This window comes from Streptococcus sp. NLN64 (assembly GCF_015831295.1).
Taxonomy (GTDB): Bacteria; Bacillota; Bacilli; order Lactobacillales; family Streptococcaceae; genus Streptococcus.
Genome location: NZ_JADXDQ010000012.1, coordinates 1 through 41,510, shown reverse-complemented (window position 1 = coordinate 41,510; position 41,510 = coordinate 1). Strand labels below are relative to the sequence as shown.

General features: G+C 43.2%; 44 protein-coding genes and 2 pseudogenes. 42 read left to right on the top strand and 4 right to left on the bottom strand.

Going from position 1 to position 41,510, the window contains the following annotated elements; all coding sequences use genetic code 11:
* Positions 1 to 245: transposase (locus tag I2503_RS03200; RefSeq protein WP_196966995.1), on the bottom strand; the 245-nt coding region annotated here is incomplete at its 3' end.
* Between the two features lie 169 nt (positions 246 to 414).
* Positions 415 to 867: pseudogene (locus tag I2503_RS03195) on the bottom strand (IS1634 family transposase); the annotation flags it as partial.
* A gap of 201 nt (positions 868 to 1,068) precedes the next feature.
* Here I2503_RS03195 and I2503_RS03190 point away from each other — a divergent pair.
* The 9 genes from I2503_RS03190 (at position 1,069) to I2503_RS03150 (ending at position 9,358) form a co-directional block, all read left to right on the top strand.
* Positions 1,069 to 1,449, top strand: coding sequence for a VOC family protein (locus tag I2503_RS03190; protein WP_196091903.1), 381 nt, complete (start codon positions 1,069 to 1,071; stop codon positions 1,447 to 1,449).
* On the top strand, positions 1,446 to 1,862 hold the full coding sequence (locus I2503_RS03185) for a VOC family protein (RefSeq protein WP_196966994.1): 417 nt from the start codon (positions 1,446 to 1,448) through the stop codon (positions 1,860 to 1,862). The genes I2503_RS03190 and I2503_RS03185 overlap by 4 nt, the downstream gene beginning before the upstream one ends.
* A gap of 1 nt (position 1,863) precedes the next feature.
* Entirely contained in the window at positions 1,864 to 2,394 is a 531-nt protein-coding gene (locus I2503_RS03180; RefSeq protein WP_196091897.1) for a hypothetical protein, read from the top strand.
* Positions 2,395 to 2,411: 17 nt separating this feature from the next.
* The gene (locus I2503_RS03175; protein ID WP_196966993.1) at positions 2,412 to 3,551 is read left to right on the top strand and encodes a hypothetical protein; all 1,140 of its coding nucleotides are present in this window, start codon (positions 2,412 to 2,414) and stop codon (positions 3,549 to 3,551) included.
* Between the two features lie 326 nt (positions 3,552 to 3,877).
* Positions 3,878 to 4,270 carry a DUF2335 domain-containing protein gene (locus I2503_RS03170; protein WP_247644672.1) on the top strand — a complete coding sequence of 131 codons (393 nt, stop codon included), beginning with the start codon at positions 3,878 to 3,880 and terminating at the stop codon, positions 4,268 to 4,270.
* Between the two features lie 366 nt (positions 4,271 to 4,636).
* Positions 4,637 to 5,986 (top strand): hemolysin family protein, encoded by a 1,350-nt coding sequence (locus I2503_RS03165; RefSeq protein ID WP_196966992.1) that lies wholly within the window; start codon positions 4,637 to 4,639, stop codon positions 5,984 to 5,986.
* A gap of 443 nt (positions 5,987 to 6,429) precedes the next feature.
* On the top strand, positions 6,430 to 7,224 hold the full coding sequence (gene pflA / locus I2503_RS03160) for a pyruvate formate-lyase-activating protein (protein ID WP_196966991.1): 795 nt from the start codon (positions 6,430 to 6,432) through the stop codon (positions 7,222 to 7,224).
* A gap of 76 nt (positions 7,225 to 7,300) precedes the next feature.
* Positions 7,301 to 8,236 (top strand): manganese-dependent inorganic pyrophosphatase, encoded by a 936-nt coding sequence (locus tag I2503_RS03155; RefSeq protein ID WP_196966990.1) that lies wholly within the window; start codon positions 7,301 to 7,303, stop codon positions 8,234 to 8,236.
* A 249-nt stretch (positions 8,237 to 8,485) separates the two neighbouring features.
* The gene (locus I2503_RS03150; protein WP_196966989.1) at positions 8,486 to 9,358 is read left to right on the top strand and encodes an Rgg/GadR/MutR family transcriptional regulator; all 873 of its coding nucleotides are present in this window, start codon (positions 8,486 to 8,488) and stop codon (positions 9,356 to 9,358) included.
* Between the two features lie 49 nt (positions 9,359 to 9,407).
* Here I2503_RS03150 and I2503_RS03145 read toward each other — a convergent pair whose 3' ends face one another.
* On the bottom strand, positions 9,408 to 10,853 hold the full coding sequence (locus I2503_RS03145; protein ID WP_196966988.1) for a UDP-N-acetylmuramoyl-L-alanyl-D-glutamate--L-lysine ligase: 1,446 nt from the start codon (positions 10,851 to 10,853) through the stop codon (positions 9,408 to 9,410).
* A gap of 134 nt (positions 10,854 to 10,987) precedes the next feature.
* Between I2503_RS03145 and I2503_RS03140 the strand changes: the two genes are divergently transcribed.
* The 23 genes and pseudogenes from I2503_RS03140 (at position 10,988) to I2503_RS03030 (ending at position 30,590) form a co-directional block, all read left to right on the top strand.
* Positions 10,988 to 12,613, top strand: a complete 1,626-nt coding sequence (locus tag I2503_RS03140) for a polysaccharide biosynthesis protein (RefSeq protein WP_196966987.1) — start codon at positions 10,988 to 10,990, stop codon at positions 12,611 to 12,613.
* Positions 12,614 to 13,200: 587 nt separating this feature from the next.
* Entirely contained in the window at positions 13,201 to 13,830 is a 630-nt protein-coding gene (gene upp / locus I2503_RS03135) for a uracil phosphoribosyltransferase (RefSeq protein WP_196091698.1), read from the top strand.
* A gap of 69 nt (positions 13,831 to 13,899) precedes the next feature.
* Positions 13,900 to 14,499: pseudogene (locus tag I2503_RS03130) on the top strand (ATP-dependent Clp protease proteolytic subunit); the annotation flags it as partial.
* Between the two features lie 121 nt (positions 14,500 to 14,620).
* Positions 14,621 to 14,887, top strand: a complete 267-nt coding sequence (locus I2503_RS03125) for a DUF2129 domain-containing protein (RefSeq protein WP_196966985.1) — start codon at positions 14,621 to 14,623, stop codon at positions 14,885 to 14,887.
* Positions 14,888 to 15,023: 136 nt separating this feature from the next.
* Positions 15,024 to 16,187 carry an ABC transporter substrate-binding protein gene (locus I2503_RS03120; RefSeq protein ID WP_196966984.1) on the top strand — a complete coding sequence of 388 codons (1,164 nt, stop codon included), beginning with the start codon at positions 15,024 to 15,026 and terminating at the stop codon, positions 16,185 to 16,187.
* A gap of 260 nt (positions 16,188 to 16,447) precedes the next feature.
* The gene (locus tag I2503_RS03115; protein ID WP_196091728.1) at positions 16,448 to 17,317 is read left to right on the top strand and encodes a branched-chain amino acid ABC transporter permease; all 870 of its coding nucleotides are present in this window, start codon (positions 16,448 to 16,450) and stop codon (positions 17,315 to 17,317) included.
* Between the two features lie 2 nt (positions 17,318 to 17,319).
* Positions 17,320 to 18,276, top strand: coding sequence for a branched-chain amino acid ABC transporter permease (locus I2503_RS03110; protein WP_196966983.1), 957 nt, complete (start codon positions 17,320 to 17,322; stop codon positions 18,274 to 18,276).
* Positions 18,276 to 19,040 carry an ABC transporter ATP-binding protein gene (locus I2503_RS03105; RefSeq protein WP_196966982.1) on the top strand — a complete coding sequence of 255 codons (765 nt, stop codon included), beginning with the start codon at positions 18,276 to 18,278 and terminating at the stop codon, positions 19,038 to 19,040. Before I2503_RS03110 ends, I2503_RS03105 begins: the two co-directional genes overlap by 1 nt.
* Entirely contained in the window at positions 19,040 to 19,750 is a 711-nt protein-coding gene (locus I2503_RS03100) for an ABC transporter ATP-binding protein (RefSeq protein ID WP_196091703.1), read from the top strand. The genes I2503_RS03105 and I2503_RS03100 overlap by 1 nt, the downstream gene beginning before the upstream one ends.
* A gap of 23 nt (positions 19,751 to 19,773) precedes the next feature.
* Entirely contained in the window at positions 19,774 to 20,430 is a 657-nt protein-coding gene (locus tag I2503_RS03095; protein WP_196091704.1) for a CBS domain-containing protein, read from the top strand.
* Between the two features lie 313 nt (positions 20,431 to 20,743).
* Positions 20,744 to 21,376: a dTMP kinase gene (tmk, locus tag I2503_RS03090; protein ID WP_196966981.1), complete on the top strand. Its 633-nt coding sequence runs from the start codon at positions 20,744 to 20,746 to the stop codon at positions 21,374 to 21,376.
* On the top strand, positions 21,373 to 22,269 hold the full coding sequence (locus I2503_RS03085) for a DNA polymerase III subunit delta' (protein ID WP_196966980.1): 897 nt from the start codon (positions 21,373 to 21,375) through the stop codon (positions 22,267 to 22,269). Before tmk ends, I2503_RS03085 begins: the two co-directional genes overlap by 4 nt.
* A gap of 116 nt (positions 22,270 to 22,385) precedes the next feature.
* Positions 22,386 to 22,697: a DNA replication initiation control protein YabA gene (locus tag I2503_RS03080; protein WP_196966979.1), complete on the top strand. Its 312-nt coding sequence runs from the start codon at positions 22,386 to 22,388 to the stop codon at positions 22,695 to 22,697.
* Positions 22,698 to 22,700: 3 nt separating this feature from the next.
* Positions 22,701 to 23,579 carry a 16S rRNA (cytidine(1402)-2'-O)-methyltransferase gene (gene rsmI, locus I2503_RS03075; protein ID WP_196966997.1) on the top strand — a complete coding sequence of 293 codons (879 nt, stop codon included), beginning with the start codon at positions 22,701 to 22,703 and terminating at the stop codon, positions 23,577 to 23,579.
* Between the two features lie 3 nt (positions 23,580 to 23,582).
* Complete coding sequence (locus tag I2503_RS03070) at positions 23,583 to 23,936, top strand: Spx/MgsR family RNA polymerase-binding regulatory protein (RefSeq protein WP_196966978.1); 354 nt, start codon at positions 23,583 to 23,585, stop codon at positions 23,934 to 23,936.
* 9 nt (positions 23,937 to 23,945) lie between these two features.
* Positions 23,946 to 25,286 (top strand): exodeoxyribonuclease VII large subunit, encoded by a 1,341-nt coding sequence (xseA, locus tag I2503_RS03065; RefSeq protein WP_196966977.1) that lies wholly within the window; start codon positions 23,946 to 23,948, stop codon positions 25,284 to 25,286.
* The gene (locus I2503_RS03060; RefSeq protein WP_196091710.1) at positions 25,264 to 25,479 is read left to right on the top strand and encodes an exodeoxyribonuclease VII small subunit; all 216 of its coding nucleotides are present in this window, start codon (positions 25,264 to 25,266) and stop codon (positions 25,477 to 25,479) included. Before xseA ends, I2503_RS03060 begins: the two co-directional genes overlap by 23 nt.
* The gene (locus I2503_RS03055; protein ID WP_196966976.1) at positions 25,476 to 26,342 is read left to right on the top strand and encodes a polyprenyl synthetase family protein; all 867 of its coding nucleotides are present in this window, start codon (positions 25,476 to 25,478) and stop codon (positions 26,340 to 26,342) included. The genes I2503_RS03060 and I2503_RS03055 overlap by 4 nt, the downstream gene beginning before the upstream one ends.
* Entirely contained in the window at positions 26,326 to 27,138 is an 813-nt protein-coding gene (locus tag I2503_RS03050) for a TlyA family RNA methyltransferase (RefSeq protein ID WP_247644673.1), read from the top strand. Before I2503_RS03055 ends, I2503_RS03050 begins: the two co-directional genes overlap by 17 nt.
* Positions 27,125 to 27,541 (top strand): hypothetical protein, encoded by a 417-nt coding sequence (locus I2503_RS03045; RefSeq protein WP_196091712.1) that lies wholly within the window; start codon positions 27,125 to 27,127, stop codon positions 27,539 to 27,541. The genes I2503_RS03050 and I2503_RS03045 overlap by 14 nt, the downstream gene beginning before the upstream one ends.
* Positions 27,542 to 27,545: 4 nt before the next feature.
* Positions 27,546 to 29,207, top strand: coding sequence for a DNA repair protein RecN (gene recN / locus I2503_RS03040; protein WP_196966975.1), 1,662 nt, complete (start codon positions 27,546 to 27,548; stop codon positions 29,205 to 29,207).
* Positions 29,208 to 29,370: 163 nt separating this feature from the next.
* The gene (locus I2503_RS03035) at positions 29,371 to 30,204 is read left to right on the top strand and encodes a DegV family protein (RefSeq protein WP_196091714.1); all 834 of its coding nucleotides are present in this window, start codon (positions 29,371 to 29,373) and stop codon (positions 30,202 to 30,204) included.
* A 110-nt stretch (positions 30,205 to 30,314) separates the two neighbouring features.
* Positions 30,315 to 30,590: an HU family DNA-binding protein gene (locus tag I2503_RS03030; RefSeq protein WP_196091715.1), complete on the top strand. Its 276-nt coding sequence runs from the start codon at positions 30,315 to 30,317 to the stop codon at positions 30,588 to 30,590.
* A gap of 473 nt (positions 30,591 to 31,063) precedes the next feature.
* On the opposite strand, the gene gdhA is transcribed toward I2503_RS03030, so the two are convergent.
* A complete protein-coding gene (gene gdhA, locus I2503_RS03025) occupies positions 31,064 to 32,410 on the bottom strand; it encodes an NADP-specific glutamate dehydrogenase (protein WP_196966974.1) in 1,347 nt (448 codons plus the stop codon).
* Positions 32,411 to 33,158: 748 nt separating this feature from the next.
* Here gdhA and rfbA point away from each other — a divergent pair.
* The 10 genes from rfbA to I2503_RS02975 all read left to right on the top strand — a co-directional run bounded on the left by rfbA (position 33,159) and on the right by I2503_RS02975 (position 41,306).
* A complete protein-coding gene (rfbA, locus tag I2503_RS03020) occupies positions 33,159 to 34,034 on the top strand; it encodes a glucose-1-phosphate thymidylyltransferase RfbA (RefSeq protein WP_196091717.1) in 876 nt (291 codons plus the stop codon).
* Positions 34,027 to 34,620, top strand: coding sequence for a dTDP-4-dehydrorhamnose 3,5-epimerase family protein (locus tag I2503_RS03015; RefSeq protein ID WP_196966973.1), 594 nt, complete (start codon positions 34,027 to 34,029; stop codon positions 34,618 to 34,620). Before rfbA ends, I2503_RS03015 begins: the two co-directional genes overlap by 8 nt.
* Positions 34,621 to 35,133 (top strand): phosphoribosylanthranilate isomerase, encoded by a 513-nt coding sequence (locus I2503_RS03010; RefSeq protein ID WP_196966972.1) that lies wholly within the window; start codon positions 34,621 to 34,623, stop codon positions 35,131 to 35,133.
* Positions 35,120 to 36,166 carry a dTDP-glucose 4,6-dehydratase gene (gene rfbB / locus I2503_RS03005; protein ID WP_196966971.1) on the top strand — a complete coding sequence of 349 codons (1,047 nt, stop codon included), beginning with the start codon at positions 35,120 to 35,122 and terminating at the stop codon, positions 36,164 to 36,166. Before I2503_RS03010 ends, rfbB begins: the two co-directional genes overlap by 14 nt.
* A 16-nt stretch (positions 36,167 to 36,182) precedes the next feature.
* Positions 36,183 to 37,403, top strand: a complete 1,221-nt coding sequence (locus I2503_RS03000) for a glycerophosphodiester phosphodiesterase family protein (protein ID WP_196091721.1) — start codon at positions 36,183 to 36,185, stop codon at positions 37,401 to 37,403.
* Positions 37,404 to 37,462: 59 nt separating this feature from the next.
* The gene (locus I2503_RS02995) at positions 37,463 to 38,389 is read left to right on the top strand and encodes a glycosyltransferase family 2 protein (protein ID WP_196091722.1); all 927 of its coding nucleotides are present in this window, start codon (positions 37,463 to 37,465) and stop codon (positions 38,387 to 38,389) included.
* Between the two features lie 12 nt (positions 38,390 to 38,401).
* Positions 38,402 to 39,253 carry a dTDP-4-dehydrorhamnose reductase gene (rfbD, locus tag I2503_RS02990; RefSeq protein WP_196091723.1) on the top strand — a complete coding sequence of 284 codons (852 nt, stop codon included), beginning with the start codon at positions 38,402 to 38,404 and terminating at the stop codon, positions 39,251 to 39,253.
* Positions 39,254 to 39,362: 109 nt separating this feature from the next.
* Positions 39,363 to 40,364, top strand: a complete 1,002-nt coding sequence (galE, locus tag I2503_RS02985; protein WP_196966970.1) for a UDP-glucose 4-epimerase GalE — start codon at positions 39,363 to 39,365, stop codon at positions 40,362 to 40,364.
* 195 nt (positions 40,365 to 40,559) lie between these two features.
* Positions 40,560 to 40,823: a hypothetical protein gene (locus I2503_RS02980; RefSeq protein ID WP_196091725.1), complete on the top strand. Its 264-nt coding sequence runs from the start codon at positions 40,560 to 40,562 to the stop codon at positions 40,821 to 40,823.
* Entirely contained in the window at positions 40,824 to 41,306 is a 483-nt protein-coding gene (locus I2503_RS02975) for a hypothetical protein (RefSeq protein ID WP_196091726.1), read from the top strand.
* Positions 41,307 to 41,510: the final 204 nt, after the last annotated feature.

Here is a 41,510-nt window from a genome sequence, read left to right as displayed (position 1 = left end):
TGACAGGCATAGTCTGTATCATGACCCGCTAGAATTTGAAAAATGAGTTGGATAACAATCATTGTGTCTGAGTAAAGAGGGGAATGGCGTTGATCATTAGTGACTAAATATTTGGAAATTAACTCAGCCAGCTTCAAGACCTCAAACAATTCTTTAAAGAGAATCAGTCCGCCATAATTCGTTAGATTTCCTCCCTCAAAAGAAAAATTCTTGTTTTTAGCATTATTATTTGTTAGACTGAACATGTGGATTTCCTTTCTTTTTGTGGTTTTGCTTTCACTTATATCATAAAGGGGAAATCCTTTTTTGTCTAGTCGAATGTTTCACCCAATGGGTGAAAAGCAGAACCTTCCAGAAACCCTGTGATCAATACGGTTTCTGGAAGGTTTTTAAGTTAGGTATGAATAATTTGGGATTTAGGTTAATGTCCCAATCTCCAAATAATTCCTCTTGAGATTCAAAAGTCGCTAACTTACTGTCTGGTTTTAAAATTCGCTGGAAGACAAGGAGTTTTAATGCTTTTGTCAAATCAAATTTGGCATTTGTTTTTAGTTGCTTCATAAAATTAGGAAGCCGTAACTCTTCAAAAATGTCAACGAAGACCATCCAGCCATAAGATTTGTCTGGTTCATTCATGGGAGCAAGTAGATCATAGGTAACTTGGATAGTTTTTTCTGGATTTAAAAGGCCAGCTTTAGCCTCCTTCTTCAGTCGATCCAAGATACCTGGTTCGCTTTCCTCCATTTCATCAAGCAGACCGTATTTGTGAAGTATTCTTTGTTTTACTTTCCCGTCCTTACGATATCCTTCAACAAGATAAACGTGAGTCCGACCTTCTTTGTTAGTAGTCGTTTTAATAAAAGCCATATTTCCATTATATCATGCACAACCATATACAACAAGAGTTTTGTGCAAAAAATATTGAAAAAATACAGTTCTATCAAGCGGTTGAGCTGGATTGCTTACAACACAAAGTGATAAACTCGGGATTATAGCGAATACAGGGTATAGTTTCAAGCTTTTTGAGGTCTATCTGTGGTATACTAAGGTGGAATGGAGGATTATATGATGATCGAATCTCTAGGCCAAGTCATGGTCTATGTGAATGATATTGCTGGCGCTGCCAAGTTTTGGAAGGAGCAAGTTGGCTTCGAATTAGTAGAGCGTCAAGAAAATATGGGCATGGTGTCTTATTTAGTAGCGCCAAAGAAAGATAGCCAGGTGAAGATTGTCCTTCAGGACAAGGCCAAGGTAGCTGAATTGAGCCCGGAGTTGGATTTGGCGACACCATCCTTTTTGATGGAAACTTCTGACCTGGATGGTACCTACCAATATATGCTAGATATGGGCGTATTGGTCATGCCAATAGTAGACTTAGGCTTTATGCGGGTCTTTAATTTTTCCGATTTAGAAGAAAATTATTTTGCAATTCGTGAGGTGAAGAAATGATTAAAGGGATTGAAGTTTATTTAGTGACAGATGGAAATGGCCAAGAGGCTGTTGAGTTTTACAAGGGAGTGTTAGGTGCTGAGCTTGCGAGCTTGACACTCTGGGGCGATGCCATTCCTGATGTAGCGGAAGAGCATAAGGATTTAGTCTTGAATGCGCAACTGGTGGTGGACGGGATTCGTCTGCAAATCTCTGACGAAAGCCCAGAATATACCTACAACCCTGGTCGCAACGTGGTTCCAACCCTTATCGTAGACTCTGCGGAAGCTGCTCAAAAGCTCTACGATGCCCTTAAAGAAGAGGCACAAGAGGTGACACTGGAATTGCAAGAAACCTTCTGGTCACCAGCTTATGCCAACTTAATTGATAAATACGGTATTAACTGGCAGATTTCTGCAGAAGTTGAGGCTTAATATGGTTAGTCTCGCTGAACGTTATGCCGATTATCCGGTCCAGCCCTTTATCTCGGAGCAACAAGCTCAAGACCATGCTAGCGGCCAGGTAGCGCCAGCGGTACCTCGTAAGAATATGGAACCCCTCGAGGGAGATATTTTGGCTGGTGATGTCATTTTACTCTGGCGGATTGCCTTGGGAACTTTCACGACAGAATCTGTTTTTCCAAAGTATTTTGAATACACTTATGGAATCGATGCACCTCGGAACTTGAAAGATTTGGAGGAACGGGACCTGGTTCGTAAGCAAAGTGCGCGTGAATCCTTGGCTCATATTAATGCTGGGCAGAAGAAATCGATTCTAAAAAACCAAGGTGTTAAAGGTTTTTCTAAAATGAAAGCGGCTGAACTGGATCAGGCACTTCTGAGCCAGGTAGACGAATCTGCCTTGGAAGCCAGTTTTGACATTCGTGGCTATGTTTTGACACCAGAGGGCCAGGCCCTGTTTGAACTACATCCTCAGGTATTAGATCGTCACCCTAAGAAGATGTAGGGAAGAGTGAGGTAGATATGAAAAAGAAATTTTATAAGGTCATGTTTGGAACTCTGCTCACAGGAGTTGGATTTTGGTTGGGCTATCAATTGGCGGCAATGGTAGCTCAGATTCCATCCCAGTCAATGTTTGAAAATGAATTTGTAAATTTCGGTTTCATCTACCTCCTTTTCTTTTTCCTTTTTCTTGTGGCTATCTTTATCCATGAATTGGGACACTATATTGGTGGTCGCTTGTCTAGGTATCGTTTGATTTCCTTTCGTGTGGGAAGTTGGGTCTTAGTCCGCTGGGATGAAGGCTTGTTTTGGAAACGATTTACTCTTCACGGCACTTTGGGACAATGTTTGATGGCACCGCCAAGTTCAGATTCTAATCAAGTTCCAGTTCTTCTCTACAATCTTGGCGGACCTTTGATCAATCTTCTGTTTGCTCCCTTGATTGTTCTAGGGCTAAAGATGGACCCATCATGGTGGAGTCTCTCCCTCTTCTTATTTGGAGGGCTTAATCTGCTACTCTCTCTAGGTAATGGAATCCCTTTTAAAGGAAAAATTATCTCTAATGATGGGATGAATGCTTGGGAATTGTATCATAGCCCCGCTGCACGAGAGGCCTTTGTCAAACAGATGCTAATAACAGAAGGACTAACGAGAGGTCGTCGGTTAAAAGATTTACCGGTAGAATTGTTTCATTTGAAGAGTCCAGTAGAGGAGGGGAACTCTTTTGTTTCGATGATGAACTATTATTGGGCTTCTTACCTTCTGGATAAAGGGGCTTATAGGGAAGGAAGAGGAATTTTAGATAAGTTAGTACTTCCTAGCGGAACCTTGCCAGGTCTTCTGAAAATCTTTAGCCGATTAGCCTTATTATTTCTAGAACTCCTCGAAAATCCTAGTCAGGTTGATCTATCTATTTTAGGAGAGAAAGAAACCAAGCAAGTGCTAAAAGCTATGAAGGATTATCCGTCTATACTTTCGATCCAGTATTCCATTGCCCGTCTTCGAAATCAGGATCAAGCAGAGGCAGATGCCATTCGTCATCAACTTGAGAAAGTGATCCAGACCTATCCGACCAAGGCTGATATTGAGATGGCGTTGGAGGATGTGGACATGGTTGATCGAATTGCGGCTGGGGAAGATGTTGCGAGCCTATTTTCATAAGAAAAATCAAGGTGGAAACGGAGGTTTTCATCTTGTTTTTTAGAATAGTGTGGTAGAATTATCTTGAGTAATGAAAATAACAGGTCTATAGATCCGATAGTGTTTCTTTCAATATTCAGTTTAGGAGGAGTGCTGATGAAAAAGGTGATGAAAATTCCAAGCTATTTAAAATTAGTTTGTGTTGGGATGTCTACTATAGTGCTACCAACTTTTTTTTCAGAATCAAGATATTCCGAGGATTAAAACAGATAAACTAACTGCAGGTCAGCGAGTTCAATTAGACTATTTACGCTCTTTAAATGAAATCAAGAAGGAGGCGGTCTCTTTTGACTACAAACAAGAATGATTTAGAAAAAGTAGACGACCTTGTTGATTTGGTAGAGAAGTTACCTGATGAAGAAAGACAGATTGTTTTACAAAAATTAGAAATATATCAGGGAGATTTACCTCATCCTGAAATCTTAGAAGGCTACAATAATTTATTTCCAGAAGCTGCAAAACTGATCATCGAGAATGGGGTAGCAGAATCGGAACATAGAAGAAAAATGGAAGAGAAATATCTTTCTGGAAATATTGCAGCTCATAAGTTCGGTCAAGTGTTAGGTTTCATTGTAGCATTGTTAATTATTGCTTGTGGAACCTTTTTGATATTTACGGGTCATTCTATTGCAGGTTCTATTATGACTGGAACGACTGCTCTAGGTGTTATACTCTTTTAGTTTATCTTTTATTACTGTGTTAGCTCGTCTTGCCGTACTTTAGTACTGCCTGCGACTCGCTGCCTTGTACTAAAAGCAAACTAAAAGACTATATAGGACTTTTTGCAAATAATTCTAAACATACTTAGCTGAATGAATGGACTTTCCCCTCCTTAAGGAGGGCTTTTTTGGGAATCGGTTTAGTTTCTTTCTCAAGTCAATTCCAGACTTTGCAAACAATGTTCCGTTTTGGTGGATTTTTATCAAAAATATTAATGAACTTTGAATTTATGAATGCTTATTTCATAAGCTTCTTAGCTTTTATGTTTTTATTTTTATCATTTCGTGGTAGAATAACTTATATTTATATTTTTAGGAGAAAAACTCATGGAAGATCCTAGCAGTCAGAATCTGATGTTTCAGATTGTATTGCTTTTTGTCTTGACTTTTTTAAATGCCTTTTTTTCAGCCTCTGAGATGGCCATGGTGTCCTTGAACCGGTCACGTGTGGAGCAGAAGGCGGAAGAAGGGGACCGGGCTTATCAACGCTTGTTGAAAGTATTAGAAGAGCCGAATAATTTCCTATCCACTATTCAGGTTGGGATTACCCTCATTAACATCTTGGCCGGTGCGAGCTTGGCGGATACCTTGGGGCGCATGTTTGCGACTTGGATGGGTGGTAGTGAGACGGCTTATGCGGCGGGAAGTTTTCTGGCCTTGGCGCTCTTGACCTATATCTCAATTGTGCTTGGGGAATTGTATCCTAAGCGAATTGCCCTTAACTTGAAAGAATCCTTGGCTGTCCGCACGGCTCCGATTATTCTTTTTTTGGGAAAAATTGTAAGTCCCTTCGTTTGGTTGCTTTCGGCTTCCACCAATCTGCTGAGTCGTTTGACGCCGATGGAGTTTGATGATGCAGATGAAAAAATGACGCGAGATGAGATTGAATACATGCTCTCGAAAAGTGAGGAGAGCTTGGATGCGGAAGAATTGGAGATGCTTCAGGGAGTCTTTACCCTTGATGAATTGATGGCGCGTGAATTGATGGTGCCGCGGACGGATGCCTTCATGGTGGATATTAAGAATCCAAGTGAGGAAAATATCCAAGCCATTTTAAAACAAAACTTCTCTCGGATTCCTGTTTACGAAGATGATAAGGACAATGTGATCGGAATCTTGCACACCAAGCGGATTTTGACCGAGGCCTTCACCTCTGGTTTTGAAAATTTGTCATTACGAAAGATTTTACAGGAACCACTATTTGTGCCCGAAACCATGTTCGTGGATGACCTCTTGACCTCCTTGCGGAATACGCAAAACCAGATGGCCATCTTGTTGGATGAATATGGGGGCGTAGCAGGTCTGGTTACCCTAGAGGATCTCTTGGAAGAGATTGTTGGGGAAATCGAGGATGAAACCGATAAGGCTGAATTAGAAGTTCGAGAATTGATGGATGGAAGTTTCATCGTCCTTGGTGCAATGACCTTGAACGATTTTAATGAGTACTTTAATGTTGAATTGGAGAGTGATGATGTCGATACCATTGCCGGTTACTACATTACGAGCCTAGGAAGCATCCCAGCAGAAGGGGAACGTCTTTCCGTTGACCTGGAGTCAAATGGTTATCGCTTGTCCATGCGCAATGACAAAGTTAAAAAAGGTCGGGTCACCAAACTTCGTCTACATCTGAAAAAAATAGAAGAAGATCAGGAATCAGAAGAAACGAATTCCAAATAACAAGGAAATCTCCAGGAAAAACACCTAGTCAGCTGCTGGAAAGGTAGCTTGATTCTAGGTGTTTTTTTGACTGATGAATCCACCATAGTGCCTTCGATCTTTGATAGTATACTCTTTTAGACTCATTGGATTTCAATAAGCTCAAAATCTCTCACAGAGATTTTGAGCTGTCTACGACTCGCTGCCTTTTACTAAAAGTAAAGTAAAAGACTATAAAAGACGCTACATTGTGAGTTTCCTATTTGATAAAAACAGAGGTTGAACTTTAGTGAGAAGTTGGAAGCTCCTCCATATTTCTTGTGTTAAAAGGGACTTGGGCTTTAGGTGAGTGAAGAATGTGTATTTGCATGGATTCTATTTTCATGTACTATCATGAAAAATGAGGACATTTTTCCAAAAAAGTGCTATACTATAGAAAGTAAAACGCTTACAGGAGGGCTGTTATGGGAGAAGGAATCGATTATGGGAGCGTGACTGGATATGTTCATTCAACAGAGAGTTTTGGTGCTGTAGATGGACCTGGAATTCGTTTTATTATTTTTTTACAAGGTTGCAAAATGCGGTGCCAGTATTGCCATAATCCTGATACCTGGGCGATGGAGAATAATCAGGCCCAGACACGTACGGTAGACGATATACTTCAAGAAGCCCTACGTTATAAAGGCTATTGGGGGAAAAATGGAGGGATTACCGTTAGTGGTGGAGAAGCTCTTCTCCAAATTGATTTTCTAATTGCACTATTTAATAAGGCTAAGGAATTTGGAATTCATACAACACTTGATACCTGTGGTCTGACCTTTCGCAATGATTCCAAGTATCTGGTCGTTTTTGATCAACTCTTGGAAGTAACAGATTTGGTTCTTTTAGATTTAAAAGAAATCAATGAAGAGAGACACAAATGGGTCACCAGCCAGAGTAATCGCAGTATTTTGGCTTGTGCACAGTATCTATCTGATAAGGGGATTCCTGTATGGATTCGGCATGTTTTAGTACCAGGTTTAACCGACCGAGATGATGATTTGGAGGAACTTGGTAAATTTGTAAAAACCCTAAAAAATGTCGATAAATTTGAAATTCTACCTTACCATACCATGGGAGAATTTAAGTGGGAGAAATTGGGAATTGATTACCCTCTTAAAGGCGTCAAACCACCTACGAAAGAACGAGTTGAGAATGCTAAAAAGCTGATGGATACAGAATCTTACACAGACTACCTAAAACGAATTCAAAGAGGATAATTCCTAGTTTCTTCTGTGGTAGAAGACCCGGCTTTGTGTTAAAATGGTAAATGAAAATTGGAAAAGAGGTAGAATCATGTCAAAAATCTTGGTTTTTGGTCATCAAAACCCTGATACAGATGCGATTGCATCATCATATGCTTATGCTTACTTGGCTCGCCAAGCTCATGGTTTGGAAACAGAAGCGGTTATTTTGGGACAACCAAATGAAGAAACACGCTTTGTCCTAGACTATTTTGGCGTTGAGACTCCACGTGAAATTCAGTCTCTTGCCAATGAAGGGATTGAGCAAGTCATCTTGACTGACCACAATGAATTCCAACAATCTGCGGAAGGAATCCGTGATGTTGAAGTGTTTGGTGTTGTAGACCATCACCGTGTGGCCAACTTTGAAACTGCGAACCCTCTATTTATGCGTTTGGAGCCAGTTGGATCTGCATCTTCAATTGTCTACCGCATGTTTAAAGAAAATCAGGTTGCAGTTCCAAAGGAAATTGCAGGACTGATGCTTTCAGGCTTGATTTCAGACACACTTTTGTTGAAATCTCCAACAACACATGTAACAGACATTCCATTGGCTACTGAATTGGCAGAACTCGCAGGTGTTGAGCTAGAGGTTTATGGACTTGAAATGTTGAAAGCTGGTACCAATCTCTCCAGCAAATCTGCAGCAGAACTAATTGATATTGATGCGAAGAGCTTTGAATTGGGGGGAAATACTGTTCGCGTAGCTCAGGTCAATACAGTTGATATCGCTGAAATTTTGGAACGACAGGGAGAAATTGAAGAAGCAATACAGGATGCAATGGCTGCAAAAGGCTACTCTGATTTTGTCTTGATGATCACAGATATTGTCAATTCCAATTCTGAAATTTTAACCTTTGGTGCTAACTCAGATAAGGTTGAAGCAGCTTTTGGTTTCAAGTTGGAAGACCACCATGCCTTCTTGCCTGGTGCAGTATCTCGTAAAAAACAAGTTGTTCCGCAACTGACAGCTGCTTTTGCGAATTAACACAAGAATAAAAGCAGAAATCATACTCGAGAAAATCAAAGGTTAAACTGAGAACAGTTATGAGATTTGTGAAGAGTGTAAATGTGAGGAAGGTAGGTCTAGGGGGGATCTACCTTCTTTCGCTCATTCATAATCATTCAAATTTTAATCCTGACATCGTCCGGTCTCATAGTCTTGTTTCGTCATTTTTGAAATTTCACGAGTATATTGTTTTGAGGTTTCCTAGGTCAAAAAATGTAAAGGGTTTGTATGAAATCATTCGGTGAAGTATTTAAACAATTCCGGCAGTCACGAGGCTTGTCCTTGCGTTCGATTTCCAATAAAGATTTATCGGTCTCCCAGTTGTCTCGTTTTGAAAATGGGCAGTCCGACTTAACCATTTCAAAATTTAAAATTGCCCTGGATGAGATCAATATGCCCATGTCTGAGTTCACCTATGCTGTTCAGGACTTTAAACGAGACGAGTTGCAGGACCTTATTCACAAGATGGATTTATATGTTCTACGCAACGATGTGGTAAGTATGCGACACCTTCTGGAAACTAGGCCCGTCAAACCCAAACTTCGAAGGCTTTTTCATGAACTAAACACCATCATTATAAAGATTAAATTGGAAGAGATGACAGGGGACGCAATTGTTTCGGAGCATGATCTTAGTGTCTTAACGGATTATTTGATTGGAGTGGAGTACTGGGGTTACTATGAACTCTTACTCTTCATGCATTCGATGCACCGTTTTCGTCACAGTCTTTTTATGACTCTCACCAAGGAGATGATGTCGCGCTCGGAATTCTATAAAGAGCTTCCTTTGAATCGTCGGATGATTAATTATTTGGTATTGGAAGCATTTGTCCTTGCTTGTGAGAGGCAGGAACTTATCGATGCCCATTACTACCGGAAGTTCATTCGAAATAATCAGTTTGAAGAACGCGATATCTTTGAGCGTTTGGTCTACCAGTATGCAGAGGGGATGTTTGAATTTTTCTTTCATGATGAACGAAAGGGATTGATGCTGATGGAAAAGGTTATTGAGATTTTTCGTGATACAGGAAGTATCCATTTAGCCCAGTCTTATCAAGCAAGAGTTGATGCTGCGATTAAGATAAAGGCTAATAATCACTAAAGTGTCAAGGACAGGCAGAAAAGGAACCGATTTCGGTTCCTTTTTGATGTTATAAGTAGTTTTGGACAACCTGGGGATCGCCAGGGTAAGGGATTTTTTCTCCTTGGACGATTTGGAAAGCATCGGCCCCTTTCCCAGCAATGATGATAGCATCATCAGGTTTGTAGGACTGCTTCAATATTGTTTGTATAGCCAGTTCTCTATCGGGGATGATGTGGACTGGACGGTGGATGTAGCTAGCGATTTCTTGGGAAATAGCCTCTGGATCTTCATAGTTGGGATCATCAGCGGTTAGGTAGACTTCTACACTTGGATAGTCATTTAGGAGCAAACCGAAGTCCTTTCGGCGACTCTCTCCTTTGTTACCGGTTGCTCCTAGGACGAGAGCGATTTTACCGGTTTGATAGTGGGCCACCGTATCGATTAATTTTTTCAGACTATCGCCATTGTGGGCATAGTCAATAAAAATTTTAGCTCCAGAAGGATGCGAAAGGACTTCCATACGTCCGTCAACCTTGGTGTGGGCAATTCCTGCTTTAATGGCAGCGGGTCTGGCTCCGAGTCGGTGGCAGGCTAGGGCTGCGGCTAGGGCATTTTCTTGGTTAAAGTCGCCAATTAGTTGAATGGCGTAGTCACCTGCTAAGGGGCCGGTGAGTTGAAAATGAAAGGCGCTGGACTGACTGATAGAATTGGGGCTACCGGCGCCATAGGCCGTGTGAGCTTTATCCGCAATTGAGTCGAGGAGGAAGTCAATGTGATTCATTTGCTGATTCAATATCACATAACGACTATTGGCTAATAATTGGCGCTTATGATAGAAATAATCTTCATAAGTAGGGTGTTCGATCGGGCCGATATGATCGGGGCTGATGTTGAGAAAAACACCGACATCAAAAGTAAGGCCGTAGACCCGTTTCACCAGGTAAGCCTGACTGGAGACTTCCATAATAAAGTGGGTTCGCCCGTTCTTGACCGCTTGAGCCATCATGGCAAAGAGGTCCAAACTTTCAGGTGTTGTCAATTGGGATTTAAAGAAGGTTGTGCCATCTAAAGTGGAGTTCATAGTGGACAACATAGCTGGTTTAGCTTCTTCTTTTAAAATGTTAAAAGCAAAATAAGCGGCTGTTGTTTTTCCCTTGGTTCCGGTAAAGGCTAAGAGTTTTAGCTTCCTTTCGGGATGGTCGTAAAAGGCCATAGCCACTAGGCTCATAGCTTGCTTAATGTCATTAACCAGGATTACGGGGATGGATACTTGGTAGTCTACTTCACTGACATAGTATTTTAGCCCTTGTTGGATTGCGGTTTCCAAGTATTCAGCTTTGAATTGATGGCCTTTGGCAAAGAACAGTGTTTGCTCAGATACCTCGCGACTATCATAGCTTAGTTCTCGGAAATCCCAAGTTTCTCCCTGATAGTAGTAATGATCGTCTTTAACAATGGCACGGAAGTTGTGATCCTCTTTAAGGATTTGTAATGCGGTTTCAAGTTTCATCATAGCTTTATTGTAACCCTTCCGCCAAGCTTTTACAAGTCAAACGCCATTGGGATTTTTTAGCTAAAATCTTGGAGGGATAAGGGCTTCGTGCTATAATAGTGGTAGGATTTTCGAAATATTTAAAGGGGAATAGAATGAATGACCAACAATCGCGTCAGCAAGAGTTGATGCTTAAGGGCGCTGCTTGGATGACGGCTAGCAACTTGATCAGTCGTCTCCTGGGCGCTCTCTATATTATTCCTTGGTATGGCTGGATGGGGCAGCATGCAGCAGAAGCCAACGGTCTTTTTACCATGGGCTACAATATCTACGCTTGGTTTCTCTTGATCTCTACAGCAGGCCTACCGGTTGCCATTTCCAAGCAGATTGCAAAATACAATACCATGGGAGAAGAGAGCAAGGCCTTTGCTTTGATCAATCGATTCCTGAAGTTGATGCTGGTACTGGGAATTGTATTTGCGGCAATCATGTATATTGCTGCTCCACTTTTTGCTTCTGGTTCGGGAGTAGGAGCTGAATTGATCCCTGTTATGCAAAGTCTAGCTTGGGCAGTGTTGATTTTTCCAGTCATGAGTATCATTCGCGGAGTATTTCAAGGCTACAATAATATGCGGCCATTCGCTATGAGTCAGATAGCTGAGCAGGTGGCGCGTGTCATTTGGATGCTACTAGCTACCTTTCTCATTATGCAGATGGGGAACCAAGACTATGTTGCCGCCGTTACTCAGTCCACCTTTGCCGCCTTTATCGGGATGATTGCCTCCATGGCACTTCTCATTTTTACCTTAAATCATGAGGGGCTCTTACGTCCTATTCTGGCAGCCTCTGGTCAAGAGCTGGAAGGTGGTACCGAATTGGTAATCGAAACGCTCAAGGAAGCAGTGCCCTTTATCATCACGGGATCAGCCATCCAACTTTTCCAGATTATCGATCAAATGACTTTTATCAATGTTTCTCGCTGGTTTACCGATACCTCTGAAAAGGATCTGTTGGTCTTGTTCTCGTACTTCTCAGCCAATCCCAATAAGGTCAGTATGATCCTGATTGCCGTAGCATCCTCCATCGGTGGGGTCGGGATTCCGCTCTTGACAGAGAATTTTGTGAAAAAAGACTTTGGAGCCTCCGCTAAATTGGTTATCGATAACCTCAGTCTCCTGATGACTTTTCTTATTCCGGCGACCTTCGGTTCCTTACTCTTGAGCCAAGCTCTCTATACATTTTTCTATGGGCAACCTCAGGGCTCTTCGCTCAACCTCTTTGTCTGGGCGATGTCTTTCACAATCATTCTAGGTCTCTATACCGTATTAGCTCCAATGATCCAAGCGCTTTATGAAAATCGTTTAGCGATGCTGTATTTCGTATATGGTTTAGGACTTAAATTGGTTTTACAGATTCCATTTATTTGGCTATTCGGTTCATATGGACCTTTGTTAGCAACAGGCTTAGCATTGGTGCTCCCCTGTGTCTTGATGTACCAAACCATTCACCGGATAACGCGCTTAAATCATCAACGGCTGATGAAACGGATGTTGCTGATTACCTTGATGACAGTAGTGATGTCTGTCTTTACAGGTCTAAGTCAATTCTTACTATCTTTCGTCATCGCACCGACTAGTCGCTGGGGTAGTCTCCTTCATTTACTAGTCGTCGGAGCCATTTCCGTTTACGTTTATGCCTGGATGGCCCTCAAGTCTCATCACTTGGATCGGGTAATGGGACCACAAGCTCAACGATTACGTCAACTTCTGCGGATTTCATGATTTAAAACCAAACGTTTTGAACTAAGAAACAGGATATCTGCTTGAAATACGGATGAAGAACTCTTTTTCCTATTCAGAAGTTGGAAAAAACTTAACGTTAAATAGGAGAGTGAGACAGAACGATTTTTACAAATAAAATCGTTCGTTACAAGTCTTTGTTTCAAGTTGTAAGCTGAAACGGTTTCTCCCCAAACCGACCTCGCTCTTTTATTGTTAGGCTCGGGATTCAAACAGTCTCTTCCCAGACTGTTTGAATCCCACCCCCCGGTCTAAAGGCATGTTGAATGCCTTTAGAGTTTCTAAATGAAATGAACGAAGTTCATGTCAATGTTGATTCGGTTACTTTCGGAGGTCAACGAGTCAGGAATTGACTCTTTGAGTATCTGGATAAGAGAACATGAACTGTTCTTTCAATAAAGGCGAAAGAAAGTACCAATCAACCACTGCGTCACAGTGAATTCACTAACGAAAATAGGAAGGTTGAGACTTTTGTCTCAACCTCTTTTTTTGTAAAAAGGCTATAAATGTAAAGCTTTTCATGGTGGACTGTGATATAATGGAAAAAATTAAGAAAAGAGGAACCAAGCATGTCTAAAGTTCAAGTCATCGCGCATCCGTTGATCCAACACAAATTGTCTATTCTTCGTCGGACGGATACTTCTACCAAGGCCTTCCGAGAGTTGGTTGATGAGATTGCCATGTTGATGGGGTATGAAGTACTCCGCGACCTTCCTTTAGAAGATGTGGAAATTGAAACCCCTATTACGACAACGGTTCAGAAACAATTGGCTGGTAAGAAGCTAGCTATTGTACCAATTTTACGGGCAGGTATTGGGATGGTTGATGGTCTCTTGAGTTTGGTTCCAGCTGCTAAGGTTGGGCATATTGGGATGTACCGTGATGAGGAAACCTTGCAACCCGTAGAATACTTGGTGAAACTTCCAGAAGATATTGACCAACGACGTATTTTTGTAGTGGACCCAATGTTAGCAACAGGGGGTTCCGCTATCTTAGCCATTGATTCCTTGAAAAAACGTGGTGCCAGCAATATTACCTTTGTTTGCTTGGTTGCGGCACCTGAAGGAGTAGCTGCATTAGAAGAAGCCCATCCGGAAGTTCCAATCTTTACAGCTGCTTTGGATGAGAAGTTGAATGAGCATGGTTACATCGTTCCGGGTCTCGGAGATGCGGGTGACCGTTTGTTTGGTACCAAATAAAAGTTTTTAAGTTGACCTTTACTGACCAATTAGGTATAATAAACTCATTCCAGTAAAGAAGGAGAGTACAGAATGATTCCTGTAGTTATTGAACAAACCAGTCGTGGTGAACGTTCTTATGATATTTATTCACGTCTCTTAAAAGACCGGATTATTATGCTAACGGGTCCAGTCGAAGATAACATGGCCAATTCCGTAATTGCCCAGTTGCTTTTCTTGGACGCCCAAGATTCTACTAAAGATATTTACCTCTACGTGAACACACCAGGTGGATCTGTATCCGCTGGACTTGCCATTGTCGATACCATGAACTTTATTAAAGCAGATGTTCAGACAATTGTTATGGGGATGGCTGCGAGCATGGGAACCATCATTGCTTCTAGTGGTGCTAAGGGCAAACGCTTTATGTTGCCACATGCTGAGTACATGATTCACCAGCCAATGGGTGGTACAGGCGGCGGTACTCAACAAACAGATATGGCGATCGCTGCTGAGCACTTGCTCAAAACTCGTCATACCTTAGAAAAAATCTTGGCAGACAATTCAGGTAAACCAGTGGAACAAATTCACAAGGATGCTGAGCGTGATTATTGGATGAGTGCAGAAGAAACACTTGAATATGGTTTCATTGATGAAATCATGGCCAATAACCAGTTGCCACAAGCCTAATCAGAGCGAGGAACTAAAAGAGGTTGAGACCTGGGGTCCACCTCTTTTGTTGTACAAAGGGAGCTAGCCAAGGACTAGTAGATATGATAAAATAACAGAAGGAAACGGAAAGGAGCTGGCTATGGGATTGGAGGATCGGCGCCAGGCAATCTATGTCTACCTTTATTACAATCGGGATCGTCGCAAACTATCCTCTTGGGGAGATGTGGTTTACCATTCCCGTCGGCTGCGGTATGTCCAACTTTTTGTGCCGGTTCATCGTGTTGAAGTGACGATTCAAGAGTTGGAGCAAGAAAACTATGTGCGTCAGGTTACCAAAAGTCAATTGGCTACCCTACCTCGGAGTTTTCAAGGTATCGATTTATCAACAGAGGAGACTGAGGAATAACTCAGCCTCCTTTTCTTTTTCAAAGAAAATCCAATGAAAATCTTCATGGAAAAAATTAAAAAAAATCTTAAACTTGTATTGACAATTTTCTGACAATTCTATATATTAGACTCTATAAAAAAAGAGGAGAGGTTCTATGAAACGTAAAAGCTTAGTGGCCACAATTTTAATGGCCTTTATGACATTTTTAGCGGCTTGTACACAAGTACCGGTTGCAGATGGATCCAAAGCTAAGGGGACCGAGATTGGGGATACCATCAAAGTTGGCTTTAACTTTGAAAATACTGGAGCGGTAGCTGCCTATGGTTCTGTTGAACAAAAAGGTGCCTTGCTAGCGGTCGAGGAAATGAACGAGGCTGGTGGAATTGACGGGAAGCAAATTGAGGTCATTTCCAAGGATAATAAATCAGAAACTCAGGAAGCGGCCTCTGTTTCGACTAACCTGGCCATCCAGCAACAAGTAAATGCCATTGTTGGTCCGGCAACTTCTGGTGCGACTGCGGCGGCGATTCCGAAAGCAACCATTGCTGGTGTACCGGTGATTTCTCCAAGTGCTACTCAAGATGGTTTGACTGCAGGACAAGATTTCTTGTTCGTTGGAACCTTCCAAGATTCTTATCAAGGGCGTATCATTGCTAAATATGTTTCTGATAATTTGAATGCTAAAAAAGTAGCCCTGTTTACAGATAACTCAAGTGACTACGCTAAAGGAATTGCTAAGTCATTCAAGGAAGCCTATAAAGGTGAGATTGTTATTGAAGAAACCTTCATCGCAGGTGATACCGATTTCCAAGCTGCTTTGACTAAGATGAAGGGGCAGGACTTTGATGTTATGGTTCTCCCTGGTTACTATACCGAAGCTGGTAAAATTGTGAATCAGATGCGCGGAATGGGTCTAAATCAACCTGTAGTTGGGGGAGATGGACTGAATTCTGAAGAGTTTGTTCAACAGGCGACTGCGGCGAAAGCGAATGATATTTACTTCGTATCTGGTTTTTCTTCAACCGTTAAAACTAACGATGAAGCAGAGGCGTTCAAAGTCGCTTATAAAAAGCGCTTTAATGAAGAACCAAGTACTTTCTCAGCCTTGGCTTACGATTCTATGAAGATGATGGCCAAAGCTATGGAAGGGGCAGAGAATTCTATTCAAATTCGTGACAACCTGACCAAGATTAAAGACTACGAAGGGGTAACCGGTAAAACAAGTTTTGATGCCGATCACAATACCACTAAGTCAGCCTTTATGATGACTATGCAAAATGGTAAGGTTGAAGAAGCGGTGTCCGTTCAACCTGATTAAAAGTGGAAATCGTTTTTGTATAGTCTTTTAGTTTAGTTTTAGTACAAGGCATCGAGTCGTAGACAGTACTGAAGTACGGCAAGACGAGCTAACACAGTAATAAAAGATAAACTAAAAGATAAACTAAAAGAGTATAGTAGAATAGAGACTAATAGAATGACAAAAGTCCTCACGGTCTTGGACTAGGAGGACAGACGGTATAGAAGTATCGATCCCTTTTATTAGAAGGGAACATCTTTTTTAGGAGATTATTTCGAATGATTTTACAGCAATTATTGAATGGGCTGATCTTGGGAAGCATTTATGCGTTGCTTGCCTTGGGGTATACCATGGTATACGGGATTATCCGCTTGATCAACTTCGCCCACGGGGATGTGTACATGATGGGAGCCTTCATGGGTTATTTCTTGATTAACACCCTCCGTTTGAATTTCTTTGTAGCCCTTTTATTGGCCATGGTCGGAACGGCTGCTCTCGGGGTTTTGATTGAGTTTCTGGCTTATCGACCCTTGCGACAATCCACTCGGATTGCAGCTTTGATTACCGCTATCGGGGTATCCTTCCTTTTAGAATATGGAATGGTTTTCTTCTTTGGTGCTAATCCACGTCCTTTCCCACAAGTTATCGATACTGTCCGCTTTGACTTGGGGCCTGTATCTATTACAAACATTCAGTTGTTGATTCTAGGAGTGTCCATTTTCTTGATGGTTGTACTTCAATTGATTGTCAAAAGGACAAAGATGGGGAAAGCCATGCGGGCTGTTTCCGTGGACAGTGATGCGGCTCAGTTGATGGGGATTAATGTAAACCGCACCATCAGTTTCACCTTTGCGCTTGGTTCAGCTCTCGCTGGAGCAGCGGGTGTCTTGATTGCCCTTTACTATAACTCATTGGACCCGTTGATGGGGATGACGCCTGGTTTGAAATCCTTTGTTGCGGCGGTTCTTGGTGGTATCGGAATTATTCCTGGGGCAGCATTAGGTGGATTTGTTATCGGTATTCTTGAAACAGCGGCAACGGCTCTTGGATTCTCTGACTTCCGTGATGCGATTGTGTATGGAGTATTGATTTTGATTCTCCTAGTTCGTCCAAGTGGTATTCTTGGTAAAAATGTGAAGGAGAAGGTCTAGTCATGCAAAAAAATCTAAAGGAAAATATGATTTGGGCAGCTTTGCTGATTGCTGGCTATGCCCTGGTTACGCTTTTGGTAGAGACGAATGTTCTCAATCTCTACTATCAAATGATTTTCCAGCAAATTGGAATTAATATTATTTTGGCTGTGGGACTCAATTTGATTGTTGGTTTCTCAGGTCAGTTCTCTTTAGGACATGCTGGTTTTATGGCGATTGGAGCTTATGCAACCGCCATTATCGGGAAACAATTGCCGACCTATGGTGGTTTCCTTGTTTCTGTACTTGCGGGGATGGCCGTAGCAGGTGTTGTAGCACTCTTGGTCGGAATTCCTACCCTTCGTTTGAAAGGGGATTACTTAGCTATTGCTACCCTTGGGGTTGCAGAAATTATTCGGATCATCATCGTCAATGGTGGTGAGGTGACCAATGGTGCTGCTGGTATTTTGGGAATTCCTGCTTTTACAACCTGGCAAATGGTCTATGTCTTAGCCGCATTGACAACCATTGTGACCTTAAACTACTTGCGAAGTCCAATTGGTCGTCAGACACTTGCGGTTCGTGAGGATGAGATTGCTGCGGAATCCGTTGGGATTAATACCACCAACATTAAGATAATGGCCTTTGTTTTCGGTGCTATCACTGCAAGTATTGCAGGCTCCCTTCATGCTGGTTTTGTTGGTTCCGTTGTTCCACGCGATTTCGCATTCACGAACTCTATCAATATCCTGATTATTGTCGTATTCGGTGGTTTGGGATCTATGACTGGTACCATTGTTGCTGCAGTTGTCTTGGGACTCTTAAACATGTTATTGCAAGACGTTGCAAGTATCCGGATGATTGTTTACTCATTAGCCCTTATCCTTGTGATGATTTTCCGTCCAGGTGGTCTTTTGGGGACTTGGGAATTTAGTTTGAAGAATCTTTTGTCAAAATCAAAAAAGGAGGTTAAGTCCTAATGGCATTATTAGAAGTTAAACACTTGACAAAACATTTCGGCGGTTTAACGGCTGTTGGCGATGTAACCTTGGAATTGGACAAGGGCGAATTGGTGGGTCTGATTGGTCCTAACGGGGCAGGTAAATCGACCCTCTTCAACCTATTGACGGGAGTTTACGAACCAAGTGAAGGAACCATTACCTTGGATGGGAATGAGTTAAATGGGAAAGAGCCTTACACGATTGCTGGGCTAGGTCTTGGTCGTACTTTCCAGAACATCCGGTTATTCAAAGATTTGACGGTTCTTGATAACGTTCTTATCGCTTTTGGCAATCACCAAAATCCACATGTCTTTGCCAGCCTCTTCCGCCTTCCTCTCTACTATAAAAAAGAAGAAGAGTACAAGAAAAAGGCTATGGATCTTTTGAAAATTTTCTCATTGGAGGAGTATGCGGATACCTTGGCGAAAAATTTGGCTTATGGGCAACAACGGCTCTTGGAAATTGTTCGGGCCTTGGCGACTGAGCCAAAAATTCTCTTCTTGGATGAGCCAGCTGCTGGGATGAACCCGCAGGAGACAGCAGAATTGACGGCTTTGATCCGTAAAATTAAAGAAGAGTTTAACATTACGGTTATGTTGATTGAGCATGATATGAGCTTGGTTATGGAAGTAACTGAACGCATTTATGTACTGGAATATGGTCGCTTGATTGCCCATGGAACACCAGAAGAAATTCGCACCAACAAGCGCGTGATTGAAGCTTACTTGGGAGGAGAAGCCTAATGTCAATGTTACAAGTTGAAAATCTATCCATTCATTACGGGATGATTGAAGCGGTCCATGATGTCAGCTTTGAAGTGGCGGAAGGGGAAGTTGTGTCCTTGATTGGAGCCAACGGGGCTGGAAAAACCAGTATCCTTCGCACCATTTCAGGTTTGGTTCGCCCGAGTCAAGGACGGATTCTGTTCCAAGGCCAGGAGATTCAAAAACAGGCTGCACAAAATATCGTTGCTTCTGGCTTGTCTCAAGTACCAGAAGGCCGCCACGTATTCCCTGGTCTAACGGTTATGGAAAACCTAGAAATGGGAGCCTTTCTAAAAAAAGATCGAGAAGAAAATGCTCGAAACCTCAAGAAGATTTTTGAGCGTTTCCCACGTTTGGAAGAACGTAAAGGACAAGATGCTGCGACTCTTTCAGGTGGTGAGCAGCAGATGTTGGCCATGGGACGGGCCCTTATGTCAACTCCAAAACTTTTACTCTTGGACGAGCCATCAATGGGACTTGCTCCAATCTTCATCAATGAAATTTTTGAGATCATTAAAGATATCCAAGCTCAAGGTACAACCGTTCTTTTGATTGAGCAAAATGCCAATAAGGCTCTTGCCATCTCGAATCGCGGTTATGTGTTGGAAAATGGTAAAATTGTATTATCTGGTACTGGTCAAGAACTTCTAACCTCAGAAGAAGTCCGCAAGGCCTACCTTGGTGGATAATGGTTTAAGGAAAGGAAAAAAACATGGCTGTTAAAGAATTTATGACAAAACGTGTGGTCTTTATTGATCCAGATACATCCATTGCACATGCGGCAGACTTGATGCGGGAACAAAATCTCCACCGTCTACCAGTTATGGACAATGACAAACTGGTCGGCTTGGTAACAGAAGGTACAATTGCAGAAGCGACTCCTTCCAAAGCAACCACCTTGTCTATTTACGAAATGAACTACCTTCTCAACAAAACCAAAGTCAAAGATGTTATGGTACGTGATGTCTTTACCCTGGATGAAGATGCAAGCTTAGAAGATGCGGTTTACTTAATGTTTAAACACAAGGTTGGTATTCTTCCAGTTATGAAAGGGGACGAGCTTCGTGGCGTCATCACTGACCGTGATATCTTTAAAGCTTTCTTGGAGGTAACTGGCTATGGGGCACCTGGTACTCGTGTTCGGGTGCGGACAACCAACCAAGTTGGCGTTTTGGAAAGTGCGGTTCACGCAGTAGTCGAACGGGATTTGAACATCGATAATGTTGTGAATATCCCTAATGCAGATGGTTCTGTAACCATTGAGTTGCAACTGGAAGGTCAGACTGATCACGATCAACTTCGGGAAGAACTTGAAAAACAAGGTTTGCAGGTAGACTATATCAAGGAAACCACGGCTAAAGCCTTCTAATTGAATCTTTCAGTTTCCACACGCTCCCAAGTGTTTTAGTAAGTTATGGGAAGCTTTTGATTTTAAAAGTAAATGAAAACTCCTTGGAGATTTCCTGAGCTACACTAGTTTGGGAACATCCAAGGAGTTTTTTATACTCTTTTAGTTTATCTTTTATTACTGTGTTAGCTCGTCTTGCCGTACTTCAGTACTGTCTACGACTCGCTGCCTTGTACTAAAAGCAAACTAAAAGACTATACTGGACCGGAGTTGGATTTAGCTAGTGTCAAATTTCTGGAAAACAGGTATAATAGAAGGAAGAAATGAGGGAACTATGAAAAAAGGATTTTTGATTTCCATCGAAGGGCCAGATGGGTCGGGCAAATCCACTTTAATCCAGGAGTTAGCCCAGTTTTACAATGAAAAAGGCGTCGAGGTTGTCGTTACCAGGGAGCCTGGTGGTGTTCGGATTGCCGAGCAGATTCGACAGATTATTCTCGATCCTGACCATATGGAGATGGACGAAAAAACGGAGCTTTTACTTTACATCGCCAGTCGCCGCCAACACTTGGTGGAAAAAGTTTTACCGGCCCTCGAACGGGGAGCTTTGGTATTGATGGATCGCTTTATTGATTCGTCAGTGGCCTACCAAGGTTACGGGAGAGGCTTGGATTTGGAAGCCATTCATTGGTTAAATCAGTTTGCGACCGATGGAAAAAAGCCAGATTTGACCTTGTTACTGGATTTGCCAGCTTCTGAAGGATTGGCCCGGATTCAGGCAAGTCGCTCCGATGATGTGGACCGGCTTGATCAGGAAGATTTGTCCTGGCATGAGCAGGTGCGCCAAGGCTACTTGGCCATTGCTAAGAATGATCCAGTGCGTTTTGTTCAAATAGATGCTAGCCAAGAATTTCAAAAGGTTTTAGCAGATGCCTTGGATATTGTGATAGAAAGTTGGTCTCTATGACTGGCCTGCATCTACGTTTACAGGAGACTCAGCCTGTCTTACTGCAACGGTTTCAACGCATGATTCAGGCGGGTAAAATGAGCCACGCCTACCTCTTTACCGGAGCTGCAGAGCGGTTGGATATGACTCTCTATCTCTGCCAAGCCCTCTTTTGCGATGAACCTCTTCAGGGGCTTCCTTGTGGCCAATGTCGCTCCTGTCGCTTGGTGGAGAGTCAGACATTCCCTGACATTCATCTGGTTGAGCCTGTGAATCGGATGATTCGAACGGAACAAGTCAGGGATATCTTGACCCAGGTTTCACAATCTGGTATCGAAGGGGAAGCCCAGGTCTTTGTGTTTGAAGATGCAGAGACCATGCATCTAAATGGAGCCAATGCCCTTCTAAAATCAATGGAGGAACCGACTGGTCGCCAGTATTTTTTCTTCTTAAGTCAGTCCTCAGAAAAGATTTTACCGACGATTCGAAGTCGAAGTCAGTATGTCTATTTTCCTGAGACCGGGCAGCATTTTCAAAAAGAGTTAGAGCGAACAGGTTTATTGAAAACACAGGCTCAGTTTTTAGACCACCTGCTGCAGGGGAGGAAAAATCTTTTAGATACGATTGGACAGGCTTGGTGTCTGGAATTGGAACGCCAGGTTTTTACTTGGCTACAGCGGTTTTTAGCCGGTGACATAAAATCTTTTGTGGCCTTATCCGGTCTGGTTAGTCTTGCCGATGACAAGGACAAGCAGGGTTTGCTTTTAGATACGATTGAGATTCTATTAGGACAGGAAGTACCTGCTCGAAAGCGTCTATCCCTACTCGAAGATTTGATGGAAGCTCGAAGAGCCTGGCAGGCCAATGTTCCCTTGCTGACAAGTCTGGAACGTTTTAGTTTAAAGAATTTGTAAGAACTGTGACATAGCGGTCCTAACTGTTACTCTGCATCTAGTCTATCGGGCTAGCTGCTGCAAGTGATGGGACTATTGACAATCACAGTCGATTCAAAAAATTGAGGAGGAGTCCCTTGGAAAAGAAAGAATTACTAGATTCCCTTGATGTCTTCACCAATCAATTATTAACAACCTTAAATGAGATTGACAAAATGAAGGCAGTTGTGAGAGAAACCATTGAAGAGAATACAGCCCTCCGCCTTGAAAATGAAAAATTGCGGGAACGATTGACAGAAGAAGATACCCAAAATCCCGTAAAAGCAACATCTGCTCGAGAAGGCTTGAACCGTATCTATCTAGATGGATTTCATGTCTGTACAACCTTTTACGGCCAGCCACGGTCAGAAGATTGTGTGTTTTGTGATGAATTATTATTCCGAGGTTAGATGGTGCAGATTCAAAAAAGTTACAAAGAACCCAATGGTAAAGGAAGCCTTTTTCTAGTTGGTACCCCCATTGGGAATATGGAAGATATGACCTTTAGGGCCCTCAAGATCCTTGCGCAAGTGGACGCTATTGCAGCAGAGGATACCCGAGTAACCGGCCAGCTCCTCAAGCATTTTGGGATTGAACAACGCTTGATTTCCTTTCACGAACACAATGCCCAAGCCCGGATTCCAGAACTCTTGGATCTACTTGAAGAAGGAAAGGATATCGCTCAAGTTTCAGATGCCGGTTTACCGAGTATTTCAGATCCAGGCCAGGATTTGGTCCAGGCAGCCTTGGCTCAAGACATTAAGGTTGTCCCCCTCCCAGGTGCTTCCGCGGGGATAACTGGACTGATTGCCAGTGGACTTCCTGCCCAACCGCACATTTTTTATGGATTTTTGCCCCGTAAGGCTAGCCAACAGCGGAAGTTTTTGGAAACCAAGCGCCTTTATCCAGAGACCCAGATTTTTTATGAATCACCTTATCGCATTGAAGCGACTTTGGAACAAATTTTAGAGGTGTACGGGAATCGAAAGGTTGTACTGGTCCGGGAATTATCAAAGATCTACGAGGAGTTTCGCAGAGGGAAGATAAAGGATCTTCTGTCCTCGTTGGAGTCTGACCCTATAAAAGGAGAGTGCCTACTCATCCTGGAAGGATATATTGAGGAAGACCAGCCCCAATTAGATTTGCAAAGTGTTTTGCCGCAATTACGGGAACGGGTGGCGGCAGGTCAACGATTAAAAACAGCCAGTCAGGAATTAGCCAAAGTGACCGGTTTCAAGGCCAAGGAACTATACAAGGCCTACCATGAAGAAGTAGAACAGGGAGAAGAGTAAGCGATGTATGACTATTACGGCCATCTACGCTGCACAACAAGTAAGGCAGCAGAAAAAGAATTAAAAAGCTTGGGTATTGAAAGTCACTTTATCGACTTGACCCAAGAGGCACCTAGTCCAGCACAGTTGGAAGCTTGGATGGATCAGGGAACCTGGCCAATCAAGGCTTTTTTCAACACGAGTGGAAATAAGTATCGGGAGTTGGGGCTAAAAGATCAGATTTCGTCAATGAGTCAAAAAGAGGCGGCTCAATTATTGTCAACAGATGGTATGCTAATCAAGCGTCCGCTCCTAGTGAAAGATGGGACCTTACTGCAAATTGGGTATAGGACCCCATATGCGGATTTAGAACTATAGGAACTATCGATGGCAGAATACCTTTCCGTTGGAACCTTAACCAACTATCTGAAACGGAAGTTTGACAAGGATCCCTATCTAGAACGCGTCTTTTTGACCGGTCAGGTCTCTAATTTTCGGGCCCGTCCCAATCATCAGTATTTTTCTTTGAAAGATGATCAGGCAGTGATTCAGGCGACTATGTGGGGGCCTATTTTTAAGAAATTGCCTTTCACCTTAGAAGAAGGTCAACAATTGAATGTTGTGGGGCGTGTCCAATTATATGCCCCGAACGGTTCCTACTCCATTTTGATTGAACAGGCTGAGCCAGCTGGCGTTGGAGAATTGGCTCTTCGTTTTGAACAACTAAAAAAAGAACTTACGCAAGCGGGTTATTTTAAGTCTGAGCACAAGCAGGAATTACCGGCTTTTAATCGAAAGATTGGGGTAGTGACCAGTCAGAGTGGAGCGGTTATTCAAGATATTATCACGACAGTGAATCGACGCTTTCCTGGTTTGAGTATTCGGCTGTATCCGGCTAAGGTTCAAGGTGAGGGTGCGGCAGAGGAAATTGCGGCTCAGATACAAAAGGCCAATCAGGCGGAGGACCTGGATATTCTGATCGTCGGCCGCGGAGGTGGTTCAATGGAAGACCTCTGGGCTTTTAACGAAGAAGTCGTGGTTCGAGCCATCTTCGAATCTCGCCTACCTGTGATTTCAAGTGTAGGCCACGAAACGGATGTCACCCTGGCAGATTTTGTGGCGGACAAGCGGGCGGCAACTCCTACCGCAGCGGCAGAATTGGCGACGACTTATACCAAAGCTGATTATTTCCTAGCTCTGGAGCGTAGCCAATTGCGATTGAAGCAAGTTGTGGACCAGCAGCTGAAGGTAAAGGGAGAGCGCTTGGAACGGATTCAGCAATCCATTCTATTCCGCCAACCTGAGCGACTTTACGATACTTATTTGCAGAAACTAGATCATCTAGATCAACAGCTTAGCCAGGTCTTGGACCGCCGTCTGCAAGCAGTCAGTCACCGCTATCAGCTTCTCAATCAGGCCTTGGTGCGGCAAAGCCCAAGCCCTCAACTTGAGCGGCTTAACCAGGAAGTGCTTGTATTGGACAAGGACTTGCGGAGATCCATGCATCTCTTGGTCCAGAAGGCTCAACAACGGTTTCAAGTGGCGAGTGATGCTCTTTCACAGTTAGAATTAAGTCAAATTCTCCAGCGCGGTTATGCCTTGGTTCGTAAGCAGGAAAGAATTGTTTCCAATGTCGAACTAGTCCAGCCAGGAGATAGCTTGTCCATTCAGTTACAGGATGGTCAATTAGAAGTAGAGGTAACCCATGTCCAAGAATCAGACATTTGAAGAAAAAATGCAAGAATTGGAGCTTTTGGTCCGACGGTTGGAGCAAGGGGAAGTTCCCTTGGAAGAAGCCTTACAGGAGTTTCAAAAAGGAATGATTTTAAGTCAAGAGCTTCAAAAGACCCTGCAAGATGCTGAAAAAACCATGGTCACCATAATGGGGGCTAATGGTCAAGAAACGGAAATGAAATCATGAAGCAACAGACTCAAGCCCTGGAGGATGTCCTCCAAGCATTCTATCAATCCGATAGTCCGGATCCAGTCTTGGTTGAGAGTATTCTCTATTCCATTGAGGCAGGCGGAAAACGACTAAGGCCCTTGATTCTACTGGACCTTCTTCAAGGATTTGGACTCAAAATTGAAGAAGGTCATCTGAAAGTGGCAGCGGCCTTAGAGATGATCCATACAGGAAGTTTGATTCATGATGATTTACCAGCAATGGATGATGATGACTACCGTAGAGGACAACTCACAAACCATAAAAAATATGGGGAGGCAGCCGCTATTTTGGCAGGGGACAGTCTCTTCTTGGATGCCTTTGCGCTATTAGCACAAGCTCAACTTCCTGCTCCGAAAGTCGTGAAGCTCATAAATCTTCTTTCATTGGCTTCTGGTACCTACGGGATGGTTGGTGGGCAGAGTTTGGATATCCGTTCGGAAGGCCAGGCCATCACCCTAGTGCAATTGGAGCAAATTCATCACCATAAAACGGGTCGACTCCTGCACTTTCCGTTTGTGGCTGCTGGGATTTTAGCTGACGTTGATGAGCAAACGGCTGAAGATTTAGATCAATTAGGTCAGCTGCTTGGTTTAGCTTTTCAGGTTCGCGATGATATTTTAGATGAAACGGCTAGTTTTGAAGAGTTAGGAAAAACTCCCAAAAAGGATGTTGCTGCTCAAAAAGCGACCTATCCTGCGTTTTATGGCTTGGATGCTGCCAAGACTTTGCTGGGGGATTTATTAGCCCAGATTGATCGCTTACTCCAAAAATTGGAGGAGCAAGGGTTTGACGCTCAAATAATGAAGGAAAGAATTGAAGGACTTGCAATTGGCAACTAAGGAAAGAGTGGATGTTTTGGCCTTGCACCAAGGCCTTTTTGAAACAAGGGAACAGGCTAAACGGGGGGTTATGGCAGGTTTGGTTTTGCACCAAGACTCTGGTCACCGTTTTGATAAACCTGGGGAGAAAATCCCAGCAGATACCCCTTTAAAACTCAAGGGTGAGACCCTGCCTTATGTCAGTCGGGGTGGTTTGAAATTAGCGAAGGCATTGGATGTTTTCGGTATTGATCTCACTGACCAATATACCATCGATATTGGTGCCTCTACAGGAGGTTTTACAGATGTTATGTTGCAGGCAGGTGCCAAGCAAGTGTACGCCGTGGATGTTGGAACCAATCAATTGGCCTGGAAACTTCGTCAGGATCCCCGTGTAATCAGCCGAGAACAATACAATTTCCGTTATGCGGATCCGCAAGATTTTCTGCCACAACCAAGTTTCGCCTCTATTGACGTCAGTTTTATTTCTCTAAGTCTCATTTTACCCAGTTTAGCAGCTGTGCTAGAAGACCAGGGCCAGGTAGTGGCCCTGGTCAAGCCGCAGTTTGAGGCAGGTAGGGAAGCCATTGGCAAAAAGGGGATCGTAAAGGAAGCCAAGGTCCATGAAGAAGTTTTGAATCGGGTCATGACCATGGCTCAAGGGCTGGGATTTGGAGTCCATGGGGTGGACTTTTCTCCCATAACCGGTGGTCAAGGGAATATGGAATTTTTGCTCTACTTAAAACGGGATAACGGTCCAGCTCTTCCTCTTGAACAAATAAAAGAAACGGTAAAGAAGGCACATGAAACATTCTAAGATAGATAAGGGACACCGCCAGGCCCTCATACGGTCCTTGATCCAGCAAAAAACAGTGCGAGGACAAAAAGAAATTATGGATTTCTTGGCCAGTCAAGGATTGGTGGCGACGCAAGCAACAGTTTCCCGAGATCTTCGTGAATTGGGGATTGTCAAGGGAGGTGAGGTTGGCTACCAAGTACAGCCGGCTGTCAAAAAAACGCCGATTCTGCATGTGATGCGTCAGGATAACATGATTTCCATTCAGGTTACACCTGGCCAGGCCTTGCTTTTCAAAAAAGAGGTCTGGTCCCGCTATTCTTCGGATATTTTCACTATTTTATCTGACGATGACACGGTCTTGATCGTTGTCAAGACTGGAGTAGATTCGCAGGAAATGTCAGATGCACTAGAAAATTGGTAAGGTTATGTTATTAGAAATTTCAATCAAAAATTTTGCCATTATCGAGGAAATCTCCCTAAATTTTGATCAGGGAATGACGGTTTTGACGGGTGAAACCGGGGCAGGTAAATCGATCATCATTGATGCTATGAATATGATGCTTGGGAGTCGTGCTACAACGGATGTGATTCGACACGGGATGCCTAAAGCCGAGATCCAAGGTCTCTTTTCATTAGAGAAACCCCAAGATATTTCAAATATTTTAGAGGAGCAGGGGATTGAAGTTGGCGAGGAGCTGATTATCCGCCGCGAAATTTTCCAAAATGGCCGTAGTGTCAGCCGTATCAATGGACAGATGGTCAACCTCTCAGTCTTGCGTGCAGTTGGCCAGCATTTGGTTGATATCCATGGCCAGCATGACCAAGAGGAACTAATGCGTGCCCAGTGGCATGGCCGTTTATTGGATGAATTTGGCGATGCTGATTTTCATCGGCTCAAGCAAAGTTATGCTCAAAGCTTTGACCGTTACCGTACCCTCCGCAAAGATTTGCGCCTCCAGCAAAATCAAGAAGCTGAGCACAGTGCTCGGATTGAAATGTTGGAATTTCAACTAGCTGAGATTGAAGAGGCAGCCCTGAAACCTGGGGAAGATCAAGAACTACAGCAGGAGCGAGAACAACTTCTCAATCATAAATTAATTGCGGACACCTTGACCTCGGCCTTCCATTTATTGGACGAAGAAGATCAGTCTTCCCTTGGTAAAATTCGATTGGCCCTTGGCGATTTAGAGAGTCTTGAAGATTATAATCCTCTTTATAAGGAGATGGCTGAGCAAGTGTCAGAGGCATATTATAGCCTTGAAGACGCGACTCGGCGCCTTGAAGACCACCTTTCCTCCCTCGATTTTGACGCCAATCGCTTGCTTCACATTGAGAGTCGTCTGGATGTGATTTACGCCATTAGCCGTAAATATGGTGGAAGCGTTCAAGAAGTCTTGGAATATTTTGAAAAAATTTCCCAAGAATACAATCTGCTGACAGGCAACGAAACTTCATCTACGGACCTCGCTCATAAGCTTAAGGAAGAGGAAGGGACCCTGGTCGATCTAGCTCAGAGATTGAGCCAGGCACGCCATGTACTTGCGCAACAATTAGAAGCGGAGATCCAGCTGGAGCTCCAAGACCTTTATATGGATAAGGCCAGATTTCAGGTCCGATTTACCAAGAGTAAGTTTAGCCGAGATGGAAATGAACAAATTGAGTTTTACATCTCCACCAATCCTGGGGAAGATTTTAAACCCCTTGTCAAAGTGGCCAGTGGTGGAGAATTATCTCGGTTAATGTTGGCTATTAAATCGGCCTTTTCCCGTAAAGAGGGCAAGACTAGTATTGTCTTCGACGAAGTCGATACGGGTGTCTCTGGTCGCGTTGCCCAAGCCATTGCCCAGAAAATTCATAAGATAGGGAGTCATGGACAAGTCCTTGCGATCTCTCATCTTCCTCAGGTGATTGCCATTGCCGATTATCAATTTTTCATTGAAAAAATATCGGATGAGATTTCTACGGTATCCCGGGTACGCCTTTTAGAAATGGACGAGCGGGTCGAAGAAATCGCGCGTATGTTGGCTGGTGAGATCTTGACGGAATCGGCTATAAATCAGGCGCGTGAGCTCTTGCAAAAACATTGAGGTTTTTGTGGGGAATTTGTTATATAGTCTTTTAGTTTACTTTTAGTACAAGGCAGCGAGTCGTAGATAGTACTGAAGTACGGCAAGACGAGCTAACACAGTAATAAAAGATCAACTAAAAGAGTATAATAGGACTAAGATTACTGAGTAGAAGTAGGTATGTATGACAAAAATTGCAGTTGTAACAGACTCCTCTGTTACCATTGAGGAGGAGTTGGTAAAGGAACTAGGAATTCAGGTAATTCCTTTGTCCGTAATGGTAGATGGGATTCTCTATTCGGATGCAGACTTGAAGGAGGGAGAATTCCTTCGCCTGATGAAATCTAGCAAGCATTTACCAAAGACCAGTCAGCCACCGGTTGGTGTTTTCGCGGAGGTCTATGGCCGATTGGCAGAGGACTATGATCAAATTGTCTCTATTCACATGTCCCACGCCTTATCAGGGACTGTAGAAGCAGCTAGACAGGGAGCGAGCTTGTCCGGGGCTAAGGTAGAGGTAATTGATTCTTCCTTTACAGACCAGGCTCAAAAATTCCAAGTGGTAGCAGCAGCTCGCCTTGCTCAAGCTGGGGCTAGCTTGGAAGAGATTTTGAAAGAAATCGAGCAAGTTCGCGAAAAAACGGAACTATATATCGGTGTCTCCACCCTTGAAAATCTTGTGAAGGGGGGGCGTATTGGTCGCGTTTCCGGTCTTATCAGTTCCCTTTTAAATATTCGAGTGGTCATGGAAATGGTTGATCATGAGTTGCGTCCCATTGTCAAAGGTCGTGGAGCAAAAACGTTTAAGAAATGGCTAGATGAATTGAAGGCCGGTTTGCAGGGACGTTCTATTCGTGAAATTGGTATTTCCTATGCAGGAAAATCAGATTTTGCGGAAGAAATGAAGGCGCAGTTGCAACCCTTTTTGGAGGCTCCTATCTCTGTGTTGGAGACGGGTTCCATTATTCAAACCCATACAGGGGAGGATGCTTGGGCCATCCTGATTCACTACGCCTAGACCGGTTTCTTTTTCTGAAGAAAAGCGCGGAATTGCTTTTTATACTTGCTTTTCTTATCCTTTTGAGTTATGATATGTACTGTTAGAAAATTTATGGAGGATTCTTACAAATGGCTAACAAACAAGATTTGATTGCTAAGGTTGCAGAAGCAACAGAATTGACAAAGAAAGACGCTGCAGTAGCAGTAGACGCTGTCTTCGCAGCAGTTACAGACTACCTTGCAGAAGGTGAAAAAGTACAATTGATCGGTTTCGGGAACTTCGAAGTTCGTGAGCGTGCAGCACGTAAAGGACGTAACCCACAAACAGGTAAAGAAATCACTATCGCAGCTTCAAAAGTTCCTGCCTTCAAAGCAGGTAAAGCTCTTAAAGACGCTGTAAAATAATCTTGCTGAAAAAGGCCTATTCTACCAGCCTTTCATAGGGGTAGGAAGGGCTTTTTCTTTTGTTTTGGGGCATTTTTGGGGCATGAAGTTAATAGTTTTCTAGGATTTCATACTCATTGGATTTCAAAACCTGACCTTATCAAGTCTCTTTGATGAACTTATTGATTGCGTGTTTCCACGCCTTATCCATAATATTCAACAGGTCTTCCAGACCTGTTGAGCTATCATCATTGGATTTCCGCGTCTTTTTTTAGGAGATAGGATGATTTCCAACTGTATCGACTTAATAATACTCATTACATTTCAAAATCTGAATGTGTTAATCCTCTTCGCCGAACCCTAGGTTCTGTCTTCATCGGATTGCCTTTTCAGATTTCGAACTGTTTCGAGTATAAGACATTTTTTCGACTCCCCCATTTAATGACACATTAAACCCCTTCGTGCTCAAGCGCGAAGGGGTTTGATACTGGGGCTTACACAACACCTTGTACGATCATGACGTTGGCGATTTGTTCAAAGGAGGCGATGTTGGCTCCTGCGAGGTAATCATTGCCAAGATTGTAGGTTTCGGCTGTGGTTTTAGCGGTATTGAAGATGTTCTCCATGATGCTTTGGAGTCGTTGGTCTACTTCTTCTCGTGTCCAAGATAGGCGGAGGCTGTTTTGGCTCATTTCGAGGGCAGAAACGGCTACGCCGCCGGCGTTAGCTGCTTTAGCTGGTCCGTATAAAACCGCATTTTCTTTGTAGATTTTGATGGCGTCGAGGTCGGAAGGCATGTTGGCTCCTTCGGCGACACAGTAGACACCGTTTTGGATAAGGGCAGCAGCTTGTGCGCCGTTGATTTCGTTTTGGGTTGCACAAGGAAGGGCGATGTCAGCCTTACCTTGGTAGTCCCAGACGCTTCCTTCATAGTAGCGGGCGCTAGCTTTTTCGGCTGCATATTCGGTTAGGCGGGCACGGCGTTTTTCTTTAATTTCAACCAAAAGATCAAAATCAATGCCGCACTCGTCAATGATGTAACCGTTGGAATCAGAGACTGCGATGACGGTAGCACCGAGCTCGGTTGCTTTTTGGAGGGCATACTGGGCGACATTTCCAGATCCGGAAATGAGGACAGTCTGGTCTTTGAAGGATTTGCCGTTGGCCAGAAGCATGTTTTCAGTGAAGTAGACGAGGCCATAGCCAGTTGCTTCTGGGCGGATGAGAGAACCGCTGAATGCCAAGGGTTTTCCGGTCAAGACACCTGCATCGAATTGACGAAGACGTTTGTATTGGCCGTACAAATAGCCGATTTCACGCGCTCCGACTCCGATATCGCCGGCAGGAACATCCAGAGATGGGCCGATATGTTTTTGCAGCTCACTCATGAAGCTTTGGCAGAAGCGCATAATCTCAGCGTCCGTTTTTCCTTTAGGGTCAAAATCGGAACCGCCTTTCCCACCACCAATGGGTAGTCCAGTCAAAACGTTTTTGAAAATCTGCTCGAAGCCGAGGAATTTCAGAATGGACTGGTTGACGGAAGGGTGGAAGCGGAGTCCTCCTTTATAAGGACCAACTGCTGAGTTGTATTGGACACGGTAGCCACGGTTAACTTGGACTTTTCCGTCTTTGTCAGTCCAAGGGACACGGAAGCTAATCACGCGTTCAGGTTCCACCATGCGGGCTAGGATGTTCTCATCCAGATATTCTGGATGAGCTTCTAGGACAGGCTCGAGGGTTGCGAATAATTCTTCAACAGCTTGAAGAAATTCAGCTTCGTGAGGGTTACGTACTTGGACGTCTTGGAAAGTGCTTTGGATATAGTCTTTAACTCGTGACATGAAAATCCCCTTTTCTATTTTTCCGAAGAAAATGAATTATCTGACAATTTGTCAGGTGAGATTATCATACCATTGAAAGGGGTAAAAGTAAAGTTTGGAGAGGGATTTCCAGAATAAACCTTCGCTTTTTACTTGGTTTTTAAAAGTAGCTATGGTAAACTGAGATAGAAAAGAGGTTAGGCGGGAACCTAACCTCAGAGTAGAGCCGTAAAACGGTGACTCAGTTTAAACGACATAGAACTAGCCGTCTACAGGGTCAAAGTAGGACGGCTAGTTCTTTTTTCTCTTACTTAGAATTTCTAGTAAGTTACGAACTGTGTCGTTGATGTAACAACCAAGACTCAGTAATGCCATTACTAACTCAAAGCGAGTCAAAAGAATGCTCCTCCTTTCTATCAGATTTGAAGTTTTCATGCTTTTCATAGGCATGTCCTCCTTATGATAGTTTTCGGGGAGTCACCGTCTTCCAGGAGAAGGGATTCTCGAGGTCTCAAATGAGAAACTTCTCTACGCTGCTAGTTTATCATGTAAAATGTAATATCATGCTAAGATGTTCTGAAATGTCTTGAAAACGTTCTGAACGGTAAATGTTGCTTTTGGGGTTATTGCAACCTAAAGCAAAGTCATTCAGACTTTTTTTCACAAAAATGATAGAATAGGAATGTCTGGGATTCTGTGAGTGTCGGGTTACATTCCAGATTCCGTTATCAAAGAGAGCTAATCAGCTCGTATGAAGAAAGGAAGACGCATGAAAGGTATTATTTTAGCGGGTGGTTCCGGTACGCGCCTATATCCGGTTACGCGGGCAGCCTCCAAACAGCTAATGCCGGTTTATGATAAACCAATGATTTATTACCCTCTTTCAACCTTGATGTTGGCAGGAATTCAGGAGATTTTAATTATCTCTACACCGACAGACCTGCCCCGTTTTGAGGAACTTTTGGGAGATGGATCTGAATTAGGTATTTCCTTGTCCTATGCGGTTCAACCAAGTCCAGATGGATTGGCGCAAGCCTTTATCATCGGCGCAGATTTCATCGGAGATGATTCAGTTGCGCTGATCTTGGGAGATAATATTTACCATGGCCCTGGTTTGACTAAGCTTTTGCAAAAAGCTGCGCAAAAGGAGTCCGGTGCGACCGTTTTTGGTTACCAGGTTAAGGACCCTGAGCGTTTTGGAGTTGTCGAGTTTGATGAGCAGATGAACGCGATTTCCATTGAAGAGAAGCCAGAGCAGCCTCGTTCCAACTACGCGGTAACAGGTCTCTACTTCTATGATAATTCTGTAGTTGAAATTGCCAAGAATATCAAACCGAGTCCTCGAGGGGAGTTGGAAATCACGGATGTCAACAAGGCTTACTTGGATCGTGGGGATCTTTCAGTGGAATTGATGGGCCGTGGTTTTGCCTGGTTGGATACTGGAACACACGAGAGTTTGTTGGAAGCGGCACAGTATATTGAAACCGTTCAACGGATGCAAAATGTACAGGTTGCTAACCTTGAAGAAATTGCTTATCGTATGGGTTACATTAGCCGGGAACAAGTTTACCGTTTGGCCCAACCTCTTAAGAAAAATGAGTATGGTCAATACCTCTTGCGTTTGATTGGAGAAGAAAATGTCTGAGAACTTTTTTGGCAAAACATTAGCAGCTCGTCCCATTGAGGCTATTCCGGGCATGCTAGAATTTGATATTCCTGTTCATGGGGATAATCGTGGCTGGTTTAAAGAGAATTTCCAGAAAGAAAAAATGATCCCTCTTGGTTTTCCTGAGTCCTTTTTTGCGGAAGGAAAACTTCAAAATAATGTCAGCTTCTCAAGTAAAAATGTACTTCGTGGTTTGCATGCTGAACCATGGGATAAATACATTTCTGTAGCTGACGAAGGTCGTGTTTTGGGATCCTGGGTGGACTTGCGTCAAGGCCCAAGTTTTGGAAATGTTTACCAAACCGAAATTGATGCTTCTAAAGGGATTTTTGTTCCTCGCGGTGTAGCCAATGGTTTCCAAGTTTTATCCGATAAGGTAGCCTATAGCTATTTGGTGAATGATTACTGGGCTTTGGAGTTGAAACCTAAATATGCCTTTGTGAATTATGCAGATCCTAGTCTTGGCATTCAATGGGCAGACTTGGATGCTGCGGAAGTAAGTGAAGCTGATGAGAATCATCCTCTATTAAAGGATGTGGCTCCATTAAATAAAGAGGATCTTTGATTGTTTGAGGCTTTTTTAGAGATTGCGAGACAACTAAATCTCTTAGGGATAACTCCTTTACTAATGGGTTCACTAGGTTTTGAGGTGCGAACTTCTAAAGACTGGCAAGCTGGTGATATCGATATCCATGTTCCTGGAGATTCTAGAGGTTGGGAAGCTCCAGATGAGGAGCGTCTCTACCATTGGAAAGAAATCGCGGAAATGATGGAGAACTTAGGCTATCGGTTAGTAGATATTCATGAGCATGAATTTCAGAGAGGTCATCTGTCAGTAGAGTATGGTGTTATGGATACCTTGCCAGAATTTGCAGGAATTCCATTAATAAGTTTGGAGAAGATCCATACAGATGGAGTTGTTTACTACCTACCCACGCTTGAACAATATCTAAAAATTTATCAAGCTTCCTCTAAAGATTCATACAGGGCAAATCGAAATAATCGGAAAGACTTTAAAAAGATCAGCTATTTACAAAAATATTTAAAAGCAGATAGGAGAAAGTGTGTCGACATTTAAAAATATTATTGTGACCGGTGGCGCAGGTTTTATCGGTTCAAACTTTGTACACTATGTATATAACAATTTCCCAGACGTACACATTACTGTTTTAGATAAATTGACCTACGCAGGGAATAAAGCAAACATCGAGTCCATTTTGGGAGACCGAGTGGAATTGGTTGTAGGGGATATTGCGGATGTAGAAGTCGTGGATCGCTTGGCTCAGGATGCGGATGCGATTGTCCATTATGCTGCAGAAAGTCATAATGATAACTCTCTCAATGATCCTCGTCCTTTCGTGGATACTAACTTTATTGGGACTTATACCCTTTTGGAAGCGGCTCGGAAGTACGACCTTCGTTTCCATCACGTATCTACAGATGAGGTTTATGGAGACCTTCCATTGCGGGAAGATCTCCCAGGCAAGGGCGAAGGCCCAGGTGAGAAGTTTACGGCGGAGACACCATACAACCCGTCTTCTCCCTATTCCTCAACCAAGGCTGCGTCGGACTTGATCGTTAAGGCTTGGGTACGTTCCTTTGGCGTAAAAGCGACTATTTCCAATTGCTCCAACAACTATGGACCCTATCAGCATATTGAGAAATTTATTCCGCGTCAAATCACCAATATTTTGAGTGGTATTCGGCCTAAATTGTATGGCGAAGGGAAGAATGTGCGCGACTGGATTCACACCAATGATCATTCCTCAGGTGTTTGGACGATTTTGACCAAAGGAAAAATTGGGGAGACCTATCTAATCGGGGCTGACGGTGAGAAAAACAATAAAGAGGTGCTGGAACTCATTTTGAAGGAAATGGGTCAAGCACCGGATGCCTACGACCATGTAACAGACCGTGCAGGCCATGATTTGCGTTATGCCATTGATGCTAGCAAGTTACGAGATGAATTGGGTTGGAAACCTGAATTCACAGACTTTGAGGCTGGTCTAAAAGAAACAATTGCCTGGTATAAAGAAAATGAAGATTGGTGGAAGGGCGAAAAAGAAGCTGTAGAAGCCAACTATGCTAAAACCCAGGAAGTAATTAAATAAGAGAACAAGAGGCGGAATGGTTTCATTCTTGCCTCTTGTGTCTATTTTGGAGGGTAAGATTCTGAAGAAAAAATGCTTAGGAATTCTGTTAGGGATTGCTGGAATTGGAATTGTAGTCGCTTTATATGACCGGATACAGATGAAAGAACGTCTGGAACGGGATCTCTACCCCGTTCAAACTGTTTTTCAAAAAGCAGGTTTAAAAGCAGAATCAGAGAAACGTTATACAAAAGCCGGGCAGGTGGCCTGGACAATCCACCTAGATCCGGATAAACTTCGAAAAAACGGCTACCGATTCCCATATGACAAGAGGGAGCAAGATTGGCTTGGGAGGATCTATCTTCCCAAAGAGACCCTTGAAGCGACTCTGGGACAAGATCTAAGCCATCAGGGAACCGAGGTGGAGATCAAGGCCAAGGCTACAGATCTCCAACAGATTTTAGCTGACAAGCGCTTGATTGCTCATGCCGGTGGAACCATGCGAGAGGCTGGATTCCTCTCGGCCTACAGTAATTCCCTGCAGGCATTGAAACAGAACTATTCCTTGGGGCATCGCATGTTTGAATTTGATCTCAATCTGACTCAGGATGGTCGGCTGGCAGCGGTTCATGATTGGGAAAGTGAAGCACCAACGAGTCAGGACTGGGAGCAGTCTAAGACACAGGATGCCAACAATATCCAGGCCCAATATACAACTCTTTTTTGGGAGGATATTCTCAAGCAAATGGAACTAAACCCGGATATGATTGTCGTGACAGATACCAAGGTTAAGGATCGGACACAAGAGGAAATTGAAGAGCAGTACCGCATTCTAGCTCAAGCTGTCGAAAAAATGGATCCGAGTTTGGGAGACCGGATTCTTGTCCAGCTTTATAAACCTGAGGACTATCAAATGTTGGAAGAAATGGGAACCTTTAAGAATTATATCCTAACCTTGTATGCTTCTGAGATGAAAGAAGAAGCCATCGTAAAAAGTCTGAAGGATAAGCCCCATATTTTAGCCGTGACGTTACCTCAAAAGGATGAACGCTTGACAGACTCACTGATTTCACAGATTCATGAATCGAATCGCTTGGTCTTCGTTCACACCGTAGATGGCTTTGCGACCTTATCGAAAATTCTTAACCGAGGTATTAACGGGGTTTATACCAATAATCTCCTGAGTAAGGATTTGGAGCTTTATCAAGAAGTTGTAGACTCTCAGAAATCATTTGATATCGAAGTTTATCAGAAGTAATCCGAGATTTTTGTGGGATATGGTATACTAGAAAAGAATGAACAGAAGAGGAGATCGAGATGACGATTTCAGTAATAGTTCCATGCTTTAACGAAGAAGAGGCCCTGCCCCTTTTTTACCAAGCTATGGAAAAAGTCCAGCCTCAGTTGGATCAGGAATTTGAATACATTTTTGTGAATGATGGTTCCCGAGATCAGACACTGGAAGTGCTTCGGGAATTGGCCGCTAAGGATTCTAAAGTGACCTATCTGTCCTTTTCTCGAAACTTTGGGAAGGAAGCCGCTCTTTATGCTGGGCTGCAGGAGGCCCGTGGGGAGCTCGTAACCGTGATGGATGTGGATCTTCAAGATCCACCGGAGTTGTTGGTGGAAATGGTTCAGCGCCTGGAGGCTGATCCAGACTTGGATTGTGTGGGAACGCGTCGGGTGACTCGAGATGGCGAACCACCGATTCGGTCCTTCTTTGCCCGCATGTTTTACCGTCTGATTAACCGGATTAGTCAAGTACAAATGGTTGACGGTGCCCGTGATTTCCGTCTGATGCGGCGGCAAATGGTGGATGCCATTCTAGATGTGACGGAGTACAATCGATTTTCCAAGGGGATTTTCTCTTGGGTTGGCTTTAAGACCGAATATTTGGAATACAAGAATGTGGAGCGCGTGGCAGGGGAGACAAGTTGGAATTTTTGGCAGCTCTTTCGTTACTCTTTAGAGGGGATTGTCAATTTTTCGGATGCACCTCTGGCAATCGCTTTTGTGGGTGGTGCCTTGTCCTGCTTGCTGGCTTTTGCCCTTGCCGGATTAGTGATTGTACGGACCCTTTTGTATGGGGATCCAACCGCAGGTTGGCCGTCGATGGTCTCCATTATCCTCTTTTTGGGAGGTTTTCAATTATTAACGATCGGAATTCTCGGGAAGTATATTGGTAAGATTTTTATGGAAACAAAAAATCGGCCAATTTATGTCATCAAGGAACGTTCAGAATAGAAAGGATATAGGATGATTCTCATTACAGGAGCGAAAGGTCAACTCGGTACGGAGTTGGTGCATTATTTAGATGAGCTTGGTCAGGACTATGTAGCCCTCGATGTGGCAGGAATGGACATTACCAAGCAGGAAGAAGTGGAGCGTGTTTTTGCGGAAGTGAAGCCAAGTTTGGTTTATCACTGTGCAGCCTATACAGCTGTGGATGCGGCAGAGGACGAAGGCAAGGAATTGGATTACGCGATCAATGTCATAGGGACAGAAAATGTAGCGCGTGCTGCCGAGGCCCATGGTGCAACCATGGTCTACATTTCCACAGACTATGTTTTCAATGGGGACAAACCTATTGGACAAGAATGGCAAGTCGATGATCCGGCAGACCCGCAAACGGAATATGGTCGAACAAAACGGATGGGAGAAGAGCTGGTCGAAAAAATCTCCAGCCGTTACTATATCATTCGGACTGCATGGGTCTTTGGAAATTATGGGAAAAACTTTGTCTTCACCATGCAGAACTTAGCTAAGAATCATCCGGTTCTAACAGTGGTGAATGACCAACACGGTCGTCCAACTTGGACCCGAACCCTCGCAGAATTTATGGTCCATCTGGCGGATAACCAGCATGAATATGGTTATTACCACCTGTCCAATGATGCAGCAGAAGATACAACCTGGTTTGATTTTGCGGCTGAAATTCTGAAAGACACGGATGTAGAAGTAAAACCGGTAGATTCTAGCCAGTTCCCAGCCAAGGCCAAACGTCCTTTCAACTCAACCATGAATTTGACAAAAGCCAAAGCGACTGGTTTTACCATTCCAACCTGGCAAGAAGCTCTCCAAGCTTTTTATAAGCAAGAAGTGAAATAAAGAACAAGAGAAGCCCAGATAAGTCGTTACAGAGTAGCGTGCTTGGTATTTTGGGAATCCGGTTTATATAGGATTTACAAATTATGAGGAGTGAGAGGAAGGAAGAGTTATGGCCATTTTAGTTTTAGGTGGAGCCGGGTATATCGGTTCTCATATGGTTGACCGTTTGATTTCCCAAGGGGACGAGCGTGTGGTCGTCGTGGATAATTTGGTGACAGGGCACCGAGCTGCTGTTCATCCGGATGCGGTATTCTATGAAGGTGACCTAGCTGATCAAGATTTCATGCGTCGGGTTTTCCAAGAAAATCCAGATATCGATGCTGTCATTCACTTTGCGGCCTATTCCTTGGTCGCTGAATCAATGGTAGAGCCGTTGAAGTATTTCGATAATAATACGGTAGGGATGGTTAAACTGTTGGAAGTTATGAATGAAGCGAACGTGAAATATATCGTCTTCTCTTCTACAGCCGCAACCTATGGGATACCAGAAGAACTTCCGATTCTGGAAACAACCCCACAAAAACCAATCAATCCGTATGGTGAAAGTAAGCTAATGATGGAAACCATTATGAAATGGGCCGATCAAGCTTATGGCATCAAATTTGTACCCTTGCGCTACTTCAATGTAGCCGGTGCTAAACCAGACGGATCCATTGGAGAGGACCATGGACCAGAGACTCACATGCTTCCGATCGTCTTGCAAGTGGCACAGGGGGTTCGGGATAAAATCATGATTTTTGGAGATGATTACAACACTCCTGATGGAACAAATGTTCGGGACTATGTCCATCCCTTTGATTTAGCAGATGCCCATCTTTTAGCAGTTGAATACCTCCGTGCTGGCAATGAATCAGCTGCATTCAACTTAGGTTCCTCTACCGGTTTTTCAAACTTGGAAATTTTAGAAGCAGCCCGTAAAGTCACCGGTAAGGAAATTCCAGCCGAAATGGCGGATCGCCGACCTGGGGATCCAGATACCCTCATCGCTTCCTCAGATAAAGCGCGTGAGATTTTGGGCTGGAAACCGCAATTCGACAATATCGAAAAAATCATCGAAACCGCTTGGGCCTGGCATTCAAGCCATCCGAAGGGATACGATGATCGCGATTAGATTTTAATCGGAAAGTAGTAGGTGGGCAATGCCTGCCTTTTTTGCTTCTTCTTTAGGTTCCCTAAAGTCAAAATCAAAACACTATGATAGAATAATTATGATAAACTATTATCCAGTGATTGCCTTATATTCCACCAATTACGAATTAAGAGATAGTATTGAAGCTGAGTGCTATTGCACTAGGAGGAGAGGGCCTTGGTGGAAATTTTAGGTTATTTTAAAGATTATTTTTCTTATTCTATCCCCATAGGGGTTGGTCTGTTGTTTATTTTGATTTTATTTGGACTGCAATTTCGAGTTTGGTCTTTTGCATTTAGAATTTATAGAGAATCTTGTGCGACTTTGAAGGATGTGAATCAAGGATACCAGATGGATATAGAATCTTTGAGGTCAGAAAATCGGAGACTTCGAAAGGAAGTTCAATTGCTTTGCAGTAAAAGTGAGGAAAGAGGTGATTAGATGGTGTCATTCCATATTTTAGTTCTATTTGTTTTTTGCTACTTAATTTGGAAAGAATGGAATCAATTTTATCATTTTAAGCTGGATATGCGATTCTTAACACATGAAGAAATTCTGACATACTGTCTTTATCTCAGTCCCGATTTGGAGCGTAACTATCCTCATTTTTATCGAATAGTTTCCCCTTTTTCTACCGTTCATTTTCACCAATTATTAAACCATTCCGTTGAAACTGAAAAAGTCTCTTCATCTAAAAGTTTAGAGCTTAGAGAAGAAATGAACAGGATTCTTACAGAGGGGAGTAAGAAAGAAAAGGATCTTGTTTGTTGGTATTTGATGACTTGTAAATGGTTACAACTTACTGACTTTCACAAAAGAAGATCTGGCTTAAAGTTGCTTTCACATGATATTTCAGGAGATAGCAGACTTAAAAAAATTGATATTGATGTTGGTTTAACCCGCTTGGTGTCGATAAATCATTAATGGAAAAATATAGCTCTCAGTTTGCAATGTCATTAAGTTAAGGATTTCGAAAGCTCCTAAATCGAGCTTTCGAAATCTTTTTTGCTATACTTAGGCTCAAGGAGGTGGATAGAATGCCAAATCAAGTAAAGAAGCAACTACGAAATAGTATTACTGCTGTGATAAAGCGAGATAGAGAAAGTTTGATTCACAACCCATCTGATT

Bases quoted from the DNA above. Each gene is read 5' to 3' on its own strand.
- I2503_RS03190 (WP_196091903.1), top strand. From the start codon at position 1,069: ATGATCGAATCTCTAGGCCAAGTCATGGTCTATGTGAATGATATTGCT.
- I2503_RS03185 (WP_196966994.1), top strand. From the start codon at position 1,446: ATGATTAAAGGGATTGAAGTTTATTTAGTGACAGATGGAAATGGCCAA.
- I2503_RS03180 (WP_196091897.1), top strand. From the start codon at position 1,864: ATGGTTAGTCTCGCTGAACGTTATGCCGATTATCCGGTCCAGCCCTTT.
- I2503_RS03175 (WP_196966993.1), top strand. From the start codon at position 2,412: ATGAAAAAGAAATTTTATAAGGTCATGTTTGGAACTCTGCTCACAGGA.
- I2503_RS03165 (WP_196966992.1), top strand. From the start codon at position 4,637: ATGGAAGATCCTAGCAGTCAGAATCTGATGTTTCAGATTGTATTGCTT.
- pflA (WP_196966991.1), top strand. From the start codon at position 6,430: ATGGGAGAAGGAATCGATTATGGGAGCGTGACTGGATATGTTCATTCA.
- I2503_RS03155 (WP_196966990.1), top strand. From the start codon at position 7,301: ATGTCAAAAATCTTGGTTTTTGGTCATCAAAACCCTGATACAGATGCG.
- I2503_RS03150 (WP_196966989.1), top strand. From the start codon at position 8,486: ATGAAATCATTCGGTGAAGTATTTAAACAATTCCGGCAGTCACGAGGC.
- I2503_RS03145 (WP_196966988.1), bottom strand. From the start codon at position 10,853: ATGATGAAACTTGAAACCGCATTACAAATCCTTAAAGAGGATCACAAC.
- I2503_RS03140 (WP_196966987.1), top strand. From the start codon at position 10,988: ATGAATGACCAACAATCGCGTCAGCAAGAGTTGATGCTTAAGGGCGCT.
- upp (WP_196091698.1), top strand. From the start codon at position 13,201: ATGTCTAAAGTTCAAGTCATCGCGCATCCGTTGATCCAACACAAATTG.
- I2503_RS03125 (WP_196966985.1), top strand. From the start codon at position 14,621: ATGGGATTGGAGGATCGGCGCCAGGCAATCTATGTCTACCTTTATTAC.
- I2503_RS03120 (WP_196966984.1), top strand. From the start codon at position 15,024: ATGAAACGTAAAAGCTTAGTGGCCACAATTTTAATGGCCTTTATGACA.
- I2503_RS03110 (WP_196966983.1), top strand. From the start codon at position 17,320: ATGCAAAAAAATCTAAAGGAAAATATGATTTGGGCAGCTTTGCTGATT.
- I2503_RS03105 (WP_196966982.1), top strand. From the start codon at position 18,276: ATGGCATTATTAGAAGTTAAACACTTGACAAAACATTTCGGCGGTTTA.
- I2503_RS03100 (WP_196091703.1), top strand. From the start codon at position 19,040: ATGTCAATGTTACAAGTTGAAAATCTATCCATTCATTACGGGATGATT.
- I2503_RS03095 (WP_196091704.1), top strand. From the start codon at position 19,774: ATGGCTGTTAAAGAATTTATGACAAAACGTGTGGTCTTTATTGATCCA.
- tmk (WP_196966981.1), top strand. From the start codon at position 20,744: ATGAAAAAAGGATTTTTGATTTCCATCGAAGGGCCAGATGGGTCGGGC.
- I2503_RS03085 (WP_196966980.1), top strand. From the start codon at position 21,373: ATGACTGGCCTGCATCTACGTTTACAGGAGACTCAGCCTGTCTTACTG.
- I2503_RS03070 (WP_196966978.1), top strand. From the start codon at position 23,583: ATGTATGACTATTACGGCCATCTACGCTGCACAACAAGTAAGGCAGCA.
- xseA (WP_196966977.1), top strand. From the start codon at position 23,946: ATGGCAGAATACCTTTCCGTTGGAACCTTAACCAACTATCTGAAACGG.
- I2503_RS03060 (WP_196091710.1), top strand. From the start codon at position 25,264: ATGTCCAAGAATCAGACATTTGAAGAAAAAATGCAAGAATTGGAGCTT.
- I2503_RS03055 (WP_196966976.1), top strand. From the start codon at position 25,476: ATGAAGCAACAGACTCAAGCCCTGGAGGATGTCCTCCAAGCATTCTAT.
- I2503_RS03045 (WP_196091712.1), top strand. From the start codon at position 27,125: ATGAAACATTCTAAGATAGATAAGGGACACCGCCAGGCCCTCATACGG.
- recN (WP_196966975.1), top strand. From the start codon at position 27,546: ATGTTATTAGAAATTTCAATCAAAAATTTTGCCATTATCGAGGAAATC.
- I2503_RS03035 (WP_196091714.1), top strand. From the start codon at position 29,371: ATGACAAAAATTGCAGTTGTAACAGACTCCTCTGTTACCATTGAGGAG.
- I2503_RS03030 (WP_196091715.1), top strand. From the start codon at position 30,315: ATGGCTAACAAACAAGATTTGATTGCTAAGGTTGCAGAAGCAACAGAA.
- gdhA (WP_196966974.1), bottom strand. From the start codon at position 32,410: ATGTCACGAGTTAAAGACTATATCCAAAGCACTTTCCAAGACGTCCAA.
- rfbA (WP_196091717.1), top strand. From the start codon at position 33,159: ATGAAAGGTATTATTTTAGCGGGTGGTTCCGGTACGCGCCTATATCCG.
- I2503_RS03015 (WP_196966973.1), top strand. From the start codon at position 34,027: ATGTCTGAGAACTTTTTTGGCAAAACATTAGCAGCTCGTCCCATTGAG.
- I2503_RS03000 (WP_196091721.1), top strand. From the start codon at position 36,183: ATGGTTTCATTCTTGCCTCTTGTGTCTATTTTGGAGGGTAAGATTCTG.
- I2503_RS02995 (WP_196091722.1), top strand. From the start codon at position 37,463: ATGACGATTTCAGTAATAGTTCCATGCTTTAACGAAGAAGAGGCCCTG.
- rfbD (WP_196091723.1), top strand. From the start codon at position 38,402: ATGATTCTCATTACAGGAGCGAAAGGTCAACTCGGTACGGAGTTGGTG.
- galE (WP_196966970.1), top strand. From the start codon at position 39,363: ATGGCCATTTTAGTTTTAGGTGGAGCCGGGTATATCGGTTCTCATATG.
- I2503_RS02975 (WP_196091726.1), top strand. From the start codon at position 40,824: ATGGTGTCATTCCATATTTTAGTTCTATTTGTTTTTTGCTACTTAATT.